54 protein-coding genes (1 of these 54 running past the window's edge) are annotated in these 57,671 nt (G+C 48.0%); 7 read left to right on the forward strand and 47 right to left on the reverse strand.

The genetic code is table 11. The features are described from left to right. Positions 1–358 precede the first annotated feature (358 nt). From ASG16_RS02965 to uvrB, 15 genes are all read right to left on the reverse strand, one after another. The gene (locus ASG16_RS02965; protein ID WP_056487200.1) at positions 359–925 is read right to left on the reverse strand and encodes a GNAT family N-acetyltransferase; all 567 of its coding nucleotides are present in this window, start codon (positions 923–925) and stop codon (positions 359–361) included. A gap of 159 nt (positions 926–1,084) precedes the next feature. After that, positions 1,085–1,729, reverse strand: coding sequence for a bifunctional phosphoribosyl-AMP cyclohydrolase/phosphoribosyl-ATP diphosphatase HisIE (gene hisIE, locus ASG16_RS02970; RefSeq protein ID WP_056487193.1), 645 nt, complete (start codon positions 1,727–1,729; stop codon positions 1,085–1,087). Next, positions 1,726–2,484: an imidazole glycerol phosphate synthase subunit HisF gene (gene hisF, locus ASG16_RS02975; RefSeq protein WP_056487192.1), complete on the reverse strand. Its 759-nt coding sequence runs from the start codon at positions 2,482–2,484 to the stop codon at positions 1,726–1,728. Before hisF ends, hisIE begins: the two co-directional genes overlap by 4 nt. Then, complete coding sequence (gene hisA / locus ASG16_RS02980; protein ID WP_056487190.1) at positions 2,474–3,223, reverse strand: 1-(5-phosphoribosyl)-5-[(5-phosphoribosylamino)methylideneamino]imidazole-4-carboxamide isomerase; 750 nt, start codon at positions 3,221–3,223, stop codon at positions 2,474–2,476. Before hisA ends, hisF begins: the two co-directional genes overlap by 11 nt. Beyond that, positions 3,220–3,834: an imidazole glycerol phosphate synthase subunit HisH gene (gene hisH, locus ASG16_RS02985; protein WP_056487187.1), complete on the reverse strand. Its 615-nt coding sequence runs from the start codon at positions 3,832–3,834 to the stop codon at positions 3,220–3,222. The genes hisA and hisH overlap by 4 nt, the downstream gene beginning before the upstream one ends. Before the next feature lies 1 nt (position 3,835). Then, a complete protein-coding gene (hisB, locus tag ASG16_RS02990; RefSeq protein WP_056487184.1) occupies positions 3,836–4,435 on the reverse strand; it encodes an imidazoleglycerol-phosphate dehydratase HisB in 600 nt (199 codons plus the stop codon). Continuing rightward, the gene (hisD, locus tag ASG16_RS02995; RefSeq protein ID WP_056487181.1) at positions 4,432–5,730 is read right to left on the reverse strand and encodes a histidinol dehydrogenase; all 1,299 of its coding nucleotides are present in this window, start codon (positions 5,728–5,730) and stop codon (positions 4,432–4,434) included. The genes hisB and hisD overlap by 4 nt, the downstream gene beginning before the upstream one ends. 20 nt (positions 5,731–5,750) lie before the next feature. After that, positions 5,751–6,398, reverse strand: a complete 648-nt coding sequence (hisG, locus tag ASG16_RS03000; protein ID WP_056487179.1) for an ATP phosphoribosyltransferase — start codon at positions 6,396–6,398, stop codon at positions 5,751–5,753. Positions 6,399–6,401: 3 nt separating this feature from the next. Then, positions 6,402–7,577: an ATP phosphoribosyltransferase regulatory subunit gene (locus ASG16_RS03005; protein ID WP_056487176.1), complete on the reverse strand. Its 1,176-nt coding sequence runs from the start codon at positions 7,575–7,577 to the stop codon at positions 6,402–6,404. Positions 7,578–7,758: 181 nt separating this feature from the next. Next, entirely contained in the window at positions 7,759–8,262 is a 504-nt protein-coding gene (locus ASG16_RS03010) for an acyltransferase (RefSeq protein ID WP_056487173.1), read from the reverse strand. A 15-nt stretch (positions 8,263–8,277) separates the two neighbouring features. Continuing rightward, complete coding sequence (gene hprK, locus ASG16_RS03015) at positions 8,278–9,213, reverse strand: HPr(Ser) kinase/phosphatase (RefSeq protein ID WP_007718288.1); 936 nt, start codon at positions 9,211–9,213, stop codon at positions 8,278–8,280. A gap of 155 nt (positions 9,214–9,368) precedes the next feature. Beyond that, on the reverse strand, positions 9,369–9,737 hold the full coding sequence (locus ASG16_RS03020) for a phage holin family protein (RefSeq protein WP_056487170.1): 369 nt from the start codon (positions 9,735–9,737) through the stop codon (positions 9,369–9,371). Between the two features lie 39 nt (positions 9,738–9,776). After that, on the reverse strand, positions 9,777–10,406 hold the full coding sequence (locus tag ASG16_RS03025; RefSeq protein ID WP_056487168.1) for an HD domain-containing protein: 630 nt from the start codon (positions 10,404–10,406) through the stop codon (positions 9,777–9,779). Positions 10,407–10,472: 66 nt separating this feature from the next. After that, positions 10,473–13,340 carry an excinuclease ABC subunit UvrA gene (gene uvrA, locus ASG16_RS03030; RefSeq protein ID WP_056487165.1) on the reverse strand — a complete coding sequence of 956 codons (2,868 nt, stop codon included), beginning with the start codon at positions 13,338–13,340 and terminating at the stop codon, positions 10,473–10,475. A gap of 15 nt (positions 13,341–13,355) precedes the next feature. Beyond that, positions 13,356–15,332 carry an excinuclease ABC subunit UvrB gene (gene uvrB / locus ASG16_RS03035; RefSeq protein ID WP_056487162.1) on the reverse strand — a complete coding sequence of 659 codons (1,977 nt, stop codon included), beginning with the start codon at positions 15,330–15,332 and terminating at the stop codon, positions 13,356–13,358. 180 nt (positions 15,333–15,512) lie between these two features. Between uvrB and ASG16_RS03040 the strand changes: the two genes are divergently transcribed. Next, a complete protein-coding gene (locus ASG16_RS03040) occupies positions 15,513–16,445 on the forward strand; it encodes a flagellar hook assembly protein FlgD (protein WP_056487159.1) in 933 nt (310 codons plus the stop codon). 63 nt (positions 16,446–16,508) lie between these two features. Here the strand turns inward: ASG16_RS03040 and ASG16_RS03045 are convergent, their stop codons facing one another. The 6 genes from ASG16_RS03045 to ftsE all read right to left on the reverse strand — a co-directional run bounded on the left by ASG16_RS03045 (position 16,509) and on the right by ftsE (position 24,081). Continuing rightward, on the reverse strand, positions 16,509–18,218 hold the full coding sequence (locus ASG16_RS03045) for a hypothetical protein (RefSeq protein WP_056487156.1): 1,710 nt from the start codon (positions 18,216–18,218) through the stop codon (positions 16,509–16,511). Between the two features lie 121 nt (positions 18,219–18,339). After that, positions 18,340–19,701, reverse strand: a complete 1,362-nt coding sequence (locus ASG16_RS03050) for a PDZ domain-containing protein (RefSeq protein WP_056487153.1) — start codon at positions 19,699–19,701, stop codon at positions 18,340–18,342. Between the two features lie 15 nt (positions 19,702–19,716). Further along, complete coding sequence (locus ASG16_RS03055) at positions 19,717–21,186, reverse strand: S41 family peptidase (protein ID WP_056487150.1); 1,470 nt, start codon at positions 21,184–21,186, stop codon at positions 19,717–19,719. 92 nt (positions 21,187–21,278) lie between these two features. Continuing rightward, the gene (locus ASG16_RS03060) at positions 21,279–22,481 is read right to left on the reverse strand and encodes a murein hydrolase activator EnvC family protein (RefSeq protein ID WP_056487147.1); all 1,203 of its coding nucleotides are present in this window, start codon (positions 22,479–22,481) and stop codon (positions 21,279–21,281) included. A gap of 27 nt (positions 22,482–22,508) precedes the next feature. Beyond that, on the reverse strand, positions 22,509–23,405 hold the full coding sequence (gene ftsX, locus ASG16_RS03065; RefSeq protein WP_048034987.1) for a permease-like cell division protein FtsX: 897 nt from the start codon (positions 23,403–23,405) through the stop codon (positions 22,509–22,511). Next, positions 23,395–24,081: a cell division ATP-binding protein FtsE gene (gene ftsE, locus ASG16_RS03070; protein ID WP_007718270.1), complete on the reverse strand. Its 687-nt coding sequence runs from the start codon at positions 24,079–24,081 to the stop codon at positions 23,395–23,397. Before ftsE ends, ftsX begins: the two co-directional genes overlap by 11 nt. Before the next feature lie 332 nt (positions 24,082–24,413). On the opposite strand from ftsE, the gene ASG16_RS03075 reads away from it, so the two are divergent. Continuing rightward, on the forward strand, positions 24,414–25,571 hold the full coding sequence (locus ASG16_RS03075) for an iron-containing alcohol dehydrogenase (RefSeq protein ID WP_056487144.1): 1,158 nt from the start codon (positions 24,414–24,416) through the stop codon (positions 25,569–25,571). A 98-nt stretch (positions 25,572–25,669) separates the two neighbouring features. Here the strand turns inward: ASG16_RS03075 and ASG16_RS03080 are convergent, their stop codons facing one another. From ASG16_RS03080 to ASG16_RS03090, 3 genes are all read right to left on the reverse strand, one after another. Next, positions 25,670–26,224: a hypothetical protein gene (locus ASG16_RS03080; protein ID WP_056487141.1), complete on the reverse strand. Its 555-nt coding sequence runs from the start codon at positions 26,222–26,224 to the stop codon at positions 25,670–25,672. Positions 26,225–26,243: 19 nt separating this feature from the next. Beyond that, a complete protein-coding gene (locus tag ASG16_RS03085; RefSeq protein ID WP_056487137.1) occupies positions 26,244–26,612 on the reverse strand; it encodes a hypothetical protein in 369 nt (122 codons plus the stop codon). Between the two features lie 170 nt (positions 26,613–26,782). Next, positions 26,783–27,883, reverse strand: coding sequence for a GerAB/ArcD/ProY family transporter (locus ASG16_RS03090; RefSeq protein ID WP_056487134.1), 1,101 nt, complete (start codon positions 27,881–27,883; stop codon positions 26,783–26,785). A gap of 139 nt (positions 27,884–28,022) precedes the next feature. Between ASG16_RS03090 and ASG16_RS03095 the strand changes: the two genes are divergently transcribed. Continuing rightward, positions 28,023–28,934 carry an acetamidase/formamidase family protein gene (locus tag ASG16_RS03095; protein ID WP_056487131.1) on the forward strand — a complete coding sequence of 304 codons (912 nt, stop codon included), beginning with the start codon at positions 28,023–28,025 and terminating at the stop codon, positions 28,932–28,934. Positions 28,935–28,998: 64 nt separating this feature from the next. On the opposite strand, the gene argH is transcribed toward ASG16_RS03095, so the two are convergent. Beyond that, positions 28,999–30,444 (reverse strand): argininosuccinate lyase, encoded by a 1,446-nt coding sequence (argH, locus tag ASG16_RS03100; protein ID WP_056487128.1) that lies wholly within the window; start codon positions 30,442–30,444, stop codon positions 28,999–29,001. Next, complete coding sequence (locus ASG16_RS03105; RefSeq protein ID WP_056487125.1) at positions 30,441–31,700, reverse strand: argininosuccinate synthase; 1,260 nt, start codon at positions 31,698–31,700, stop codon at positions 30,441–30,443. Before ASG16_RS03105 ends, argH begins: the two co-directional genes overlap by 4 nt. A 277-nt stretch (positions 31,701–31,977) precedes the next feature. On the opposite strand from ASG16_RS03105, the gene ASG16_RS03110 reads away from it, so the two are divergent. Next, positions 31,978–32,517 carry a histidine phosphatase family protein gene (locus ASG16_RS03110; RefSeq protein ID WP_056487121.1) on the forward strand — a complete coding sequence of 180 codons (540 nt, stop codon included), beginning with the start codon at positions 31,978–31,980 and terminating at the stop codon, positions 32,515–32,517. A 28-nt stretch (positions 32,518–32,545) separates the two neighbouring features. Here the strand turns inward: ASG16_RS03110 and ASG16_RS03115 are convergent, their stop codons facing one another. The 10 genes from ASG16_RS03115 to ASG16_RS03160 form a co-directional block, all read right to left on the reverse strand. Then, entirely contained in the window at positions 32,546–33,883 is a 1,338-nt protein-coding gene (locus ASG16_RS03115) for an HD-GYP domain-containing protein (RefSeq protein WP_056487118.1), read from the reverse strand. After that, positions 33,867–34,418, reverse strand: a complete 552-nt coding sequence (locus tag ASG16_RS03120; protein WP_056487115.1) for a DUF5317 family protein — start codon at positions 34,416–34,418, stop codon at positions 33,867–33,869. Before ASG16_RS03120 ends, ASG16_RS03115 begins: the two co-directional genes overlap by 17 nt. Positions 34,419–34,847: 429 nt before the next feature. Continuing rightward, entirely contained in the window at positions 34,848–35,819 is a 972-nt protein-coding gene (gene argF / locus ASG16_RS03125) for an ornithine carbamoyltransferase (RefSeq protein ID WP_056487218.1), read from the reverse strand. Then, entirely contained in the window at positions 35,764–39,006 is a 3,243-nt protein-coding gene (carB, locus tag ASG16_RS03130) for a carbamoyl-phosphate synthase (glutamine-hydrolyzing) large subunit (RefSeq protein WP_056487112.1), read from the reverse strand. Before carB ends, argF begins: the two co-directional genes overlap by 56 nt. After that, positions 38,999–40,105: a carbamoyl phosphate synthase small subunit gene (locus tag ASG16_RS03135; RefSeq protein ID WP_056487108.1), complete on the reverse strand. Its 1,107-nt coding sequence runs from the start codon at positions 40,103–40,105 to the stop codon at positions 38,999–39,001. Before ASG16_RS03135 ends, carB begins: the two co-directional genes overlap by 8 nt. 148 nt (positions 40,106–40,253) lie before the next feature. Further along, complete coding sequence (locus ASG16_RS03140; RefSeq protein ID WP_056487105.1) at positions 40,254–41,435, reverse strand: aspartate aminotransferase family protein; 1,182 nt, start codon at positions 41,433–41,435, stop codon at positions 40,254–40,256. Positions 41,436–41,452: 17 nt separating this feature from the next. Next, complete coding sequence (gene argB / locus ASG16_RS03145; RefSeq protein WP_056487102.1) at positions 41,453–42,250, reverse strand: acetylglutamate kinase; 798 nt, start codon at positions 42,248–42,250, stop codon at positions 41,453–41,455. Positions 42,251–42,263: 13 nt separating this feature from the next. Next, positions 42,264–43,304 carry an N-acetyl-gamma-glutamyl-phosphate reductase gene (gene argC / locus ASG16_RS03150; RefSeq protein ID WP_056487099.1) on the reverse strand — a complete coding sequence of 347 codons (1,041 nt, stop codon included), beginning with the start codon at positions 43,302–43,304 and terminating at the stop codon, positions 42,264–42,266. Positions 43,305–43,440: 136 nt separating this feature from the next. Then, positions 43,441–43,830 carry a c-type cytochrome gene (locus ASG16_RS03155; RefSeq protein WP_056487097.1) on the reverse strand — a complete coding sequence of 130 codons (390 nt, stop codon included), beginning with the start codon at positions 43,828–43,830 and terminating at the stop codon, positions 43,441–43,443. A 76-nt stretch (positions 43,831–43,906) separates the two neighbouring features. Continuing rightward, positions 43,907–44,176 carry a YciI family protein gene (locus ASG16_RS03160; protein WP_056487094.1) on the reverse strand — a complete coding sequence of 90 codons (270 nt, stop codon included), beginning with the start codon at positions 44,174–44,176 and terminating at the stop codon, positions 43,907–43,909. 143 nt (positions 44,177–44,319) lie between these two features. On the opposite strand from ASG16_RS03160, the gene ASG16_RS03165 reads away from it, so the two are divergent. Beyond that, positions 44,320–45,756: a PAS domain-containing sensor histidine kinase gene (locus ASG16_RS03165; protein WP_056487091.1), complete on the forward strand. Its 1,437-nt coding sequence runs from the start codon at positions 44,320–44,322 to the stop codon at positions 45,754–45,756. Here ASG16_RS03165 and prfB read toward each other — a convergent pair. The 4 genes from prfB to hpf all read right to left on the reverse strand — a co-directional run bounded on the left by prfB (position 45,746) and on the right by hpf (position 50,962). Continuing rightward, positions 45,746–46,859 (reverse strand): peptide chain release factor 2 gene (prfB, locus tag ASG16_RS03170; RefSeq protein WP_111914367.1). Its coding sequence is split into 2 segments (ribosomal slippage): positions 45,746–46,777 and positions 46,779–46,859, totalling 1,113 coding nucleotides; the frame shifts between segments, so codons are not numbered across the junction. The genes ASG16_RS03165 and prfB overlap by 11 nt on opposite strands. A gap of 114 nt (positions 46,860–46,973) precedes the next feature. After that, the gene (locus ASG16_RS03175) at positions 46,974–47,435 is read right to left on the reverse strand and encodes a hypothetical protein (protein WP_056487086.1); all 462 of its coding nucleotides are present in this window, start codon (positions 47,433–47,435) and stop codon (positions 46,974–46,976) included. Between the two features lie 245 nt (positions 47,436–47,680). Beyond that, the gene (gene secA, locus ASG16_RS03180; RefSeq protein ID WP_056487084.1) at positions 47,681–50,200 is read right to left on the reverse strand and encodes a preprotein translocase subunit SecA; all 2,520 of its coding nucleotides are present in this window, start codon (positions 50,198–50,200) and stop codon (positions 47,681–47,683) included. A 198-nt stretch (positions 50,201–50,398) separates the two neighbouring features. Beyond that, a complete protein-coding gene (hpf, locus tag ASG16_RS03185) occupies positions 50,399–50,962 on the reverse strand; it encodes a ribosome hibernation-promoting factor, HPF/YfiA family (protein ID WP_056487081.1) in 564 nt (187 codons plus the stop codon). A gap of 208 nt (positions 50,963–51,170) precedes the next feature. Between hpf and ASG16_RS03190 the strand changes: the two genes are divergently transcribed. Beyond that, positions 51,171–52,223, forward strand: a complete 1,053-nt coding sequence (locus ASG16_RS03190; RefSeq protein ID WP_056487078.1) for an HD-GYP domain-containing protein — start codon at positions 51,171–51,173, stop codon at positions 52,221–52,223. A 74-nt stretch (positions 52,224–52,297) separates the two neighbouring features. Here the strand turns inward: ASG16_RS03190 and ASG16_RS03195 are convergent, their stop codons facing one another. The 5 genes from ASG16_RS03195 to ASG16_RS03215 form a co-directional block, all read right to left on the reverse strand. Then, on the reverse strand, positions 52,298–52,495 hold the full coding sequence (locus ASG16_RS03195; protein ID WP_048035986.1) for a cold shock domain-containing protein: 198 nt from the start codon (positions 52,493–52,495) through the stop codon (positions 52,298–52,300). Positions 52,496–52,576: 81 nt separating this feature from the next. Continuing rightward, the gene (locus ASG16_RS03200; RefSeq protein ID WP_047069746.1) at positions 52,577–53,251 is read right to left on the reverse strand and encodes an amino acid ABC transporter permease; all 675 of its coding nucleotides are present in this window, start codon (positions 53,249–53,251) and stop codon (positions 52,577–52,579) included. Positions 53,252–53,342: 91 nt separating this feature from the next. Further along, positions 53,343–54,134, reverse strand: a complete 792-nt coding sequence (locus ASG16_RS03205) for a basic amino acid ABC transporter substrate-binding protein (RefSeq protein ID WP_048035008.1) — start codon at positions 54,132–54,134, stop codon at positions 53,343–53,345. Between the two features lie 285 nt (positions 54,135–54,419). Beyond that, a complete protein-coding gene (locus ASG16_RS03210) occupies positions 54,420–55,205 on the reverse strand; it encodes an OmpA family protein (protein WP_056487074.1) in 786 nt (261 codons plus the stop codon). Further along, positions 55,198–56,007, reverse strand: a complete 810-nt coding sequence (locus ASG16_RS03215; RefSeq protein WP_048035010.1) for a motility protein A — start codon at positions 56,005–56,007, stop codon at positions 55,198–55,200. Before ASG16_RS03215 ends, ASG16_RS03210 begins: the two co-directional genes overlap by 8 nt. 151 nt (positions 56,008–56,158) lie before the next feature. Here ASG16_RS03215 and ASG16_RS03220 point away from each other — a divergent pair, with 151 nt between their 5' ends. Then, positions 56,159–56,335, forward strand: a complete 177-nt coding sequence (locus ASG16_RS03220) for a putative motility protein (RefSeq protein ID WP_082517166.1) — start codon at positions 56,159–56,161, stop codon at positions 56,333–56,335. 12 nt (positions 56,336–56,347) lie between these two features. Here the strand turns inward: ASG16_RS03220 and rfbD are convergent, their stop codons facing one another. Both rfbD and rfbB read right to left on the reverse strand, forming a co-directional pair. Beyond that, on the reverse strand, positions 56,348–57,202 hold the full coding sequence (gene rfbD, locus ASG16_RS03225) for a dTDP-4-dehydrorhamnose reductase (protein ID WP_056487071.1): 855 nt from the start codon (positions 57,200–57,202) through the stop codon (positions 56,348–56,350). A 12-nt stretch (positions 57,203–57,214) separates the two neighbouring features. Beyond that, positions 57,215–57,671, reverse strand: the end of a protein-coding gene (rfbB, locus tag ASG16_RS03230) for a dTDP-glucose 4,6-dehydratase (RefSeq protein ID WP_056487068.1). The gene runs 554 nt beyond the window's last position; 457 of the gene's 1,011 nt are visible here — the last part of the coding sequence; its start codon lies off the right edge, out of view — the gene reads right to left on this strand; the stop codon is at positions 57,215–57,217.

Consider the following 57,671-nt stretch of genomic DNA (forward strand, 5'->3'; position numbering starts at 1 on the left):
GACTCATTAACGCTTTCGCTGTTCAGTTTTCAAAGAGCATTTTTTTGTCGAACGTTTTATATCTTATCACGTTCGTTATTTACGAGTCAAGAAATTTTTTATCGAATCTCGTTTTCTTTTCTCGCATTTTGTCGTCGTTCTTGGCGACAAGGAATAATCTATCACATATAAAATTCTAAATCAAGAGTAATTTTAAAAGTTTTTTTATCGGCAGACGAGAAACAGCTAAAATATCGCGATACGAAAGGAAAAAGAGCGAGAATACTATCTCACTCTTTATCAAATAGTAGGAGCCAGTCCTTCGCCAACATTCCAGGAACATGTATAAGATAACGCTAGCGAAAAAGAAACAAGGGAACTATTCCTTTACTCGCTGGTAAAACTCTTCTCGCAGCAGCCCCATCATGATGGTGTCGTAATACTGCCCATCTACATATTCATTTTGGCGCAGTCGCCCTTCTATCACAAAGCCTGTTTTTTCATAGGCGCGAATAGCACGCATATTTCCGCTCCACGTATCCAACTGCACCCGATTCAAGTTCAGCTTGGAAAAGAGGAAGTCGAGCAGGAGGAGCAACGTATCTGTACCGTAGCCTTTGCTCCAATACTCTTTCGCCATGATCGCAATACCAATCGTGGCTGTCCGCGTAATGGGATTCACATCTCGGTAATCACAATTGCCGATGTGCTCTCCGTCCAACGTACAGACAGAGAATACAAAACTCTTAAATTTATCATCCGGCCGTGAAGCACGAACGTTTTCCTCATACATGGCTCGTAGTGATTCGAGCGAAACATAACTATAAGTTACCAGGCTTGAGCCCGCTGCCCATTTGGCCGCCTCTTCATCGTTGCGCCACTGGAACAGTCTCTCCATATCCTCAGCAATAACTGGTCGTAATTGCACTAAATTCCCTTTGATCATTAAGTATCCTACCCTTCGATTGGTGTTTGAAAATAGAGTCTCTTTGATTTGAAGTGAACTTGCATTTGTTCATGGTCACCACACCTTTCGAAGTAAGATACCGATTATTCTAGCAAAATAACCACGCTCTGGAAACAGAGGTGGCTATTATTATATGGGTTAACGACGCCTCTGGAGCTCCGTCAGCACTTCATCCAGCGGCAGCTTTTGCTCCCGTAACAAAACCATCAAGTGAAAGATCAGATCTGAGGCCTCATACCGCAGCTCCTCACGATTTCGATTTTTCGCTGCAATAATGACCTCGGCTGCCTCTTCTCCGACCTTTTTCAGGATTTTGTCTACGCCTTTTTCGAACAAGTAGGTGGTATAGGAGCCTTCCGGACGCTCTGCCTCCCGCGCAGCAATCAGTTCTTCAAGCTCACGCAGGATCGCAAACCGATCTGCTTGTACTGACTCATCATCTGTATTGGAGAGAACTTCCTGCGAGAAACAGCTGTACACTCCCGTATGACAAGCGGGCCCATTCGGCTCGACCATCACAACCAGTGCATCTCCGTCGCAATCATACCGCATAGAGACGATCCGCTGTGTATGTCCCGAGGTCTCACCCTTGTGCCACAATTGTTGTCGGGAACGACTCCAAAACCATGTTTCTTTGGTCGCCAATGACTTTTGTAGCGATTCTTCATTCATATAGGCAAGCGTCAAGACTGTCTTGCTTCCGGCATCCTGCACGATGACAGGAATCAAACCCTTTTCATCAAAACGCAATTTTTCCAATGCAAACGCTTCTGCTCCTGTCATGGTCGTACGACAACTCCTTTGGTTTGCAAATACTCTTTCACCGATTGAATCGACGTCTCATCATAGTGAAAAATGGAAGCAGCCAACGCGGCATCTGCCTTTCCTTGCGTCAGCACATCGTAAAAATGCGCCCTCGAGCCCGCTCCACCAGAAGCAATGACCGGAATCCCGACCGCTTCTGATACCCGCTTGGTCAATTCGAGTCCAAAGCCTCTCTTTTCTCCATCGTCGTCCATGCTGGTCAAAAGGATTTCGCCCGCTCCCAACGCTTCTGCCTCCTGCGCCCAACGGATGATGTCCCTCCCCGTCGCATTCCGTCCACCGTGGGTATATACTTCCCAGCGATCTTCCCCGACACTTCTCGCGTCAATCGCCACGACAATACATTGTGAACCGAAGACCGTCGCTCCCTCGCGGATTAATTCTGGACGCAAAACAGCCGCTGTATTCAACGAGATTTTGTCCGCGCCCGCACGCAATATCCTTTTCATATCGTCGACGCTGTTAATGCCACCACCGACCGTAAAAGGAATCGTAATGTTTGCAGCCGTTTTTTCGATGACATCCACCATCGTCTTGCGCCCTTCGTGGGACGCAGAAATATCGAGAAAAATCAGCTCGTCTGCTCTCTCCTCGCTATACTTTTTTGCCAGTTCAACCGGGTCTCCTGCATCGCGAAGTCCGACGAACTGCACACCTTTTACCACTCGTCCATCTTTTACATCGAGACACGGGATGATTCGTTTAGCCAGCATTCGCTTCACGCCTCTCCATACGCTGGAGCGCTTCTTCCAATGTAAAAGCGTCCGTGTAGAGTGCTTTTCCGACAATGGCGCCAGAGACTCCGCCCGAAGCATGGGCAGCCAGCGTCAACAAATCGTCCAGTTGGCTGACGCCTCCCGAGGCAATCACCGATTTACCTGTTGCCATCGCCAACGCTGCAATTTCTTCTACATTAGGTCCTGTCATCGTGCCATCACGGGCGATATCGGTGTAAATAAACGTCTCGGCACCATACGTAACCAACCGCTTGGCAAGCTCTGTTGCTTGCACATCTGTCGTGGTTAACCAACCTCTGGTAGCCACCAGCCCATTCCGGCAGTCCAGACCAATCGCAATCTTGTCTCCATAGTTTTGAAGAATTCGCTTCGTAAAAGGCTCGTCTTCGATAGCAGCTGTCCCGACGATCACTCGCGCAACACCCGCTTCCAAATAGTCCGCGATCTGCTCTTCTGTTCGAATGCCGCCTCCAACCTGAACAGGTACAGGGATCGAGCGCGCTATCTCTTTGATGAGCGCTGCATTTGCAGGCTTGCCTTCCTTTGCCCCGTCCAAATCTACGAGATGAACCCAGGACGCCCCTTGCTCTACCCAGCGCTTCGCCATCGCCAGCGGTGAATCAGCGTACACTGTCTCTTGCCCGTAATCTCCTTGAAAAAGCCGAACACACTTCCCCCCGCGAATATCGATCGCCGGATAAACAATAAAGCTCATGTCAAAACCCCCTCGCATTGAACGGCAAAGTTGCGCAGCAGCAGCATTCCTGTCTCTCCGCTCTTTTCCGGATGAAACTGCATACCGTATACGTTGTCACGATTCACAATGGCTGTGACCTCCTGGTGATAGTCACTCGTCGCAAGCAAGACATCAGGCTCGCACAAGACATGATACGAGTGGACAAAATAAACGTAATCGCCATCCTGCACACCGTTTAGTAACGGTTGCTTTTGCTTGATCATCAGTTGGTTCCAGCCCATGTGCGGTACCTTGTAATCCCCGCGAAAACGAACAACCTCACCACCGAGTAGCCCCAAGCCCGTATGCTCGCCATGCTCCGCACTTTTCTCAAATAAAAGCTGCATGCCGAGACAAATGCCCAAGATCGGACGACCTGATGCTGCGTATCTCTTGATCGCTTGCTCTAATCCAAGCTCACGTATGTTGGCGATAGCATCCCCGAACGCCCCGACTCCAGGCAAAATCAACCCGCTATATTCTTGCAGACGCTCTGCTTGAGAGACGAACTCGTACGAATAGCCCAGCCTTTCCAACGCCTTGCTCAAGCTGTACAGATTCCCCATGCCGTAATCGATGATGCCGATCATGCTACAAAACCCCTTTTGTGGACGGGACCCCTTTTACACGCGGATCGATCGTCGTCGCTTCATCCAGTGCACGGCCCAGCGCTTTGAAAATCGCCTCGATCATGTGGTGTGTATTGTGACCGTAATGCAGGATCACATGCAGATTAATCCGCGCCTCCAGCGCAAGTTTCCATAAAAATTCATGTACCAGCTCCGTCGGAAACTGACCAACCATATTCGTAGGGTACGTAGCGCGATATTCCAGATGAGGACGGTTGCTGATATCAATGACGACCTGCGCGAGCGCGTCATCCATCGGGATAAACGCATTTCCATAACGCTTGATGCCTTTCTTGTCTCCCAAGGCTTCCCGCAGAGCATGCCCAAGACAAATCCCGATATCCTCCACCGTGTGATGATAATCGATTTCGATATCTCCCTTTGCCTTGACAGTCAGGTCAAAATGTCCGTGTCGCGTAAACAGGTCTAGCATATGATCTAGAAATGGAACGCCCGAATTTTGCTTGCTCTCACCTGCGCCGTCTACACCAAAGGAAAGCGCGATCTGCGTCTCATTCGTATTGCGTTCGATCTGTGCTGCACGTTGTTTCCCTTCACTCATCTCTTTTCACTCTCCTGCTCTTCGGTCTCAAAATCTCGCAATCGCGCAAGGATCGCTCGACCGTGCCCAGACAATCCTTCCTGCTCAGCCAGTGCCACAATTTTATGTCCATTTTCCCGCAAATCTTGTTTGCTGTAGGAAACAACACTCGACTTCTTGATAAAATCATCGACGGATAATGGCGAGGAAAAACGCGCCGTTCCATTCGTAGGAATCACATGATTGGTACCGGCAAAATAATCCCCGACTGGCTCTGAGCTGTATGGGCCAAGGAAAATCGCACCTGCATTTTCCACTTTGCCGAGATGCTCAAACGGCTCCGCCAGCATGATTTCCAAATGCTCGGGTGCAATCCGGTTGATAACGGCAAATCCTTCGTTCAAATCATCGACGAGTAAAATAGCGCCGTAGTCGCGTATCGCCGCTTCCGCAATCGATTTGCGTGGAAGATCGGCAAGCTGCCGCTCAACTTCCTGTGACACTTGCTCCGCCAACACTTGCGATGTCGTAACCAATATAGCGGCTGACATCGGATCATGCTCGGCTTGAGACAACAGGTCTGCCGCAACGTATCGCGGGTTGGCCGTCTCATCTGCGATCACCGCAATTTCACTAGGACCTGCCACCATGTCGATACTGACCAATCCGAAAACTTCTCGTTTTGCCAGTGCCACGAAAATATTACCGGGCCCAACGATCTTATCGACTGCTTTGATTTGCTCCGTTCCATAGGTCAGTGCAGCGATCGCCTGGGCCCCACCTACCTTGTATATCTCGGTCACATCTGCAATTTGGGCCGCAACGAGTATCGCAGGGTTGATTTTCCCATCCGCTCCTGGTGGTGTCGTCATGACGACTTGTGGAACACCTGCGATTTTGGCAGGGATGGCATTCATTAATACACTGGAAGGATAAGCTGCCGTTCCGCCTGGTACATACAATCCTACGCGCTGCAATGGACGTATCAGTTGGCCCAGTAATGTGCCACTCTCTTTGGTGGTAAACCAGGACTGTCGCACTTGTCGCTCGTGAAACGCCCGAATATTATCGGCTGCTTCCTTCAATGCCGCTTTGACTTGTGGAGAAACGAGCTCACTTGCTTCTGCAAATTCGCCTTCGCTCACACGGAAGTTTTGCAGAAGCACACGATCAAATCGTTCCGTGTAATAGCGCAGCGCTTCGTCCCCTTGCTGGCGAACCGAGGTGAGGATCGCCTTCACTACGTCTTGTTGCTCTCTCGTCCCTGCGTCTACCGATCGTTTCCCGTCATACTGGCTGGCTGACATGATACGCATGACTGTCTCCCCTTTTTTCTCTAATTCCCGCGAGGTATGACCTCTAAAAATTTTCTGGCGATCTCGTCCACCGCTTCACTTTTCATCCGATAGCTGGCTCGATTGGCAATCAGCCTCGTCGTAATTTCACAAATGCTCTCCAGTTCGACCAAGCCATTTTCCCGCAATGTCCTACCTGTCGAAACAATATCCACAATCCGATCAGCCAGCCCAATCATCGGAGCAAGCTCTACTGAACCATTCAGTTTGATTACCTCAACCTGCTGTCCCTGCTCACGGAAATAACGTGACGCAATCTTCGGATATTTAGTTGCAACACGCAGGGCTTCCGTCGGTTTCCAGTCTGGCAGACCCGCTACCATCATGCGACAATAGCCGATATGCAAATCCAACAGCTCGTAAACATCTCGTTCTTCTTCCAATAAAACATCCTTGCCGACCACGCCAACGTCAGCCACCCCATACTCGACATAAGTAGGAACATCGGTAGGCTTCGCCATGATAAATTCAAGCTTGGCATTTTCCACAGGGATGATCAGTTTACGAGAATCTTGCAGATCCGCAGTGACCTGCAAGCCAGCCTGCTGGAGGAAATGGACAGCCTCTTCAAAAATCCGTCCTTTTGGCATGGCGATCGTCAGCTTTTGGTCGTTTTTCGTGAATGCCATCTCCTACTCCTCCTGTTGTGTCATGCAAATGACCTTGGTATATCCCGCTTCTTGTCCAACCTGTTTCTCATCTATTTTGGAAACGAGACGTGTCACTACTATGAGCCCGTCCTCACGTAATTGCTGTGCTTCTGCCAAAGCGGCACTGCGGCAATCCTCCGTGTAAACAAGCAAAACTCGCGTAGGTGTTTGCCCTTTTACGAAAGGAGTGACCTGAAGCAGCCGATCCATCTTGATCGCAAAGCCTGTAGCGGATGCAGCACGCCCAAATTGGGAGAGCAACTGATCGTAGCGTCCTCCGCCCAATAGCGGGGAGCCCAAATCTGCCGCGTACCCTTCGAATACGACGCCTGTATAGTAGTTCAAATTGATGATCAGATTGAAATCGATTAATAAATCTTCCGTCACCCCGTAGGCTTCTAACGACTGCCACAAGGAAGCAATCGTCTCGACTGCCCTCCCTGCTTTTCCGTTGCCTGCCAGTTCGCGAGCGACCTCAATCTTCCCTTTTCCCCCTTGCAGCCGTAGCAAGGCTTCCAATCGGCTTTTCGCCTCCAGAGGGATGTCTACTGTCGCTAGTAGTTGCCGGAAGCCAACGAAGTCCCGTTCGTACAAAAACTGGCGGAATTGATTGCGAATAGGCGCATCCTCAATCTCTTCCTCCAAAAGACCGTCTACGAAGTCGACATGCCCAATCGCTATACGAAACGTCTCCACACCCGCTGCCCGCAAGCAAAACACAGCAAGCGCGATGGCTTCCGCATCCGCATCGACAGACGCATCTCCGATCAGCTCGATCCCGGTTTGAGAAAACTCCGCATTCCGTCCCGCTTCCTTTTCTTGTGCCCGAAACACATTTGCCTGGTAATACAACCGAATCGGCAATGGAACATCTTTATAAAGGGAGGAAACAACCCTTGCAATTGGCGTTGTCATATCCGGACGCAGGACTACGGTGTGGCCTTGTTTATCCAGGAGGCGAAACATCCGGTCTGTGAGTGTCGCACTTGCTGCTCCTACCGTATCGAAGTATTCCAGAGAGGGTGTGGATATTTCGTCATAACCCCATCGCTCGATACACTTACGCAGCTCCCGCTCCAAGCGGCGTTGTTTCGCCAGTGATTCCGGCAGTATGTCCCGCATCCCGAGCGGCTTTTCGAATCCCAAGGGTTTTGCCATCCTTGTTCCCTCCATCACATTCGCTTTACTCTGCTAATATGGTAACAAACTAAAGTATTATGAAGAAGATTACCACGTCGAGAATCTTAGGTCAACCAAGATGAGAATAGTCGGAAAATTTCACACAAAACAAAAAACCGCCAGGATAAACACCTGACGGCTGATTAAAAGGGAAGAGACGCTACACACCTTCTTCTTCTGAAGCTTTCGTTCGAATGAGCTGCATGGGGTTCCCACCTACAAAGGCACCCGGCGGGACATCTTTATGAACAACCGTTCCCGCTGCGACAATGGCCCCTTTGCCAATTGTTACTCCTGGCAAAATGGTAGTGTTGGCCCCCACCAGGACTGCATCCTCAATAATCACTTCTCCCAAACGGTATTCATCTATCAAATATTCATGGGCGAGTATCGTCGTGTTGTATCCGATCACGCAATTACGGCCGATCTTGATTTTCTCAGGAAACATGATATCCATCATCACCATCAACGCAACCGCACTATGCTGTCCTACTTCCATACGCAAAAATGTGCGGTACATCCAGTTCTTCCACGAAACGATCGGCGTATATCTGGAGAGCTGGATGACGATAAAATTTTTCATGACTTTCCAGAAGCTTACCGTTCGATACATGTGCCAAAGCGGGTTTACCCCATTTACGGGATAACGTGTTGTCTTCCTCATATGCGTCTCTTTCTCCTACAAGTCAGAATCGGCATCTTCTAAAATGGCATTCGACTGTTTCCGTGTGAAGTGCATCGCTGCGTTGTAACCCATCCGTTTCAGACGGAAGTTCATCGCTGCAACCTCAATGATGACTGCCAAATTTCGTCCCGGTCGAACAGGAACGGTAATAATCGGAATCTCGGTATCCATGATCTTCAATGTTTCCTCATCGAGTCCCAACCGCTCGTACATTTTATGTGGCTCCCACAGCTCTAGCTGAACAACCATCTCGATGTTCTTTACATTGCGCACGGCACCTGCACCAAACATCGTCATAATGTTGATAATCCCCACTCCGCGGATTTCCAAGAGATGTTGAATCAGCTCAGGAGCGCTACCGCTTAGCTGCCCGCCCTGTGTCTGCTTAATCTCCACTGCGTCATCTGCAACGAGTCGGTGTCCGCGCTTTACAAGCTCAAGTGCGGCTTCACTCTTCCCGATCCCGCTCGATCCCATAATCAAAACGCCGACGCCGTAAATGTCTGTGAGTACCCCATGAATCGTCGTCGTTGGTGCAAGTCGATTCTCCAGGAAGTTGGTCACTTTCCCGACTAGCGTAGTCGTTGCCAGCGGGGACTGAAGTACAGGTACCCCCAACCGATTGGATACATCAATCATCTCTTCAGGCACCATCTGATTACGGGTCACACAGAAGCAAGGAACCTGACTTTGCATGAGAAAATTCATCCGTTCAAGCCGTTCCTCTGGAGTCAGCGTTTGAAAAAAGTTGATTTCCGTCAAGCCGAACAATTGAATCCGCTCTTCCGCATAGTACGAATAGTAACCGGCTAACTGCAGGCCGGGACGACTCAAATCCGTTACGGTAATCTCACGCCCCAAGCCCTCTTCCCCGCTCAAGATCGTCATATTGAAATGGTCCACTAAATGGCTCACATTCGTCTTACGCATGAAGCTTCCCCCTCACATGGGATTTTCCGTCCCTATGGTTGTGTCTCTATTGTATCGAAACCTTTGTACCTACGACAACCTAATAAGACCGACCATCCTGATTAGGCAAAAACCCCGCGACTCGTTTGAGAGAATACGGGGCTTTTTCGAACATACTACCTCTTTTCTTTTTTCATCCCTACCACAACTTCAATGAGGTAGCCAAAAATACTCATCAGTGCTGCTGCCACGATGACAGTGCCAATGTTGTCAGGCCATGGCCCCACTTCAAAGCCGTCAATAAAGTAGGCAGTCAACGCAAACGTCACGGCATTAATGACAAACCAGAACAAGCCGATCGTCAATACTTGCAAGGGAAAAGTAAAAAACAGCAGAATCGGCCGAATCAGTGTGTTCACCATCCCCAAAATCAACGTAGCCCATAGTGCTACAGTGAAATTCGCGACATAAATGGAATGGAACCAATTGCTGATCAAAAGCAGCGCAGCCCCATTTAAAAGCATTTTGATTATCCAGCGGCTCATGGTGCATTCCCCCTATACAGTCTAGCCTTCGCGCAACGACTATCGAACCCCCGTTACTTCCCATTCCCATTGCTCAAAAAACGTTGTCATGAATCGATGTCTGTCATCGGCGATTTTCTGGGCAGTCTTGGTGAAAAGCTTGTCTTTGATGCGCTGCAGCTTCCACGTGTATTCCTTATAAGGTGTATGCTGATTGGGGTCATCCGATTGTATGGGTTGCCCAATAACCCCAGTATAAGCAAAAACCCGGGCCACTCCAATAGCCCCAATCGAATCCAACTTGTCGGCATCAAACAGGATCTTTTCTTCCAGGGTATGTGGGGGTCGTTCTTTGCGAAAACGATGGGCGAGTATCGCAGACTGAACACGTGAGATGAATGCTTCCGTCATACTGCGTTCGGCGAGCCATTCCCCTGCTAGTCTTGCACTGATTTCGGCATGGCACTCGCCTGTTTGCCGTTCTTCTGCTCTCCCGATGTCATGCAGCAATGCAGCGAGGCGCAGCACTTCCATATCTGCCCCTTCCTCGCGGCCAATTCGCTCACACATCGCCATGACACGCAAATTATGCTGCCAATCGTGAGCAGGATCTTGTCCATCAAAGCACTTCTGTGCTTCTCCCACCAGATCAGCAGGTAGTGCGGCAAGAGAAGCCTTCACGTAATCCATCTTTTCCTCCCCCTTTGCGTCCACCTAGCAAAGACGCCCCCCTGAATCAGGGAGGCTGTCTCTCGATTACTTCGAAACGAATTGCTCTAGCTTGGCATTCGTCCGTTCTCTATCACGTTCCAAAATCGGCTTCAAATAGATACCCGTATAAGAGCCTTCCATTTTCGCCACTTCTTCCGGTGTACCCGTTCCGACAATTTCTCCGCCACGGGTACCACCCTCAGGCCCCAAATCTACGATGTAATCAACCGTTTTGATCACATCGAGATTGTGCTCGATGACCAGCACTGTATCGCCGTTTTCTACCAATCGTTGCAGCACCTTCAGCAAACGATCGATATCATCCGTATGCAGACCGGTTGTCGGCTCATCCAAAATGTACAAGGTACGTCCTGTGCTGCGTCGATACAGCTCGGAGGCAAGCTTGACGCGTTGTGCTTCCCCGCCAGATAGCGTGGTAGCAGGCTGTCCAAGCTTCATATATCCCAGTCCTACGTCTACGATGGTCTGCAGCTTGCGCTCAATCTTCGGCAAATTGCGGAAAAACTCTACCCCATCCTCGATCGTCATTTCCAAGACATCAGCAATGCTCTTGCCTTTGTATTTCACATCGAGCGTCTCGCGGTTGTAGCGCTTGCCGTGGCAAACTTCGCAAGGCACATACACATCCGGCAAGAAGTGCATCTCGATTTTAATAATCCCGTCACCGCTGCACGCTTCACAACGGCCGCCCTTGACGTTAAAGCTGAAGCGACCTTTTTTATAACCGCGCACTTTGGCTTCGTTGGTGGAAGCAAACAGGTCGCGAATATCGTCAAAGACACCTGTATATGTCGCCGGATTGGAACGTGGTGTACGTCCAATTGGAGATTGGTCGATGTCGATTACCTTGTCCAAATGCTCCAGTCCCAGGATGCGGCGATGCTCCCCTGGCTTCACCTTTGCTTTATTCAAATCGCGAGCCAGTGTCTTTTGCAAAATTTCATTGATCAGTGTACTTTTTCCTGAGCCAGATACACCTGTTACGGCAACAAAAACGCCTAAAGGAAGCTTCGCAGTAACGTTTTTCAGGTTGTTTTCCTTCGCGCCCTCAATCTTGATCCATTTGTCCGAAGGCTTGCGACGCTCCATCGGAACAGGGATGAATTTGCGCCCGCTCAAATAAGCTCCCGTCAAGGAGTTAGGGTCCTTCATGACTTCTTCCGGAGTTCCTGCCGCTACGATTTGACCGCCATGTATGCCAGCTCCCGGTCCAATATCGATAATATAATCGCAGGCCATCATCGTATCCTCGTCATGCTCGACGACGATCAATGTATTCCCCAGCTTGGTCATATGTTCCAACGTCTTGATCAGACGCGCGTTATCCCGCTGATGCAGTCCGATACTCGGCTCATCCAAAATGTAAAGAACGCCCATCAGACTAGAACCGATCTGCGTAGCCAGTCGAATCCGCTGCGCTTCTCCCCCGGACAGTGTCCCCGCCGCACGGCTCAGCGTCAAGTAATCCAGTCCGACATCAATCAAGAAGTTCAGTCGCGCCTTGATTTCTTTTACGATCAGGTTCGCAATCTTCGTTTCCCGCTCTGTTAGTTCCAGCCCATCGACAAACTGATGCGCATCGAGAATCGACAGCGTAGTCAGCTCAGAAATGCTGCGCTCCCCGACCTTTACCGCCAAGCTCTCCTGACGCAAACGTTGACCTTTGCAGACAGGACAAGCTTTTTGGCTCATAAATCCTTCGATCTGCTCGCGGATGTAATCCGAGCTCGTCTCCAGATGACGTCGTTGCAGGTTGATGACGACACCCTCGAACGGTACGACCGCCTCGCGCACTTGCCCAAACTCATTCTCATAGCGGAAGTGAATTTTTTCGCCCTCACTGCCGTACATCAGGATTTGTCGATGCGCTGCCGTAAGCTCCTCATATGGCACATCCATCCGAATGTTAAAGTGGCGGCAAGCTGATTCCAACAATTGTTGATAGTACGTCGAAGTCTTCGGCTCCCATGCGCCAATCGCCCCGTCATCGAGCGTCTTCGTCGCGTCGGGAACGACCATATCCGGGTCTACCTCTAGCTTGACACCCAGTCCATCACACTCTGAGCAAGCACCAAATGGGCTATTAAAGGAGAAAATCCGCGGCTCCAGGTCTCCAATGGAGAATCCGCATACCGGACAAGCATGCTTTTCACTGAACAGCAGCTCCTCTTGCTCCATCACATCGACGATGACCTTGCCATCTGCTAAACGAAGTGCCGTTTCCAAGGAGTCTGCGAGACGCGCCTGTACATCCGGCTTCACGACGACCCGGTCCACAACAACTTCGATGTTATGCTTCTTGTTCTTTTCCAGCTTGATGTCTTCGGACAGATCGGTAATTTCGCCATTGACCCGCACGCGGACGAAGCCTTGCTTGCGGATGTCCTCGAGCAGCTTGACGTGCTCTCCCTTGCGTCCTTGCACCATGGGAGCTAGAATCTGCATTTTCGTGCGCTCAGGATACTCCAATAGGCGATCGACCATTTGTTCAATGGTCTGGGATTGGATCTCGATGCCATGCTCCGGGCAAACCGCTCTACCGACACGCGCATACAAAAGGCGCAAATAGTCGTAGATTTCCGTAACCGTACCTACCGTGGAGCGAGGGTTGCGGCTCGTCGTTTTCTGGTCAATCGAGATCGCAGGGGATAGTCCCTCAATCGAATCCACGTCCGGCTTGTCCATTTGCCCGAGAAATTGACGGGCGTATGCAGACAGAGACTCGACATAGCGTCGTTGTCCCTCTGCGTAAATCGTGTCAAAAGCAAGCGAGGATTTACCCGAGCCAGACAAACCCGTCAGAACGACGAATTTGTCCCTCGGAATGACTACATCAACATTTTTCAGGTTGTGGGCACGTGCACCCTTTACGACAATATGTTCTAATGGCATGAAAAAAACCTCTCCTTAGAGTTCCGCCTTCAGCTCAAGAATCAAATCACGCAATTCGGCCGCACGCTCGAACATGAGGTTGCGGGCCGCTTCCTTCATTTCTTCTTCCATACGTTCTATAACAGCCACGCGATCCTTCTTCGGCATTTTCTTGAAGTCTGCATGTGGCAAGTAATCCGCTTTTTCCTCCGCTACCTTGGTCGCCTCGATCACTTCGCGGACGGACTTTTTCACGGTTTGCGGCGTGATGCCGTGCTCTTCATTGTAAGCCATCTGAATGGAACGACGACGCTCCGTCTCCCGGATCGCAGAGGTCATCGAATCTGTCATTTTATCCGCGTACATGATAACGCGTCCTTCTGCGTTCCGCGCTGCCCGACCAATCGTCTGAATCAGCGAGCGCTCATTACGCAGGAAGCCTTCCTTGTCTGCATCCAATATCGCTACGAGTGATACTTCCGGCAAGTCCAAGCCTTCCCGCAAGAGGTTGATCCCGACCAGCACGTCAAACTCACCCAAACGTAACGAACGTAAAATTTGCATCCGCTCAATCGTTTTAATATCGGAGTGAAGATAGCGAACCTTGATTCCGATTTCTTTCAGATAGTCGGTCAAATCCTCAGACATTTTCTTCGTCAGAGTCGTGACGAGAACCCGCTCATTTTTTGCAATCGTAGCTTGAATTTCGCCAATCAAATCGTCAATCTGTCCCTTGATCGGACGTACCGTTACCGTCGGGTCAATCAAGCCTGTCGGACGAATCACCTGCTGCACCATTTCCGGGCTGTGCTCCAGCTCATAAGGTCCAGGTGTAGCTGAAATGTAGATCGCTTGTTTTATCTTTCCTTCAAACTCTTCGAACTTGAGTGGGCGGTTATCGCGTGCAGAAGGCAGACGGAATCCGTGATCGACCAGTACATCCTTCCGTGCGCGGTCACCATTATACATCCCCCGAACCTGCGGCAAGGTCATATGCGACTCATCCATCATGACGATAAAATCCTCTGGGAAGTAATCCAGCAAGGTATATGGAGCATGACCGGCAGGCAGTCCTGTCAGATGGCGCGAGTAGTTCTCAATACCGGAGCAAAAGCCCATCTCCATCATCATCTCAATATCGTACCGTGTGCGTTGCTCCAGTCGCTGTGCTTCCAGCAACTTGCCCGCATCACGGAATTCTTTCAGTCTTTCTTCCAGCTCGGCCTCAATGCTTTGGACAGCCAGCTTCATTTTCTCCTCACGCGTCACATAGTGAGATTTAGGGAAGATGGCAATGTGATCACGCTGTCCCAAAATCTCGCCGGTCAGTACGTCAATCGAAGTAATCCGTTCAATTTCATCTCCAAAAAACTCAACGCGAATCGCCTGCTCACTCTCCGAGGCAGGGAAAATCTCCACGACGTCACCCCGCACACGGAAGGTACCGCGCGTGAAGTTGATGTCGTTGCGTGTGTACTGGATATCGACCAGACGATGCAAAATCTCGTCCCGTCCTGTTTCCATGCCAACACGTAAAGACAAGAGCAGCTCCCGATACTCCTCGGGCGAACCCAATCCGTAAATGCAGGAGACGGAGGCAACGATGATCACATCTCGGCGTTCAAACAACGCACTGGTAGCGGAGTGACGGAGCTTGTCGATCTCGTCGTTAATGCTCGAGTCTTTTTCAATAAACGTATCCGATTGGGGAATGTATGCTTCGGGTTGATAGTAATCGTAGTAGCTGACGAAGTATTCCACCGCGTTGTTCGGGAAAAACTCCTTAAACTCTGCACAAAGCTGCGCGGCCAGAGTTTTGTTGTGTGCCATCACGAGTGTTGGCCTGTTCACCTGAGCAATTACCTGGGCAGCCGTAAAAGTCTTTCCCGTTCCCGTCGCACCCAGCAATGTCTGGTGTCGCTTGCCAGCCTGTAACCCTGCCACCAGCTCGGCAATGGCGGTCGGCTGGTCACCGGATGGTTGAAACTCCGATACCAATTCAAAACGCTCCATTCCCTCGTTCATCTCCTCATAGCATGACTGTTTCTACTTCCATTATAACACAATTTCGGCTAGTTTAAGCCCAAAATTCGAACAAACGTTTGTCTTCATCTTTCCGCCGATTTTTCCGATATAAGATGAAGGAAGTACAAACATGCGCAGATAGACTCGCCACCTTCAGGGAGGATTGACATGTCAGATACCGGAACAACCGTTAAAAATAACCCTTATATACAACCGCACATGAGCTATAAAGGCAAAAAAGAATTCACCACCGAGCTCGACCAAAATGCCTTTATGAAGCTCATGCTGGAGCAATTAAAGCATCAAGACCCTATGTCCCCAATGGACAACTCTCAGTTCATCCAGCAAACAAGTATGCTAACCATGGTAGAAAAAATCACAAAAATGACCACGCTGATGGAACAATCGAACAACAGCATGGTCACTTTGGAAAAGTATGAAAAGCTGGTAGGTCGTACAGCCTCGTATTCCCTTACTACAAAAGACGAGATGACGGGAGAAACTAAGACGGAGAAGAAAGAAGGCGTACTTGATGCCGTCTACATGGATCAAGGCAAAATCTACTTCCGTGTCGCAGGCGAATCGACACCGATTCCACTGGCAGACGTCTCCGGACTTGAATCGCAAGGTCTGGCTGGCAATACGCTCGATAATAGCGTGAAGTACATGGAAATGATCGGTCGAGAGATTTCCTATAAAGTAACCAAGGAAGTAGACCGGGATGGCAATCCAGCTACCATACACGACGTTTCCAAGGTAGATGAAATCTTGAATGGCGTCATCACTGGCTTTACTACCAAAAACGGCACCGCACAATTCCAACTGGATAATGGATCAACTGTAAAAGCCGAAGAAATTGTAGGCATGACGGTAAAACCTGAAAACAGAACAATGGGCAACTCCCTTGCCTACGCGCAAATGATCGGCTACAACATCACGTACAACCAGTCTCAAACAAATCCAGACGGCACCACTACCAATACGCCTCTTACCGGAGTGGTCAAAGCTGTCAGCATGAAAAACGGAGTAGTCGAATTCGTCCTCCAGGATGATAAAAAAGTTGGTCTCAATCAAATCACAGGCTTCGAAGCAACTGCCTAGAAGCATAGTTAAAAGCCGCAACTCTCCCAAATCGGAGAAGGCGGCTTTTTCTCATACAGAGCTCTATTCGTTTACGATCACTTTTCCGGTTATCGCATCCACATAAAACGTATCATCTACTTTAAATTCTCCCCCACAGAAGCAATGCGAGCGAGTTTGGCGAAACGAAAGGTCATAGCCGAGCGTCCAGGTAATCGTGTCTTTCTCGTAATCTGGCTTGTGGATGTAGGTCAGCTCAAGTGGAAAGGTTTGCAGTAAACGGGTCATGGCCACTTGTTCTTTAAGCGCTTGGGAACGGGCCGGGTATTTGACACTGGCCGGTTTGTTTATGCTCACCTGCTCCCATGTACCCGTCCATGAATCGATTCGAATCGTATACATCCCCTGTTCCACACTCTGATTGATCCCATAAACCGGAATGCCGTTCACAAGCGGATCAGCTACGATCGAGGTGTACCTTTCATCTCCATCCTCTGTTACTAGTATCTGATTGCTTCCAGACGGAGTTAGTCTTTTCAAAAGCTTATCCGCTTCCATCCGATCACGCTTCTTATCCGTTTTCACGTTTGACCATTGCGGATTGTTCTCCTTTGTGGAAAATTCGAGCAGTTGACCTGTCTTTGCATCCGTCACGAGGAGATGATGCTGCTCGCCGTTACTGCTTCCCTCAGGAAAGGTAGCCAATCGAGATATCTTGTCAGCATCGGGAATCCCCTCACCAAAATTTCCCCATATGAAATAACGACGGGCTGGACCATCGTCGTAACTCGCCTCGTAGACGGACAGCGGCAGCTTTTCTGTTTCAACGCTAAACAACAAGCGTAACAAATCTCGCGCTTGCGTCTCGGTTTGCGCTACCCACTTCTCACCTGTTCCAGTCACATTGATGGTCTGGGACGGCGGGGTTGTCGCTCGGCTATTCTTTGTTACCAATTGTTTGCCACTAAAGGCATCCAATGCACTACCTGTATGTTGTTGCGTTATGATTCCATTTTTCAGGACATAAGCGAGCTTTGCATCTACCTGATCACTTTGATTATGAATGGGCAATAAATAAACAAGTTCCAATGGACGGCTTTCTTGCCACTTTCGTACTGCTTGTTCGGGGGAGATGATTCGCTGTGGAGATGGGAGTGAAGAGGGACTTATTTTTTCATATAATCTGCCATCAAACGTAGAAAACCAAACGATTCTCCCCGATGCATCAAAACTGACGAGACAATCATAATCGTCATCGAGTACCACATTATTCAGAACTCGCACCAGTCGAACCGTCAATAAGTCCTTATTTTTATAAACCTCCCTCGCTTGATAGGTGTTGCCTGTACCCATTCCCTGCAAACCAGCAACAAAAGCCAACGCACGTGTTTTGGCTTGCTGCTCAGTCGGGTAGGCAGGCTTTGTTGCTGCTTTCGGGGTAAGATTCAGTCTGAGCAGCTCCCCTGTCTGTCCGTCAAAAATCGCATTATCCATGGACGATTCGGCCTCAGCAGCAGATTGTGCAAACGTGACCACCACCCCGCTAACACCGGGTCCATCCACATCGCCACCGTAAACGACATAGCGCGAAGATAGTTCCGGTAAAAGCTTGACTAGCTTTTGGACACCTTTCGTCACATGCATCGGCACAGCCACAACCGCTTGAGCCTGCGCTACGCTCACAGGACTCGTTGCACCTGCTCCTGATAAGGGTGCGGCAAAAACCGTGGCGGCAGCTAATGTACCCAACAAAAACCACGAGACCGTTCTTTTCACTTTGAACACCGAACCCACTCCCTCTTTTTTCCTCCTACATAGAGACGTGACAGCCACCAGTAAGTTTCCGAATGGACAAGCTTTTCTCGAAAAAAAGAAGGCATGCACGTTTGACTGCATACCTTCTCCCCAACTATCCTTATGCTCCTACATTCAGCTTCTCCAGCTTTTGCTTGATTAGCTCGACTACACTGGCGCGTTTCAAATCAACAAATGCACGGGTATTTGCATCCGGAACCACAATGATCCCCAGTTGGTGATGATTGCCCGCATAGACCGCACACTGTACGAACTTCAGCTCGCCTTCACGGGTGAGTACTTCCATTTTGCAAAAGGCAGGATTGGCTTGTAGTGCTGGATATAAATCTTCTTTTTCCCGCACAGAAATGCCATTTACTTTCACGATAATCTCACCGGGCGTGATACCGATCTCCTCTGCTCTCGTCCCCGGAATGACACCCATTACTTTTACACCACGCGAAGACTGGATGAAATAAGGCGAACGCTTTCTTTCTTGATACTGACTCCAGAAAAACAGTGCCTCATGACCGAATAGTGCAAAGATCGCGGCCAGCAAGATCAACGGATGAAACCATACTACCAGAGCGCACAAACCCAACAAAATGAGCGCATACAGCGTCAAATTTTTCGCAACCTGTTTTGCTTTTCTATACGGAGTCATCGTTTGCGTCATATCAGAGAATCCTGTCACTGTCGGCAGAAGCATCAGTCCGAATGAAGCGGCTTCTGGCGAAAAGAACGGCCACCCTGGATACAACGCACCGCTGATAGCACCTGGCTCCATCTGTACGAATAGCACGGCTGGCGTCAGCCAAAAAGAATGAAGCAAATAGGCACCCACGATCCGACCGCGTTGCCCTTCTACGAACAGCGGTGAAGCATCTCGCCCGCCATTCCAGCGTACGAGCATCGCTTCAATCAGATGCATGATCGCAACTAGCGCAAGCAAAGGCAAAGGTTTCGCCTGACGAATCATTTCCCAGACATAGCTCAATCCAGGAACATCCGTGACCGGTGGAATGACCTGTGTGATCGCGTGTAAAATCGCCAAAATTCCCGCAGCATATGCGAAACAGAGAAACCGTAAACGAATCAACGCCAAGATGAGCGCCAATCCCCATAGTATCCACAAATCCTGTGCTTGCACGACCACGCCGAGTCCTGCACTAAGAAGAGAAATAAACAAGCCTCCCACCAAGCCCATCCCTACAGTACGTATCGTCGAGAGCAAGGGGGACTGAATGCGCGCAGAAAAAAGCTGTCTTTCCAGGTTCATCTGTCTGCGATAATGCAAATAAATAAAAACTAGAAAGAGATAGAAGACAGGATTGATAAAAAATGCGGCAAAGCCATATGCAATGGTAAGCATATCCGCCTGTATCGCCAATTGCCTCACCTCATCTAAAAGAAAGAAAAACCACGGCATTTGATTTGCCGTGGTTATCATTTCTACGGAAAGCAGGGAATTACCTGCTTCCATTTTCTTGATTATTCATTACTTGCCCGTGACTACATCCAGAGCTTTTTGCAATTGCAGGTCATTCTCTGGCTTCGTCATCGTTTTACGGAGACTTTCTTCCAGTGAAGAGCGTGTCTTCGCGTCTACTTTACCAGTTACCTCAAGCTTGTTGGAGGTTTGGAACTGCTTGATTGCGTCTTCTGTCTTTTCATCAAAATAGCCATCTTCTCGTCCTGGGGAAAGATTCAAGCCCTTCAGGATGAGTTGCAGGTTTTTCACGTCAGTGCCAGCCATATCGCGCTGCAATACTTTATCTGCCGGTAGCAGAGTTGCGTTGAAATAGTCTGGTTGCTTGACTGCAAAGTCTGGCGTAATGCCTTTTTTATGGACCCATTCACCCTTCGGTGTGACCCACTTGGCAATCGTCAGCTTCAATTGGCTCTTGTCGTTCATTTCCATTGTACTCTGAACGGTTCCTTTACCAAAGGTCTTCTCACCGACAAGCTTGTAATTGCCGCTATCCCGCAGGGCACCCGCTAGAATCTCCGAGGCACTAGCGCTTCCGCCATTAATCAGTACCGAGATTGGGTAAGGCTTAGCAGCTTCTGTAGTCGAGAAATACTCTTCTTTTTGCTGTCCGCCATTTCCATACTCGATTTGCACGATCTTGCCTTTATTCGGTACGAGGATTTCTCCGATTTCTTTCACAGCTAACAAATACCCGCCCGGATTGCCTCGAACGTCAATGACCAAACCGCCAATCCCCTTCTGCTCGAGAGCAGCTAGCTGATCTTTGAAGTGCTTAGCTGTTTCTGTAGAGAATTGGGTAATGTTGATCACGCCTACTTTAACACCGTTCTTTTCAAGTATCTGACTGTTTACCGTCTCAATCGGAATATCGTCCCGTACACACACGATGGTAAGAGGCTCTGGCACTCCGGCCCTCACTACTTTGAGAACTGCCTTTGTACCTTTAGGCCCGCGAATCTTCGTTACTGCCTGATGCAGGTCCAATCCTTCAAGGGATTCGTCGTTTACGCTCAAAATTTGGTCGTTTGGCCGCAGCCCTGCACGCTCCGCTGGAGAGTTTTTGAACGGCGAAACAACTGTTACCCGACCATTTTGCATCGTTACCTCTGTCCCGATCCCTTGGAAAGTCGAGTGTAGGGTAGATGTGAACTCCTCAGCAGAACGAGGGTCCATGTAATCACTGTACGGATCTTCGAGCGACCCGACCATTCCGCCAATTGCACCCTCTACTAACTGCTCGTTGGTGACATTTTGGATGTAATCTTTCTTGATTGCTGAAAACGCCTCGTACAGCTTCTGGAACTCTTTCGGATAATCTCCGCTCCCAGAAAACAGCGCCATGCTCGATGCTGTTAAAGCCCCACCTTGACTCGAACTGGCGCTAGCCGATGTCTTCATGATCGCCATCGTAATAAAACTACTGGCTACCATCGAGATGAGTACAAGCGCGATTACGGTACGTCCTTTCCATCTCACTGTTACGTCACCATCCTTTGTGCTACCGGAAAAAGATATGCTGCTAGTGTATGCATGTTCCGTTAACAATATTTGTCTGGTCGCACGAGGGTCTACTTCAAGTACGGCATTGGGTTAACTGCTACGTCATTTTTATAGACGGTAAAGTGTACGTGATTTCCGGTTGAGCGACCTGTTGATCCTACCTCTGCGATCTTTTGACCTCTCGATACAGCTTGCCCAACAGAAACCTTGATACCTCCCTCGCGAATATGACCGTACAAAGTGGTATATTCCGCGTTATGCTTGATCATTACTGTATTCCCGTAGCCGCCGTTATATCCTGCAAAGAGAACGATTCCGTCAGCCGCTGCCATAATTGGCGTTCCCTTCCGTGCTGCCATATCTAAACCATTATGCCCAGCCGAGCGGCCTGTAAACGGGTCTGACCGCATTCCGAAGCCTGAAGTGAAGCGGAATTGTCCACTTGCGACAGGCAAGGCAAACTTTCCACCCTTGTAGCCTGTACTGGATGCGCTCATCGCACGTACTCGCTCTGCATATTTAGCTGATTCCTGTTTGGTGATAGCCAAAAGCTCCTGTCCATACTGCTCCAAATCCACTTCAAGAGCAGATTCTTTCTTATCCAGTTCAGCCTTGACCACTAGACTTTGCTTGTACTGCTTGTCCAATTCGACTTTGAGCTCCTCAGCCTCATCGAACATCCCGGCGTACACAGTCAGTTGATGATCAATTTCTTTCTTTTTAGTCTCGATGGTTTCCTTATCACGAATGTTATCCTCTAAAATACGCGTGTCCTGCTCCAAAATAAGCTGCAAGGCCTGCATACGCGTCAAAAAGTCCCCAAAGTCAGAGGAGCCGAGAAGTACATCCAAGTAAGAGATCGTACCGCGTTCATACATTGCTGTCACACGTGTTCTGAGCAAGGCATCCCTTTTCGCCACGCGGTCTTTTGCCTCATCCAGTTGATCCTGCGCATGTGCTGCTTTTTCCTTGGTATCATCCATTTGCTGCTCAAGCTTGTCCAGCTTTTTCTGTGTATCGTTGCGACGCAAATCGATTTGCATCAATTGCGTTTCCAAGCCCTTTTTCTCTTTTTGCACGACATTGATCTGTTCTTCGGTCTTCTTCAATTGCTGCTGCTGGCTTTTCTTCTTCTTTTGGATTTCTTTTAGCTCTCGATTAATCTTGTCCAAAGAAGCCTTACTAGGCGCTGCCAAGCTCACATTTGTCGGGATCACAGTACCGACTACAAGCCCAGTGATTACGAGTGCTAGCAGGATTCTCTTTCTCATGATACTCCTCCCACGCTCTTCAAATTATTAAACTCGCAAGAAGCGACGTACGGACACCAAACTTCCCCAAATCCCGATGAATGCACCAATCGCCAGCAAAGCCAACGCAACTTGATACACGAGCGGGAATAGCGGCAACAGTTTAAACAGTTGGGAAGCTTCAAAACTGGAGTGGATGGCATCCAGAAGGTAGTAATATCCAACCGTTAACATAATGGTCGGAATCAATGCCCCTGCCACACCCATCATGAGCCCTTCCACAAAGAATGGCCAACGGATAAACCAGTTCGTGGCACCAACCAGCTTCATGATTTCAATCTCTCTGCGACGTGCCACAATTGTCAGCTTAATCGTGTTGGCAATCAAGAACATCGCTGTAAAGCCAAGTCCAATAATAAAGGCAATCCCGACATTACGGACTGCTCCTGTCAAGGAAAACAGCTTTTCCACAGTGCCTTCCCCATAGGTCAGGCTTTTTACATACTGGAGATTTTTAATTTGAGCGGCAACAGCAGCAGTGTCTTGCGGTTGCTTCGTTTTTACGACAAACGCATCCGGCAGAGGATTGCTTTCCTCCAATCCTTCAAACAAATACGCTTTTTCACCAAGGCTCTCTTTAAATTGCTTCAGCCCTTCGTCTTTCGGTATAAATGAAACGGACTCCACTTGCGGAAGTTTCTTGATGTTATTCTCAACCTGTGTGATGTTTTCTTTCGTCGCCAGCAAGTCCATGAAGACGCGAATTTCTACTTGCTTTTCCACAGTTTGCGCAAAGTAATTGACATTCATCGCCAGAATGAGGAAAACGCCCAAGATAAAGAGGGTAATAGTCACGGCACTAATTGAAGCGAACGACATCCAGCCGTTCCGCCCGAGGTTTTTGACCCCTTCACGGACATGGCGCCCCAGCGTCCTAATCTTCATAACCGTATTCCCCTCTCTGCTCATCACGGGCAATTTGGCCTGCTTCGATCGCAATCACCCGTTTTCTCATGGTGTTGACAATTTCTCTATTGTGGGTAGCCATGACGACTGTCGTTCCACGCTGATTGATTTCTTCAAACAGCTTCATGATTTCCCAAGAGGTCTCAGGGTCCAAGTTCCCCGTCGGCTCGTCCGCAATAATAATTCCCGGACTATTTACCAGTGCTCGTGCCAAGGCAACACGTTGCTGCTCACCACCGGACAGCTCATTTGGCAGCATTTTGGCTTTATGCTTGAGCTTTACGAGTCCTAAAACATCCATCACGCGCGGCTTGATTTGTTTAGGATTGCTCTCGATTACTTCCATCGCAAAGGCGACGTTTTCAAACACAGTCAACGTCGGCAGCAGCTTAAAGTCCTGGAACACGACACCGATACTGCGGCGGACCAATGGAATTTGACGCTCTTTGATTCTACTGACATTAAAGCCACCCAAGAAGATTTGTCCTTTTGTTGGCTTCTCTTCACGGTACATCAATTTGATAAACGTAGATTTACCCGCACCACTGGGGCCTACTACGTACACAAATTCACCTTTTTCAATCCGAATGTTGATACCTTTCAAAGCATTCGTTCCATTCGGGTATGTTTTCCACACATCGAACATTTCGATCAAGCCAATCACATCCTACTTCGTCAGATCCTTGTCTATGTATCTTGATCCTGAATTTTAAAGTGAAAATCGACAAAACCCCTCTACCCTCTAGCAACCGCTGCCATACCTTGTTGAAAAACAGCGGGATTTCCCATCTTATCCATTATACCACCACGTTTCACGGATGGTATCCACTAAATCTCTCATTTCTTGTCGAAACAGCTTCGATTGTTAACAACTGTCACGAATTAGGGAGAAAATAAGATTGCACATTCCCAACTAGCATCATGGAAAACAGTTGGCTACAATGAGTGTGACAAGAGGGGCATCATAAAAAAGGAGCTGGTTATCACGTGGAAAATTTTGCTTACCATAACCCGACACAACTGATTTTTGGACGGGGTCAATTGGCCCAGCTCGAGGAAAAAGCAAGACAACTAGGTCCCACTGTTCTTTTGGTATATGGTGGTGGCAGTATAAAGCGAACTGGTCTCTACGACAAAGTAATTTCTCTCCTCCAGTCTGCGGGCTGCCGCGTGCATGAGTTGGCAGGAGTGGAGCCAAATCCGCGTCTGAGTACCGTGAACAAAGGAATTGAGCTATGCCGCCAAGAGGGCGTCAATTGGATTCTCGCGGTAGGTGGAGGTAGTGTAATCGACGCGGCCAAAGCAGTCGCGATTGGTGTGCCTTACGAGGGAGATGTATGGGATTTTTATACGCGCAAAGCGGTCGCACAAGCGGCTCTGCCCCTCGGTACCGTACTGACACTTGCGGCTACTGGTTCGGAAATGAACCGGGGAAGTGTCGTCACCAACTGGGAGACACAAGAAAAGCATGGAGCTGGTACGACGTTTCCGGCGTTTTCGATTCTGGACCCTGAGCATACATTTAGCGTACCTCGCGACCAAACGATCTACGGAATCAGCGACATTTTGTCCCATGTATTTGAGCAGTATTTCACGCATACAACCGAAATTCCATTGCAAACACGTTTTGCTGAGTCGATCATGAAGACCGTTATCGAAAATGCAGAACGTGTCCTCACCAATCCGGAAGACTACGATGCCCGCGCCAACATCCTGTATTGCGGAACAATGGCATTGAACGGCACTCTCCCGGTTGGCGTCACAACAGACTGGGCAACCCACTCCATTGAGCATGCTGTCAGCGCTGTTTACGACATCCCGCACGGTGGCGGTCTGGCGATTATCTTCCCGAAATGGATGCGCTATGTGTACCGTGAAAACGTCGCTCGCTTCGTGCGCTTCGCAACAGAGGTATGGAATGTCGATCCCGCCGGCAAGACAGATGATGAGATCGCCTTGGAAGGGATTGCCGCTACAGAAGCATTCTTTGCGCGTATCGGTGCGCCTACTCGCTTGGCTGATTACGGTATCACCGACGAGCACTTGCAGCTCATGGCCGAAAAAGCCACTCCGTTTGGCCCGATCGGTCAGTTTAAGACGTTGACAAGTGACGATGTGGCACAGATTCTTCGATTAAGTTTGTAAATCTATTTTCATATTTGGGTTTTAAAAATATATAAAGAAGCCTTAGTCCAGTATAAGACCGAACTAAGGCTTCTTATATTTTCCATGTCTATTACTACCTACTTGGTATTACCTACTTGAATATTTTCTTCTATTGAAGATACCCTCCAGTTTCTAGAATTCAACTGATCCTGTTTAATTTTCTCTTTCTCAATATACGGAACTAATTTCATCTTAACAAAACTTCCATTTCCTCCTTCTCTCTGAAAAAGAATATATACCTCTGATAGATTTGATGTGGTCAGTACCACTGGAACAAGATCACCTGGCTTTCGTACACTATTAAGCGCATTGGTTAAATCCTCGGAAAAGTAGGTACTCTCTGGTTCCTGTAGATTCATAGTTATATGATCGGAATCGAACCAATCAAATTCTTCAAGATCATCCTTATTCAACGCGAAAATACTGATCGCATTCTGCCAAGATTGCTCAAGCATATCATTAATTTCTTTGGATCGCTTGTCCCTCATATATGTCTTTTTTTCTTTTGGAATGAGAGCATCTTCTGCGTTCATAGAATTTACATAGAGAAAAATTATTGATGCAACTGCAGCAATAGTAACACATATAGAAAGAGTGAATATATTCCACCCAAATAATTTTTCCTTTTCCATATCTCTAGTTCATGAAGTTTTACCCTTTAGTAGTGGTCGTCTTAGTTTTTCCTGCTGCGTCCCAAATTTTGTGGTTAGACTTTGCCGTATATTTACCTTTTCCGTAAGTTACATCAACTTGGGCTTCTGCCCATTTTCCATCTCTTTCATCTACAGCACTATCTTGAAACTTACCATCTTTATAAATCTCTACATAGACCTTTGCCTTAACCGTATCAGAATTCCCTTCTGTCCTTCCTAATGCACTCATATATTTGTCATCATATGTCGCAGATACCACCGTAAAAGTCTGACTCGATTTAAACCCTAAGGCAGCAAATGCAACTGAAGATACTGCGGTAACAGCTAATAGAGAGGAAGCAACTGTTAAAAACAATTTTCTTTTCATATAATTCTCTCCTTTTTTACATTTTTTACCTTAATTTATACTTTATATTAAATTCCAATTATTGTAAATGTTTTTTTCTCCCAACACTACTCTATTTCATTTAATTCTCGTCCATAAAACGATACAAAGAGCCGTTCTCCGTGAAGGAGTACGGCTTTCTTTTGACCTCGTCAGTCTTGATTCAGCCATTTTTTCCGAATAAGATTTCCGCATAACAGCAACAACGGTACACCGATGCTGTAGGTAAAATCATAGAATGGCCAGTACTTTGAAATGATGTCGCCAAAGACGACGATATTGGGCGAGAAAATCGTCGACATCACCATGAGCAAAACGATGTACGGCAAGATCAAAACCTTAAAGTTGTCGATTCGAAAAACATGACGGATTCCCAAATGGAAAAACAGACAATACAGCGTAATTTTGACGCTCACCGCGATAAACCAGATCACCGCGATAATCGCCTCTAGCCGCTGAATAAAATCCCCGAGCTTCAGTTGTTTGATGAGAACATAGGTCGGATAAAAATGCCGCGAAGTCTGATCTGCCCCCAAAACAAGGATGCACATGAGCATGATGATGAACAGCACAATTCCCCCAAGCAACGTCCCCAAGAAAAAAGACCTCATCCGTTTTTGTATGGGCGAGACAAACGGAAGAACCGCCATAAAAATGACCAGTTCTGAATAAGGAAAGGCAATTGCCGCCGTAGATCCTTGCAAAATAGGCTTCCACCCATTTTCAAAAACAGGTTGAATTCTCGATATTTCCGCCTGTGGCAGTAGAGTAATCATGAGTAAACCAAAAAAGAAAAAGAACCAGACAAAATAGATTTCTGCTGATTCTGCGACTGTTTGTAGCCCCAAACTCACACCAAACATAATCACTATGACAAACAGTAGCTGTATCGCGAATCTTGGAGTCGCGACTAATAGATGCGTGCCAACAAAGTCGCCAATTTCCATCACATGCGCCCCTGCTGAAAAAAGAGTATAGCTAATAAACGAGAGTGTAATGATCGTTCCCAACACTCTTCCAACGGTTTGATCAACGAAGGTGAAAAAGCTTTGATTCGGATAAAGCTTCCCCACAGCTATGAGTAAGATAATATTGAGCAGTCCCACCACAAGCCCAACCAGGACGGATATCCATGCATCCTGTTTAGCGAGTGCAGCCGTCATGCCTGGCAGGACGAGAACGGAGTCTCCTATGGTAACAAGGGTGACGAGCATCAATAGTTGACGGGGACTGATCTTGTAGCTCTCTTGCATGATTGCTCCCTGCTCTCTTTAGGCCTTCGATCCCTTTGTACAATTATTTCCTCCATGATTCGGCCCTAAACACGTAGGCATTTCATGCTATGATAAAGAAATATAGGTAAATTTGGAAATGGACTGGAGGACTACAACCATGTACAGAGTAAAAAAGCAGGACGTGATTTATGCTATGTCTCCTGAGAATCGGCCGGTCTTGAGGGTAGAAGCAGGCAGTATCGTAACATTTGAAACCTGCGATTGCTTCGAGGACCAAATCCAATCGGCTGACACCGTGTTTCAAGAGCTTGATTGGAATCGGATCAACCCTGCTTCCGGCCCTATTTTTATAGAAGGAACAGATCCAGGCGATATTTTGGTTGTTCATATTCAGAAAATTGAGATTAAAAATCAAGGCGTAATGGTTACCGGACCAGAACTTGGTGTAATGGGATTCGACCTGCAAGAAAATGTGATCAAAATGATTCCGATACATGATGGAAAAGCTGTCTTGTCAGACAAGCTTCAGGTTCCGATCAATCCCATGATTGGCGTAATTGGAACAGCTCCTGCCAATGAAGCCATTTCATGCGGTACGCCAGGCGATCACGGCGGCAACATGGACTGCAAACAAATGCGTGAAGGTACTACATTGCTTTTACCCGTAAATGTTCCCGGCGCATTATTTGCCCTGGGTGACCTTCATGCTGCAATGGCTGACGGCGAAGTAGCGGTTTGTGGGGTGGAAATTGCGGGGGAAGTAACGGTAAAGCTCGATGTGATCAAAGGAAAGCAGTGGCCGTTACCGATGGCAGTCAACCAAGAGCACCTGATCACGATTGCGTCGGAAAAAGAGTTGGACAAGGCTGCCGATCGAGCGGTAATCAACATGGTACAATTTCTACACGAAGAGCTGGGGGTAGAAAAGGCCGAAGCCTCCTTCCTGCTCTCCGCTGCGGGAGATTTGCGTATCTGTCAGGTCGTCGACCCTTTAAAGACCGCCCGCATGGAGTTGCCTCTAGCGTACGCAACCGCGTTAGGCTTTGATTCGAAAATAGTCGGTAGATAAGGATGGATAGAACGCAAAAAAACCCCAAAGCTTTGGGGTTTTTGTTTTTCCTGCATGTACGTTTTTATGCAGGTGAACCGACATCGATCAGGGATTCAATCATGACCTTTTGACTGTTTTTGTCCACCCAAGCATGTGTTTCTACCAGTTGCTTACGGTACCAATCAATTTGTACTTCTACCTGATTACGAGCAGTCCCACCCAGCACGTTGCGTGCATTGACAACGGTCTCAACAGCTAGCGCGTCATAAACATCCGCCCCAATATCCTCTGAGAAGCTCTGGAATTCTTCCAAGGTGAGATCGAGAAGATACTTTTGCTGCTCGATGCAGTACAAGACGGTTCTCCCCACGACTTCATGCGCCTGACGGAACGGCATGTCTTTGCGAACCAAGTAATCTGCCAAGTCTGTCGCATTGGAAAAATCGTTGGTAACTGCTTGACGCATGCGATCTGTCTTGACTTGCATTTTCTTAATCATCGGAGTAAGCAACGCTAGTGCCCCATGAATGGTCGCTACCGTATCGAACATACCTTCTTTATCTTCTTGCATGTCCTTGTTGTACGCCAGCGGCAAACCTTTTAATACGGTCAACAATCCAAACAGATTGCCGTAAACACGCCCTGTTTTTCCGCGAACCAGCTCTGCTACGTCAGGATTTTTCTTTTGCGGCATGATACTGGACCCCGTACAAAACGCATCGTCTAGCTCCACAAAAGAGAATTCCTGACTGCTCCAAATGACGAGTTCTTCGCACAGACGGGAAAGATGGGTCATGACCAGAGAAGCGTCTGCCAAAAATTCGACGATGAAGTCACGGTCACTCACCGCATCCATGCTGTTTTGATAGATACCGTCAAATTGCAACAATTCGGCTACAAACGTGCGGTCGATTGGGAATGTCGTACCTGCTAGGGCACCTGCTCCAAGCGGCAGTACGTTCACACGCTTCCACGTCTCGGTCATCCGCTCGATATCGCGTTGCAGCATGGACACATACGCCATCAGGTGATAACCAAACAATACCGGTTGCGCACGCTGCAAATGTGTATAGCCTGGCATGACGGTATCGAGATGCTGGCTCGCTTGCTCAAGCAATGCCTCTTGCAAATACATCGCCAATTGGATAATCTCCATCAGCTTTTCTCTGAGGTACAGGTGCATATCCAACGCGACCTGATCATTACGGCTGCGGCCGGTGTGGAGTTTGCCCCCCACCGGACCGATCTCTTCAATCAGCATCTTTTCAATATTCATATGCACATCTTCGTGCGCAACGAGAAACTCAGCTTGCCCGCGCTCAATTTTCTCTTTAACCTTTTTCAGGCCAGCGATGATCTGTCTTACTTCCTCCATCGGCAGGATGCCGCACTTGCCCAACATGGCAACATGAGCTAGGCTTCCGACGATGTCCTGTCGCCACATTTTCTGGTCGAAAGAAATAGAAGCAGTATACTCTTCTACGAGTTGATTCGTCGGCTTCGTGAAGCGTCCTCCCCAGAGTTTCATTGCTTGATCGCATCCTTTTCATCCAAAATCTTAATGGCCGTGTTTTTATTCTCGTGCAGTACACCCTCGTTTACCTGTGCGTACACCTTTGTAGGCAGACCCCACAGTTTGATGAAACCAAGTGCTGCTTTGTGGTCGAATTGGTCACCTGCATTGTAAGTCGCCAGCTCATGGCTGTAGAGAGACGATGCAGAGGTACGACCTACAACGATCGCATGTCCTTTGTGCAGCTTCACGCGTACAACACCCGTTACGTGTTTTTGCGTTTCTTCAATGAACGCCTGGACAGCATTGCGAATTGGTGAATACCAGAGACCCTCGTAAATCACTTGCGCCAGTTTTTGCTCGACAATCGGTTTGAACTGAGCGACCTCACGAGGTTGCGTCAAAAATTCCAGCTCACGGTGAGCCAAAATCAAAGTAGTCGCAGCCGGTGTCTCGTAAACTTCACGAGATTTGATGCCCACCAAACGGTTTTCCACATGGTCGATACGGCCAACGCCATGGTTTCCAGCGATTTTGTTTAGCTTGAGGATCAGCTCAGCCAGCGGGAGCTCTTCGCCGTTCAATGCAGTTGGCTTCCCTTGTACGAAAGTGATTTCGATTTCTTCTGCCTCGTCTGGAGCATCCGTGATCGACTTCGTCAGATCGTATGCACCTTCCGGAGGAGCTGCCCATGGATCTTCCAAAACACCGCACTCGCAGCTTCTGCCCCACAGGTTTTGGTCAATGCTGTATGGATTGTCCAGATCGATTGGGATCGGGATATTGTTCTTTTTCGCATATTCGATCTCTTCGTCGCGCGTCCAGCCCCATTCACGAACTGGAGCCACGATTTTGATATCCGGGTTCAACGCTGTAAAGGAAACATCGAAACGCACCTGGTCGTTTCCTTTTCCTGTGCAACCGTGTGCGACAGCTACTGCGCCTTCTTTTTCCGCGATTTCAACCAGCACGCGCGAAATCAGATAACGCGACAGTGCAGACACTAACGGATATTTCCCTTCGTACATCGCGTTTGCCTTCAGAGCTGGCAATACGAATTCCTCTGCGAATGCATCTTTTGCATCCACTACGATGGATTTCAATGCCCCTACCTGCAATGCTTTTTTCTGTACGAAATCGAGGTCTTTCCCTTCTCCTACATCCAACGCAACTGCAATGACATCGTAGTTATACGTATCTTGGAGCCATTTAATTGCTACCGATGTATCTAAACCGCCTGAGTAGGCCAACACAATTTTTTCTTTTGCCATCATTCTCTCTCCCCGTTTCGAAGTTTCTCTTATGCGAGTAATTATACAAACGAACTAATAAAAATACAACTATTTTTCTTGTATATTTCTTGTTAATTCGCAGACAAAAACGGAGATGCAGAGGAATTATACATTTTCCGCATAAAGAGTATCTTGTTTTTATGCATACTCATCGTCTGTTTATGCATAAACGTTTGCTTGACTAAAAGGGAAACTTATCCAAGGTAGAGAATGAGTGAGAGGAGGAATTCCATAGAAGAAGTCTGTTGGAGGGATTATGAAAACAATTTATTTGGTACGTCATTGTCAGGCTGCTGGCCAAGAACCCGAAGCCCTGCTCACGGAAAAGGGAGAAGTACAAGCTCAGAAGCTTGCCACCTTCTTCGCTGGTTCCCCCATTGATCGAATCATTTCGAGTCCGTACCATCGGGCGATTGCCACCATCCAGCCTCTTGCACAGGAGCGTGGAATCGTGGTTGAAGAAGACACACGTTTGGTCGAGCGCGTCCTTAGCGGAGTGCCACGTGAAGATTGGTTTGAGCGACTGCGCGATACTTTCGATGACCTGACGCTTGAATTCGAAGGGGGAGAATCCAGTCTTGCTGCTATAAACCGGGCAAATTCGTTGCTCACTGAGATTTTGGCAGATGCGCATAAAGAAATCGTGCTTGTTAGTCACGGATGCCTGCTGGCCTTGCTCATGAAATCAATGGATGACCGCTTTGGCTTTCACGATTGGGAGAAATTAAGCAATCCAGATGTTTTCAAGCTTACCTGCCATTTTGAAACCAGAGAGATCATTCGCATATGGTCGTAAACGAATAAAAACAGTTACAAGGGGCAGCTCATCTGATTGCCTCCTGTAACTGTTTTTGTGGGATAGACTCTATTCCGATAATGCTCTGCAACTCTTCGTACGGCAGTCGCTGAACGATTCTGATAAAATGCTCCGCCAATATCGGATCAAATTGGGTACCGGAGCCCCGTCTGATTTCTTGAAGCGCTTCCTCCACAGGCAAACCTTTTCGATAAGGCCTGTCCGCGACCATCGCATCGAAAGCGTCTGAAATAGCTAAAATTCTCGCCATCAGTGGAATCTCATCCCCGGCTAAACCATCCGGGTATCCCCTTCCGTCTATTCGCTCATGATGGGAGCGGATCGCAGGGAGCAATTCATTGAACATCCCTGCTTGCAAAATAATTTCGTAGCCAATGACCGTATGCTGCTTGATCTTGTCGTACTCTTCCGGGGTCAGCTTTCCTTTTTTATTGAGAATTTCGTCTTCGATGCCGATTTTTCCAATGTCGTGCAGGATTCCCCCGATATAAACATCCTCCACTTTTCTTTCGGACAACCCAATATCTCTCGCAATTTCTCTTCCCCAGTAAGCTACACGCTGAGAATGCCCACTTGTGTATCGATCTCGTGCGTCAATGGAAGCAGCCATTGTCGTTAAGAAGTTGTGATTGAATGACTTGACCTCTTCTACTTTTTGCTGAAGCCTTTGAAGGTTGTCATAGTAATGATGAAATACATAGCTGATCGTAATGAACGCAATCATCATAGGAATTAGTGTGAGCGGTCCATATGACTCTACTAACCGCGAACCTACTCCTGCTAGAATTAAAAGCAGCAAGTACGTCGAGGTAAAGCCTTTTGCCATCATCTTTACGGTTCGAGCCCACGTCATTTGATGAAAATAGGAGATACCCAATCCACATAAAATCAGGTTCACAAACCAATACACAACAGCCAAAAACAAATCGCTAATAATGGGAGAAACAGTTCCGAAGCCCTCGATCCAATCCTTCAAAAACGCTACTGTCCATATAGTCATTAACAATTGCCCAATATTAATGATGGCTTTTAGTGGATTAAACCTTACCAGGAATGCAATGATTAAAGATTCAATAACAGCAGCCCATACTCCGACCCAAACTCCGTATAACAAGATACCCGAAAAGATTACAGCATTGTTCACTGTTAAAATCGTATTCGATATACGCACGGGAGCAAAACAGGAAAAAATGGTCAGGAGGGTATAGGTAGATAATACCCCCCAATGCTCACGAACAGCCCATTCAGATGAAGATGTGTAAAAAATATAGATTGCTGCAATGACAAATCCAACCTGTACAACAATCCCCTTTATCCAAACCGCATAATCAGTTTTTTGTCGCATAACTTTTACCTTCGCGAAGTTGTAGTAATGAAATAGGTTTATTCATCAATCGCTGAACAAGTAAAAAGGCGCCTAACATAATAAAAATATCGCCGATGCTAATAATCCGAGGAATGATAGATGGCATGTAGATGACGTCCGTTAAAAATGGGAGATTTGAACTTTCCGTCAATACACTATGCTTGAAATTCGTTCCGTTAATCACTGGTTCTAAATCATAAGGAAGCTTTGCTGCTTGGACTAAATCAATTGGCATTTTTCCATTGTTAGACCAAATTGCAATCGCATTCAGAAACCAGCCGATTAAAAATATCCGCATATCTTCAAATTCTCGATTGAAAACGAGGAAAGCCAAAATAAACACATACGCGATCGATATGAAAAGGCCACCGATCGTAGGGAAGAAGACTGCACAAGCCTGCAGCAATATGGTAACGATAAGAAGTTTTATTTGATTGAATTTAGGGAATTCCTTGATTCTCCCCCCTCGCAGCAATGCTACGAGAAAAGATAGGGCAATTACATCCAATAGCATGTTGTTTCCTCCAAGCTTGAAGAAAAAACACCACTCAGCCAAGCGGTGTTTGTTTCTCCAATACGCTTATTATCCAATATGGAAGTTTGCAGAAGTAGCTGCTACGATTGCTACCACCATCATAATTGCCGCGAACCATTTTTTCATTTTCTTTTCCCCCCTTCAGGCATAGTGGAGAAAGCTGGCTTCGCTACTGTCCGTGATGCAGAGGCCAAGCGACCAAGTACAGCCCCTGCCCCCTTTCCTTTTCCATTACGGAAAAGGTTGGATTCGCTACTGGCTCCATACGGACCAAGCGACCAGATACAGTCCGTACTTCCTTGCTTCTTTCCTACCTTTATTTTACACATAAGTGACAAAATTCGGCAATCATAGATTCATAGTCTATTCGATTTAATTACAGCTAGTTCTATTTAACTAGAACTATGTTCACACCAGCGCCGCCAATATCGCCTTTTGTGCGTGCAATCTATTTTCAGCCTGATCAAAAATGACAGAGCGAGATCCGTCGATGACCCCGGTTGTCACTTCTTCCCCACGATGTGCTGGCAAGCAGTGCAAGAAGAGATAATCACGATCTGCCGCTGCTACGAGTTTTTCGTTCACTTGATAGTCGGCAAATGCTTTCAATCGTACCTCATTTTCTTCTTCAAAACCCATACTAGTCCAAACGTCCGTGTATACAGCATCTGCCCCCATGACAGCCTCTATCGGATCAGTGGTCACCATCATTTTTCCACCGCTTTGTTTCGCGTATTCTGTAGCCTTTGCGACAATTGTTGCATCCATTTCATAGCCTGCCGGAGTCGCCACCCGCACGTCCAAACCTAGCAGAGCTGCGCCCAGCACGAGTGAGTTCGCCACGTTGTTTCCGTCTCCTACATAGGCGAGCTTGACTCCTTTCAGCTTGCCTTTATGCTCCCAGATCGTCAGCAGATCAGCCAACGCCTGACACGGATGGTACAGATCGGTCAAACCATTGATAATAGGGATTGACGCGTGCAGAGCAAGCTCTTCTACATAAGAGTGGGAAAAGGTGCGAATCATGATGGCATCCACGTACCGAGAGAGAACTTTCGCTGTGTCGCTGATCGGTTCCCCGCGTCCGAGCTGTAGCTCTTTTCCGCTCATGAACATCCCTAGGCCACCCAACTGATGCATCCCTACTTCAAAGGAGACGCGCGTGCGGGTCGAAGCCTTGTCAAAGATCATCCCTAACGTCTTGCCTTGCAAAGGCTGGAATGGCTGTCCCAGCTTTTGCAATTGCTTGACGTGAGCAGACAGATGGAGCAGCTCCATCAATTCTTCCCCGTTGAATTCATCGACGCGCAGGAAATCTTTCCCTTTATGCTTTTGTAACGGCAAGTTTTGAAAGTGTTCCAATATCTTCACTGGCTGCATGCGAGCCACCTCTTTTCTTCATAATAGACTTCACGTATAACTCGAACGTATCGACAGAGGAGAACAATGGCACACCCTGTTGTACCATACGACTTCGCAGAGCAAATCCTGTCCGGCCCTGACGATTGCCTTTCGTCGCAGTAACAAGTGCGAAGGCTGCTTCTTCCTTTTGCAACAGCTCGACCCACGCCTCTTCATCTGCCACGACATGCTTCACGACAATTCCTTCGGCTGCAAGCCACTCGGCCGTTCCCGGAGTCGCCGCCAGATTGGCACCATCTGCTTGAATTTGTCCAATCGACTCTCTTATGCCGTCCTGCTTATCTCCATCTGCCAGAGAAATCATGACCAACTGACCTTTTTGCCAGTCGCCGTACAAATTGTCTTTGAAAGCAAAGGCTTTGCCTGCTGCCTCTTCGAAAGAATGCCCCAGGCCGAGAACTTCGCCCGTCGATTTCATCTCTGGACCTAGTACCGGATCTACGCCGTTCAGCTTGATCGTAGAGAAAACTGGCGCTTTGACGACTGCAAACGGAATCTCTGGCAAAAGCCCTGTGCCGTAGCCCATCTCCGACAGCTTTTCACCCAATTGTGCGCGAACCGCCAATTGAACCATCGGGATGCCAGTCACTTTGCTCGTAATCGGTACTGTCCGTGAAGCACGAGGATTTACCTCTAGTACATAAACTGTTTCGCCATCAATGACGAACTGGATATTGATTAACCCGACCGCTTCCATTTCTTTCGCGATTGCTTCTGTATAGCTCGCGATTTTGTGCTTGATGTCATCCGTTAGCTGAGGAGCCGGGAACAAGGCTACACTATCGCCTGAGTGGATGCCCGCTCTCTCCACATGCTGGAAAATCCCTGGGATAATGACAGATTGTCCGTCGCATACCGCGTCTACTTCTGCTTCCTTGCCTGGAACGTATTTATCCACGAGGAGTGGGAAAAACATGCTCATGTCCGGATGGTTTAACCAGTCGTGAATGGTAGCTTGCAACTCATCAATATTGTGGACAACTACCATACCTTGCCCGCCGATGACGTACGAAGGTCGCATCAAAACAGGAAAGCCGATTTCCTCCGCTATTGCGGTCGCATCCTCCAAAGACGATACTCCTTTACCGGGGATATGCGGAATGTCCAGCTTGCGCAGCATGGCGTAAAACAGCTCGCGATCCTCCGCACGTTCGATGGCTGTAAGCGACGTACCCATTACTTTCAGCCCCGCGCGCTCCAGCTTGGCTGCCAGATTGATCGCGGTTTGACCGCCGAACTGAACCATGACGCCCTCAACCTGTTCGCGTTCTGCGATATGCAGCACGTCTTCTACGTGAAGCGGTTCAAAATAAAGATGGTCGGCTGTTTCATAGTCAGTGCTGACCGTCTCTGGGTTGTTGTTCACAACGACAGCCGCGATACCGCTTGCCTGAAGCGCTTTGGCTGCATGCACGGAGCAGTAGTCAAACTCGATACCCTGACCGATGCGAATGGGGCCTGAGCCAAGTACCAGTACTTTGCGACCAGATAGTGACTCCACCTCATCTATTCCTTGCCAATCTGAATAGTAGTAAGGGGTTTGGGCATCAAATTCTGCTGCACACGTGTCCACGATTTTATAAGTAGGCGTAATGCCTGATTCTTGACGAACTGATTTGATCTCGGCAGGTGTAGCATCAACCAGTGAAGCGATGGTTTCATCAGCAAATCCGCGACGCTTTGCTTCCAGCAACAGTTCTGGGGTCAGTGTTGTCCTGTCGTGGCAAGACAGCTCTACTTCCAAGTCCACGATTTTACGCAAGCTCCGTAAGAAAAACGGATCGACACCAGTCAGACTGTGCAGCTCACTTTCTGTAAAGCCTTTGCGGATCGCCTCGGCAAAAACAAACAGTCTGATATCAGTCGCTTCCTGCAAGGAATGTGCAAGCTCCTCACGTGTCCAGGATGCCAGCTCTGGTCGAGTCAAATGTGTGCAGCCCTGTTCCAGGGAACGAACTGCCTTCAAAAGTCCTGCTTCCAGATTGCGGGCGATCGACATGACCTCGCCAGTCGCTTTCATTTGCGTCCCCAGCTTCCGGTCTGCCAGTGGGAATTTGTCAAACGGAAAGCGCGGGATTTTGACAACAATGTAGTCCAACGCTGGTTCAAAGCTAGCGTACGTGTATCCCGTGATTGGATTGAGCACCTCATCCAGTCCGTAGCCTAATGCGAGCTTGGCGGCGATCCGCGCGATTGGATACCCAGTTGCTTTGGACGCCAACGCACTCGAACGGCTTACACGAGGATTTACTTCGATCAGCACATACCGATCGGAATTCGGATCAAGCGCAAATTGAATATTGCAACCGCCTACTACCCCAAGCGAACGAATCACTTTCGTTGATACGCTGCGCAGCATTTGGTACTGGCGATCTGTCAGCGTCTGAGATGGCGCGACGACAATACTGTCTCCCGTATGAATACCTACTGGGTCCAAATTTTCCATATTGCACACGATGATGCAGGTATCATTTGCGTCCCGCATGACCTCGTATTCAATCTCTTTCCAGCCTTTTACACTGCGCTCAATCAGTACCTGACCGATTGGGCTAGCTGCAATGCCACCGGCTGCAACCTTTCGCAAGGACGCTTCATCCCCCGCGATCCCGCCACCTGCTCCACCGAGTGTATAAGCAGGACGAACAATAACGGGATAGCCTATCGCGTTCGCAAACTCGATTGCTGCTTCTACAGATTCGACTGTATCGCTCTCAGGAACTGGCTCTCCGATTTGTTGCATCAATTGCTTGAACAGCTCACGGTCTTCCCCGTTTTTAATGGCAGCCAGCGGCGTACCTAACAGTTGGACGCTGTACTTTTCCAGCACGCCCGCTTCTGCCAGTGAAACAGCAAGATTAAGTCCCGTTTGGCCGCCTAACGTAGGCAAGAGACCATCGGGACGCTCTTTTGCGATAATAGCTGTCACGGATTCCACCGTGAGCGGCTCCAGATATACTTTGTCCGCTACTTGTTCATCTGTCATGATCGTTGCCGGATTGTTGTTCACCAGCACGACCTGCACGCCAGCTTCTTTTAGGGAAAGGCAAGCCTGTGCACCTGCATAATCAAACTCCGCTGCCTGCCCAATGACGATCGGGCCAGAACCAATAACCAATACTTTATGAATGTGTGGCAATTTAGGCATATCTCTTCGCTCCTACTACGCGCATCGACTGCAAGAATTGGTGGAAAATGTGGGATGTATCATTAGGGCCCGGATGTGCTTCCGGATGGAACTGCACACTGAAAACAGGCAGACTGACGTGACGCAATCCTTCTACTGAACCGTCATTGACATTGCGGTAGGAAATCGTTAAATGACGTTTGTCCAGAGACTCTTCCTTGACCACGTACCCGTGATTTTGTGAACTCATATATACTTTGCCAGTCATCAGATCCTTGACCGGATGATTGCTGCCGCGGTGACCGTATGCGAGCTTTTCTGTCTTGCCGCCGTACATCAATGCCAATACTTGATGCCCCAAACAAATGCCCAATGTCGGGTACTGCTCCACGGCTTTGCGCCACTCGCTGCAATACGCAAGCAAGTGCTCCGGATCGCCAGGCCCATTGGAAAACAACAAGCCGTCTGGTGCGAGCGCATTGATTTGGGCAAAACTCGTATCAAAAGGAACGACCGTGACACGGCAGCCCTGTTCGAGAAGGGCATCCAAAATCGACTGCTTCATGCCGAGGTCAATCAAGACGACATGCTCCCCTGTTCCCGGATACCGCTCCACTTGTTGTCTGGATACATTGGCAACTAATGATTTCTTGGCGTGCTTGTAGCGTAGGGACACAACTTCCTCTACCTGCATAGGCTGATCGGAAATGACACCAAATACGGTACCGTCTTGACGAACGCGCTTTGTAATCGTTCGCGTATCAATACCTGCAAGGATCGGGAAACCAAATGCTTCTGCCGCTTGGGCCAAAGTCATGTTTGATTCGTAATGGCTCGGCTCCGTGCATAGCTCGCTGACAATCATCCCTGTCAATGCTGGCTTGGCTGCCTCATAATCCTTTTCGTTAATCCCGTAGTTTCCGATCAAGGGATACGTGAAGGTAACGATTTGCCCTGCAAAAGAAGGGTCTGTCATCACCTCTTGATATCCCGTCATTCCTGTATGAAAAACCACTTCTCCGAATCCGTTAATTGGGGCACCATACAGCTTCCCTGTAAAAACCTCGCCGCTCTCCAGCGTTAAATATCCTGTTCCTAACGATTGCTTCTCTCTATTCATCTATAAAGCCACTCCTCTCCAATGGGCACCGGCCTGATCGCTCTTATCGAAAATTTATGCAACCTTTTGTATTAATATACATTTGAGATTATAAAAATGCAACGAGTTTTTTGGCCACTTCCACCCGCTGCATTCTGTGCTTTTTCATCTAAACCTGAGACAGCCCCTCGCTTAATACAGCAATAGCCTGCTTTACTTCCTCATCGGTCGTTACAAACGATGGCAAGAGTCTCACTACTTGTGGGCCAGCCATCAGCAAAATGACTCCTTTTTCCCGTGCATACGCAACCGGCTCACCAGCAGGAATCGTTAGCTCCACACCGAGAAGCAGTCCTTTTCCCCGAACCGTAACCACTTTGTCTGGATGCTCTGCCTTGAGCTTCTCTAGCTCTTTGATCAATACATCATGGATATGGGCTACTCGGTCCAAAATCTGCTCCTCTTCCATCGTCGCAAGCGTCGCGATTCCAGCAGTTGCTGCCAATGGATTCCCTCCAAAAGTTGTACCATGCGTACCCGGAGCAAACGCTGCTGCTACTTCTTTGGTCGCGACGACCGCTCCAATCGGGAACCCACTTCCCAAGCCTTTTGCCAATGAAATCGCATCTGGCTTCACGTCATATTGCTGGAAGGCAAACCATGTACCCGTGCGACCAATCCCAGTCTGAATCTCATCGATTAACAGGAGCAATCCGTACGCATCGCACAATTCACGCAGCGACTTCACCCACGCTGCTTCTGCCGGATGTACACCGCCTTCTCCCTGAACCAGCTCCAGCATGATCGCGCATGTTTTGTCTGTAATGGCTGACTTGACTGCATCGAGGTCGTTGTAAGGAACGGTGACAAATCCTTGCGGCAATGGTGCGAATCCGTCCTTCACCTTTTCCTGTCCAGTAGCCGTCAGGGTAGCCAATGTCCTTCCATGAAAAGACTGTTCAAAGCTGATGATTTCGTAACGGTCGGTCCCTTTTATTTTTTGTGCATAGCGACGGGCAAGCTTGATCAAGCCCTCATTCGCCTCCGCTCCACTGTTGCAGAAAAAAGCCTGATCCAGCCCAGACAGACGGCTCAGCTTTTCCGCCAAAATCTCTTGTTGGGGAACATGCACCAGATTCGAGCAATGCCACAACGTATCGAGCTGTTCGTGCAGCTTTGCCGTTACTTTTGGCGGGACATGCCCTAACGAGGTCACAGCAATTCCTGACGTAAAATCGAGATATTGCTTGCCTTGATCATCCCACACCTGGTTTCCTTGTCCTTTTACCAAACTGATTGGCCATCTCGCATAGTTATTCATGAGATGCACAGGCGCTGTTGTTGTATGCATTTTCATTTCCCTCCTACCTAAACGTAATTAACATTCATACGCACAGTTGTCCCAACTGTTTGCCCCGCACAAACACCGAGCAGATCTTCAGCGGTTCCCCGGCAGATGACAACCTGCTCCACGCCCTGTCCGAGAGCGTCGAGAGCTGCCTGAACCTTCGGAATCATTCCACCAGTAATAATCTCTGCCTGAATCATTTCCTGTATCCGTTCTGCACTTGTAGCTGGCACTACTGCCTTGGTTCCATCTGGCTGTGGCTGCATGATGCCCGGAACGTCTGTCACCATGATCAGTTTTTCGGCGCTGAGTGCTGCTGCAATCGCACCTGCGGCTACATCAGCATTGACGTTAAATGTCTCTTTCCCATCTTCACTAACGGAAAGCGGTGCGATCACCGGGACGTAACCCTGCCCAAGAATCGCTTTCGGAATGGTCGTATCAGCCTTTTTGATTTCTCCTACCCACCCGAGTGGCTTTGGCGTTTTAGTTGCCAAAAGAGTCTGACCATCGATGCCACTAACTCCCCATGCCTTGGCTCCTGCCTGCGTGAGCCTTTTTACGAGCGCCTTGTTGATACTGCCGCACAAGACCATCTCTACAACTCGCAGCGTGTCCTCGCAGGTAACACGAAGCCCATCGACAAATTGCGGAGTGATCTGAACTCGATCGAGCATACTGTTAATGGCAGGTCCGCCCCCATGGACAATGACGATCTTTTGTCCTTGTGCCTGCAGTCCAGCAATCGCCTGAAAGAAGGAGTCCGGTAGCTGATCCATGGTGCTTCCGCCACATTTGATCACGACAATTCCTTGCATCTGCTCTCCTCCTCTACGGGTATACGGGTACAAGCGGCAAGCCCGTTTTCTCAGGCAAATCAAACATGACATTCATGTTTTGTACGGCTTGACCGGCTGCGCCCTTCATCATATTGTCGATTACCGAAAGCAAGATAACACGCTTCGTGCGCTGATCAACATGAATAGCGATATCGCAGTAATTGGAGCCATAGACTTCTTTTGTATGTGGATGACTGCCTGCAAGACGTACACGCACAAAAGGCTTATCCGCATAAGCAGCTTCGTATAGCTCCTGGATTTGTGCTTGTGTGACATCAGTCGTTAGTTGTCCATAAGCCGTGACTAAAATCCCTCGGGTCATCGGCACCAGATGCGGCGTAAATTGAACAAGTGTCTCTTCCCCGCTTTGTTTTTGCAGCTCCTGTTCAATCTCTGGTGTATGCTGATGACTCGCAACTTTATAGGCATGAATGCTTTCATTAATCTCGCTGTAATGAACACCGAGCGATACTCCACGTCCAGCGCCGGACACACCTGATTTGGCATCGATGATCCAACTGTTAGGTTGCACCCATCCTGTCTTCACCAGCGGAAGCAGGGCGAGGAGCGTAGCCGTTGGATAGCAGCCTGGATTTGCTATGAGACTGGCACCCGCGACTTTCTCTTGATTCCACTCGGTTAAACCGTAAACGGCTGTTTCTACCCATCGGGAAGGGGCCGGCTCATGTTTGTACCACTTTTCGTAAACCGCACCATTTTCCAGACGAAAATCCCCGGATAAATCAATGACCTTTACGCCTTTTTCGACCAGCTTTGGACTCAGCCCGCTACTTACTCCCGCAGGCGTAGTAAGGAAGATCAAATCGTTCACACCGCTCATGCTGTCTGCATCAATTGGTGATAATGTGGGCAACCCGAGCCCCGCTGCATGTGGAAACGATTTTTCCAAGCTCTCTCCTTCTGATGAACTTGAATATAAATTGGCAATCTCAACATGCGGATGCCCAGCCAAAAGACGAATCAACTCCGCGCCACCATACCCCGTTGCTCCAACAATCCCGACCCGAACCATGCTCTCTCCCCTTTATTCCGTTTTGTATTTTTATACATGAATAATAATAAAAATCCACATGGAATACAACAGAAAAACTTTTTTACGTCCAAAGAAAAAAGCGCCCGATTGCTCGAGCGCTGGTTTGTTGCCCTGTTTACTTTTTGTCCGCTAACCATGCAGCGATGTTTTCTGCATCTTTTCCTTTGACGAGACCTGGAGGCATTGATCCTTTTCCTTTTTCCAAAATGCCTAGAATCTGCTCCTTGTTCAACTGACTACCGATCTTTTGCAAGTTCGGTCCAACTGCCCCTTCCAACGTCTGTCCGTGGCAGCCTGCACAGGTATTTTTGAACATAGTTTCTGCAGTTGCTGCATCATAGCTGCCGGATGGCGTCGTCGAAGGTGTTTCTGTTGCTGGTTTCTCAGCTGACGGCGTTTCTGTTGCTGGTTGTTGTGCTGGTGGCTGTGTTTGCTTGCTGGTACCACAGGCACTTAGCGAGAATGCGAGTACAGCCGCTGTTAAAACGAGTGGAATACGTTTCAAGGCTGTTCCCTCCTTTTTTCGGATTTCTTCGCTAAGTATGCCTCCGACTACCACTTCTCATTCTTGCTACAGCCATTTAGGACAAAGGAAACTCTAACGGGCTCCATTCACGTAGCTCCAACGTCCGTGCGCCTTCCACGACTACTGGATCAGCTTCAGCCAATTTTCGAGCTTCTTCCAGAGAATCCGCTTTGTAAATAACCAATCCGCCAAGCTTATCTGTGAAGGGTCCTGCCATGACCACTTTTCCCTGCTTGTACAAATCATTGATATACGTAAGATGCGCAGGTCTTACTTGAGCATTCAGCTCTTGATTGACGATTGGCAAAAATGCGGCATACAACATGGACGGTTTCTCTCCTTTTTCATGACCTTGTTCTTTCATGAAGTATAACATAATTATGAATACGGACTTTGGTCTGGTAGGATTTTTCCTTTCTACAGCGAACGATTCAAAGGTAGCAAGTAGCAACAGAGAGGCGGATAGGTATGGGCACGCAGATACAGTTATATACATCTCTCTTCCACAACAATCCTGACGCTGTTTTCATGTTCGACATGCAGGGCAGATTCACAGGAGTAAACGCTGCTGGTGAAGCATTGGTAGGATATACCTCTCAAGAATTGCTGCGGATGAAAATTTGGGAAATTCTCGCTTCTACAGAAGGTCTCGACAGTAAGAAACAACAACAAATCCTTTCTACAGGAATCAGAAAAAATATGCATTATCAGTTGCTCCATAAAAACGGGCAGGTTGTGGAAATTATCGCTTCCAGCTTTCCCATTTTTCAAAACGGCGAAATCATCAGTCGCTATTCCATTGCAAAAAACATCACGCAGCAAAAGAAAATGGAAGAGGCTCTTCACCAGATGCAAGAGAACTTTCGGTTAATCTCCGAAAACATTATGGATTTGATTTTTATTGTAAATGTGGATGGAATTATTACCTACGCTTCCCCTTCTGTTCAGGCGGTTACTGGTCTCACGATTGATCAAGTGATCAACCAGCATTTTTCGATCTTGATTCATCCTGAGCAAGTAACCAACGCCAAGAGCGATTTTGCTCGAATGATGAAGCAGAAGATCACACTCGACGCCGAGTACCATTACCTGCACCCAGACGGTAGAATGTTGCTGTTCGATGTGAAAGGAACACCTGACATTTGTTCGAGCGGTAATATTCTCAGCACGGTTTTTGTAGCACGTGATATTACAGAACGTCGGCAATCAGAGGAATTGCTTCGTTACTCTGACAAGCTGTCTGTTCTAGGAGAGCTTGCCGCGGGAATCGCCCATGAAATTCGCAATCCACTTACGGCTTTGAAAGGGTTTATTCAACTCATGGAAGGGGACGAGTTCGCCAATCAGCAATACTTGCAAATTATGCGATCGGAAATCGAGCGGATAACTTCGATTACCAGTGAGCTTTTGATTATGGCGAAGCCGCAAGCGTTGCGATTTGCTCCCAACGGCCTTTTGCCATTGCTTTCGTCTGTCATTAAGCTTTTGGAACCACAAGCACTTCTAAAAAATGTATCCATTCTTACTGATTTCCCGCAAGTTACGTCCCTCATATTGTGTGAGGAATATCAAATCAAGCAAGTCTTTATAAACATCATAAAAAACGGCATGGAAGCCATGCCGTTAGGTGGAAATCTCACAATCAAGGTTGTAGAGCGCTCTTCCGATGTTGTCATCCGAATAAGCGACCAAGGACAAGGCATCCCTGCCGAGCTACTTCCCCGATTAGGAGAGCTTTTTTATAGTACAAAAGAAACAGGAACTGGCCTGGGGTTAATGGTAAGCACCAAAATTATTCGCGATCACGGCGGTACAATCAACATCGCAAGCGATGTCGGCAAAGGAACCACCGTATCGATTTCCATACCAAAAGCCTTGAAGCCTTCTGTTTCGTTTAACGATTAATCTGCGCGCGCAGATAGGCATCGATAAACGAATCAATATCACCATCCATGACTGCTTGAACGTTTCCTACCTCCATATTCGTCCGGTGGTCTTTTACCAGACTGTATGGGTGGAAGACATAGGAACGAATTTGGCTGCCCCATGCAATATCTTTTTGTTCCCCTTGAATCGCGGCCAACGTTTTCTCTTGTTCTTCCCGTTTTTTCTCAAACAGTCGTGCCGTCAGCATCTTCATCGCACGCTCCCGGTTTTTAATCTGGGAGCGTTCTGTTTGACAAGTCACCACAATTCCAGAAGGCAAGTGAGTAATCCGTACAGCGGAGTCAGTCGTGTTGATATGCTGACCACCCGCACCACTGGAACGATACGTATCGATTTTCAGGTCTTCTGTACGTATGTCTACCGCATTATCGTCTTCGATCTCCGGCAGGACGTTGCAAGACACAAACGATGTGTGACGACGTCCAGAGGCATCAAACGGAGATATCCGCACAAGACGATGAACCCCTTTTTCTGATTTGAGGTAGCCATACGCATTGTAGCCCTTAATGAGGAGAGTAACACTTTTTACACCGGCTTCATCCCCAGGCAAATAGTCCAATGTTTCAACCTTGAAGCCCTTGGCATCCCCCCAACGTGTATACATACGTAGAAGCATGGACGCCCAATCCTGGGACTCTGTACCACCCGCTCCCGGATGCAGCTCCAGAATGGCGTTGTTTTTGTCGTATTCATCACTCAAAAGCAATTCCAGCTCAAAGCTCTCAAATGACTTCCGCAGCTCCTGCGTACTGTCATACAAATCTTGAATGAGGGACGTATCCCCTTCTTCGATAACGAGCTCCAGCATTACCTGGAGATCCTCGTACTGAGAATCCAGCTTGGTCATCGTCTCTACCAGGCTTTTGATTGCATTCAGTTCACTGATTGTCTTCTGCGCTGCATCATTGTCATCCCAAAAATCGGGTGCCAGCATGCGCTCTTCCAGTTCACCGATTCGTTCCTGTTTAACTGGGAGGTCAAAGAGACCCCCTAATATCCGCTAAACGCTTAGCCATGCTAGACATCTCTTGTTTGATGTCCGCAATATCGATTAATGCCATGTTGCGAATCACCTTCTCTTTACGTAAGCTATGTTTTATTGTAACGTAATTTGCCAGATGCGCAAATACGGCAGCTTGTCACGTTTAGAAAAGGGACTTCGCCGCTACACTTTGTCACGTTGCCACCGGTGGTGATGGCGAGGATCTGAGGTCTCGGATTTCATGTGGTTGTTTATTTTCCGCCTGTGGTGCGGTAACCAGATAGAGATGCGTACGCCGAGCTTGGCTTGTTTTCAACTGGTAGGCTTTCTTGATGAGGGCTTGTCGCTTCCAGTTGTGTGTTTTTCGATATTTTTTGGCTAGCGGACTTTCACGTGTTCGATCCACCATTCCATTCGGCGGTGCAATCACGGCCTCATTCCAATTCGGCTCCGGAATTTCCTCTATCAGTCGCTTGTCCTCAAAGACCGGATCTTGCGCTGAGATGACTCTCGGTAATTCAAATCCCTCCTCCTTTTCAATTAGCTGTACTTTTTTATTTTCTTTTCCTGTCTTTAGCACTGCTTTTAAAGTAACGGAAATGCGCTCCATAATATTCTTCGTTTGTATCCCCATCACGTTCACTGACGTTCTCATTTGTTCATTCCCCCGTCTTCGTGAATTTTTGGTAAAAGTGTTGTACTTACGATTCTATTTATTTTTCAGATAATTACCACTTGAATCGTTCGATCACATTTACCAGTGTTAGACAAATAGATCGTTAATATCAGACGAGGAAGAATAGATGAGGACGAATACTGTCAAGGCATTAGGAATGGGCAAGAAAAAAACATTCCCCTCGTACCGAATTTGCCGATACGAGAAGAATGTTCTGTTCTTGCTTATTGTTTCTTATTTTGACGTTTGCGTTCCTGCTCCTGCGCGCGACGCTGTGCACGGTTTTTCGGATCAGCATCACCGGAGGTCTCCGGATCTGGACGATCAGATGGACCGGATGTTTGCAAGTTGTCCGGGTCGATTCCTTGACCGCGAATGACATCCTGACGCTCCAGGTTTTGGCTGACTTCGGCTTTCATGATATACATAGCGACTTCTTCCTGAACAGCAGCCAGCATACCTTGATACATTTCGTATCCTTCGAACTGGTACTCACGAAGCGGGTCGTTTTGTGCGTAAGCGCGCAGGTGAATACCTTGACGCAACTGATCCATCGCATCGATGTGATCCATCCACTTGCTGTCGACAGCACGCAGAATGACGACTTTTTCAAACTCGCGAATCGATTCGCCGATTTCTTCTTCACGCTGTTTGTACTGCTTATCGACTTCTGTTTTTAACAGCTCGAGAATTTCTTCTGCTTCCATGCCTTTCAGCATTTTAGCTGTAATCGTTTCTTCATGGAGGAAACCATTATTGGCAGCATCGGCCAATGCTTGCAGATCCCAATCCTCTGGTACCTCTTCTTTTGGACAATGCAGAGACACTGCACGCTCCATCACTGCGTAGATCATATTCAAAGCAACATCGCTGAGATTTTCCTGTTCCAGGATGTCTTTACGCTGTTTGTAGACAACCAGACGCTGCTGATTCATCACGTCGTCGTACTGGAGAACGCCTTTACGTGCATCGAAGTTCGATCCCTCTACACGCTTCTGCGCGGATTCTACCGCACGAGTAACCAGGCGGCTCTCGATCGGCATATCCTCTTCCATACCCAGGCGATCCATCATATTCATGATATTGTCCGCACCGAAACGACGCATCAGCTCATCTTGCATCGAGAGGAAGAACTGGGATGAACCCGGGTCCCCCTGACGACCGGCACGACCGCGCAGCTGATTGTCAATCCGACGGCTCTCGTGACGTTCTGTACCGATAATATGGAGACCGCCTATATCCGCAACACCTTCGCCGAGCTGAATGTCCGTACCACGACCCGCCATGTTTGTCGCAATGGTAACCGCTCCGTACACACCTGCACGTGCAACGATTTCCGCCTCGCGCTCATGCTGCTTCGCGTTCAATACGTTATGCGGTACGCCTTTTTGCTTCAGCATTTGGGACAAGCGCTCCGAGTTTTCGATCGAGATGGTACCTACCAAGATCGGCTGGCCCTTTTTGTGTCGCTCGACAATGTCGTTTACCACTGCACGATATTTAGCTGCCTCTGTTTTGAAAACAAGGTCAGGTGAATCGATACGCTGTACGGGTTTATTCGTTGGAATAACCACAACGTCGAGACCGTAAATCTTTTTGAACTCTTCTTCTTCCGTCTTCGCTGTACCTGTCATACCCGCCAGCTTCTCGTACATACGGAAGTAGTTTTGCAAGGTAATGGTCGCCAGTGTCATGCTCTCGCTTTGAACACGCAGACCTTCTTTGGCTTCAATGGCTTGATGCAAGCCATCACTGTAACGACGTCCAACCATCAGACGGCCGGTGAACTCGTCAACGATCACAACTTCGCCTTCCTGTACCACATAATCGACATCGCGCTTGAATAGCACTTGTGCTTTCAACGCCGCCGTAATGTGGTGGTTCAACGTGATATGTGCCGTATCGTACAGGTTGTCGATGTTGAATGCCTGTTCGACCTTGCTCACACCTTCATCTGAGAGATTGACGATTTTCAGCTTCTCATCGATGGTGAAATCCTTTTCTTCTTCCAGGCGCTTCACAAAATGCGAGCAGATGTAGTACAGCTCTGTCGATTTGTTAGCAGAACCGGAGATGATCAACGGCGTACGTGCTTCGTCAATCAAAATGCTGTCCACCTCGTCAATGATAGCGAAGAAAAGCGGACGCTGTACCATTTGTTCCTTGTACAGAACCATATTGTCACGCAGGTAATCGAAACCAAACTCGTTGTTCGTACCATACGTAATGTCACACGCGTATGCTTCGCGTTTTTCTTCAGGGCTCAGTCCATTCTTGTTCAAACCGACTGTCAGTCCGAGGAAGTTATACAGCCTACCCATGATGGTCGAGTCACGCTCAGCCAAGTATTCGTTCACGGTAACGACGTGGACGCCTTTGCCCATCAAGGCATTCAGGTATGTCGCCAGTGTCGCAACCAGCGTTTTACCTTCACCCGTCTTCATCTCGGAGATACGGCCTTCCTGAAGAACCATACCACCAATCATCTGGACGTCGAAGTGACGCATGCCTAGAACACGGATCGATGCTTCACGTACAACGGCAAACGCTTCATTCAAGATTTTGTCCAGTTCTTCTCCATTTGCCAAGCGAGCCTTAAACTCAGCTGTCTTCTCCCGCAGTTGGTCATCCGAGAGTGCCTTAATCGTTGGTTCCAGCGCATTGATACTTTCTACGCGCTTAAACATTTTCTTTACTTCACGTTCATTGCTATCGCCGAATATCTTTTTAACGAGTCCTAACATGAGGACACCCCTTCCATATACTGCCAAACAAAATGCACAAGCCGGCATGAGTCCAGATAATAAAAAAGGATACCGATTCTACGAAAATAATACTTTCTAAAAAGATATTTTATCAAATAGAGCATCCTCTACACAAGTAAAGGGAGTTGCCAATAGCAACTCCCTAGTCTTATACGAATGAGAATGTGTAAAGTTTCGTTATTTTGGTTCAATCAATCCGTAACGCCCATCATTTCGGCGATACACCACACTGACGTCATTGGTGTCACTGTTTTGGAAAACGAAGAAGTTGTGTCCCAGCATATCCATCTGCATGACCGCTTCCTGTGCATCCATCGGCTTTAGATCGAAGCGTTTGGTTCGAACAATATCGATGTCTATGTCGATATCATCCTCATCCACATCCGGGATCATGACTGCTACTGGCTGACTCTCACGCTGTGCGATTCTTCCTGTCGAATCAACCCGAAGCTTCCTCATCAGCTTCGTTTTGTGTTTGCGAATCTGACGTTCCAGCTTTTCTACTATCAGATCGATAGCAGCATACATATCTTCGTGTGTTTCCTCCGCTCGGATAATGACCCCACTCAGTGGGATAGTTACCTCGATCGTGCCTTCTCCGCGATGTACATGCATGGTGACTTGTACTTCTGTAGGCTGTGGGGTTTCAAAATATTTTTCCAGACGGCCGACTTTCTTTTCGACATATTCTCTAAGTGCAGCGGTGACTTGAATGTTTTCTCCACGAATGTTAAATTTCATGGTTCCAACCTCCTTCCGTCTATACATACGTATTCGCCACTTCTGTAAATAATCCTTCCACTCAGCTTAAAAAAATCTTTGCAAATCTTTTACAAACCATCAATATCCGACATTATTTTACCAATACTTACTAGATTCCCTATGCTATAATAGGACAGGTAGTCATCCAATCCTATATCGCGGTCGTCATCGCACTGGAGGAATCCTCATGGCCGAGGTTAAACCTTCCCATTCACTTATCGGAACAACGCTCGCTCAAGACGTCTACAATGAGTACGGTCTGCTTTTACTACCCGCTGGTGCAATCCTTCACCTAAGTGATATACGACTGCTAGAGGCTCATCAGGTGGAAGCCGTACACGTTACTACTGACTCGGAGGCACCCGAAATGCCTTTTCCGCTCCTTCATTGGAGTGAGACAGAGGCTGCAAAGGCCTATATGATGGCCGTACAAAAAACCGAGTATTTATTTAACCAGCTCGCAAATGGGGATACCCCCCGACTGCAACAATTTAGCGATGCTGTTCATCCTATGCTCGATCAAGTTCTTCATCACATGAGATTTCTGCGCTTCATTTATTTGAGTGAAGGAACAGAAGGTTATACGTATCGCCACTCTCTGCATGTAGGTATCGTGGCAGCTTTAATCGGAAAAATCATAGGATTGCCGCAACGTGATGTTCATTTTTTAGGCCTTGCAGGTCTTCTCCATGACGTCGGCAAGATGAAAATTCCCGATGAGCTGCTGTCCAAACCAGGACGTCTTACAGACGAAGAGTATACGATTATGAAAAAGCATACCGTATACGGCTACGAGCTCCTGCGCACCATGGATGATGCCGACAATTTGCTGGCACAATGCGCTCTCATGCACCACGAACGTTGGGATGGAAGTGGATATCCCCTCGGACGAAAAAAAGATGGCATCCCTTTTGAATGCCAAATCATCAGTGTCGCAGACGTATTTGATGCGATATGCGCAGATCGCGTGTATCGAAAGGGAACCTCTCCCTTTGAAGCAGCGAATGTTCTGTGGGAGCTAGCTTGTTCAGGCCAGTTAAATCCGATGATTGTATCTCGTTTTATTCATTACATTATCTTGCTTTACGTCGGCTCCCATGCGCTTTTAAGCAATGGCGACCACGTCGAAATCATTATGATTCATACAGATGAGCCTATGCGCCCTCTCGTTCGTAGAGGTAATGATTTTATTGACCTGAGACTGCAGCGCTCCCTACACATTCAAAAAATGATCAGTTAAACGCATTGAAAAGTTGAAAAAACGAATCCCCCTGTCCTACTCAAGGAACAAGGGGGATTTTGCTATTGTTTCGTTTATAACTTCACGACGTTCGCCGCTTGTGGACCGCGGTCCCCTTCCACAATGTCGAATTCTACGGCCTGTCCCTCATCTAACGAACGAAACCCTTCCGACTGAATCGCCGAAAAATGGACGAACACGTCATCACCGTCTTCTCGTTCAATAAATCCAAACCCTTTTTCTGCATTAAACCATTTTACTTTGCCTTGCATGAAACAGCACAACCCTTTCTTTTGTGAAAATAAAATCAAGTCTAGCTTTCCCCAATTCAGGCGAATCATTCTACACGCTCATTACCGTGTGGAATATTTTTTCTCAAGTCCTCGCACGACTACACGGGACAAGAACAACGTAAGTACCAGGTAAACTGCCGCTTCTGTTAAATACGGGGGGTAGCGCTCAAATGTACTTTTCGCTACGTTCATGGCTGCGTAGTTTAATTCCGGTGTCGCGATTACTGCCAGAAGAGACGAATCCTTTAAGAGAGCAATAAACTCATTTCCGATTGCGGGCAGCATTCGTGTAAACGCTTGCGGAAGGATAATTTGGCGCATCGCAAGGCCCTTGTTCATGCCAAGTGATCGTGCCGCTTCCATTTGCCCTGGATCAATGGATTGGATGCCAGCCCGAAAGATTTCCGCCATATAAGCAGCTGCATTGAGTGAAAGCGCGACGAAGCCTGAATAAATCGCTTCCGGGCTGCTCGCTCCCGGATACAGAATACCCCAAATCGACGGAATCACCGCAAAATGAATCAGCAAAATTTGAACCAGCATCGGAGTTCCCCGAAACAGCTCTACGTAAATCGAACAGGTCCAACGCAAGATTCTCTTGGAGGACATTTTGCCCAAGCTGATGAACAACCCCAAAAATGTTCCGCAAACCGTAGCCACTGCTGTTAGTAAAATCGTATTAATAATGCCTCGGATAAACAATTCACGGTAGTCGTAGATGACACTCCAGTCCAATGGCTAATCCTCCCTTCTTCATGTCAGCAATCCAAGAAGTTGCGAACAAACGCCGGCTACGTCGTAGGGACGCACCCGGCCATTTTGCTGCCTACTTATTGCCAAAGTACTGGGTGTAAATTTCCTGCAGCTTTCCATTTTCTTTTATCTTTTTCAATCCATCGTTGATTTTGTTCATCGCATCGGCATTGCCCTTTTTCACGATAATTCCGTAAAACTCCTTCTCAAAGGAATCATCTTTAATCAGCTTAAACTTCTTATCTTTTACTTTATTCACGTAGTATGACAAAACGCCATTGTCGCCAATCACTGCATCGACTCGACCATTAAAGAAGTCATCGACGGAGGATGGCATGTCATCATAACCTTTCAAGCCTTCGTACGTATCTCCAAACGCCTTTTTGACCACTTCTTCACCCGTGGTCGCAGCTTGAACCCCGATCTTCTTGCCTTTCAAATCTGCCAGCTTCGTCACTGGAGAATCTTCCGCTACCAGAATGAGTTGATTCGCTTCAAAGTATGAGTCCGAAAAATCGTATTTCTCCTTGCGCTTCTCCGTGATCGTGATGGACGAGATCCCAATATCAACCGTCCCTTTGTCCAATCCATCAAAAAGCGGGTCCCACCCGGTGTTTTTCCACTCGATCTTGAATCCGCCAGCTTCCGCGATCGCGTTCATTACATCGATGTCATGGCCACTAATCTTGTCAGCCTCAAGCATTTGGAACGGTGGATATGCCGCATCTGTACCGACTACGTACACCTTGTCACCCGAACCGCCACTGCCAGACGTTTGCTGACCACCCGATCCACAGCCTGCGAGGAGTACCCCCACACCGACGACCAACGCGAGCGATTTGAACCAATTTGTCCCGATACGCATTTCGAAATCCCCCTTGCTCTCTATCTGCCCATTTTGTCCCCAGTAATGTCCACATGAAAATCACGGATTTTTTGCGTTCTCCACAGAGTTATCCACATTATCCACATGACCTTGTGCACAAGCTGGGTATAACTGTTTCCTGTATATTCTGCCACTTTAGTACGAAAGTAAGGGGAACGAATGAGGAGAATAAGTGGGTCTAGCAGCAAAAAAACAGGATTCATATATACGGGATATAGTTCTATCCTGCATATAAAAATCCTGCTTTTATCTGAAAATAATGAATTATTCTTTTTCCCCCAAAATCACGATCTCTACCCGGCGATTCTTCGCACGGTTCTCCGCGTTGGAGTTGTCCACAAGCGGTTTGTATTCGCCCAAGCCTGCCACTGTAAAGCGAGACGCTGGTAAGGAGTGAGCATCGACCATTTCACGCATGACAGAGATCGCGCGAGCCGAGGATAGCTCCCAATTGGATTGGTAGGAACTGCGAGATATCGGCACATCATCTGTATAACCCTCGATTCGCACCTTGTGCTCAAAGCGCTTCAATACTCCTGCTACCGTCCCGACGACTTGCTTGCCTTGGGCCTGTAGGTCTGCCGAACCACTCGTAAACAAGATCGTTTCCGGCAAACGGATACGCAGGCCTTCTTCGGTCTCCTCGTAGTCGAGATTCAGTTCAGCCAAAGCGGAGGATAGCTGGTTACGTACCGTCTCCATATCACGCTCACTCGAGTCAGTCATGCCCATTGGTGGCTTCGGAACGTTTACGGTGTCTTCGGAGCCTTCTTCTTCTTTTTCGCCTTTGAGCTCCTTCTGGCGAGCCTCCAATTGGTAGACCTCTCGCTGCAGCTCCAGCTTTTGCAGGTTGAGCAGGTCGAGACTCTCATGCACCTGCTCCAAACTCGCCTTTTCCTTTTGCACCTCTTCTTTTTGTGCCTGAATGCTCTTCGTCTGCGTCGCCGCGATAATAATCACGATCACGAACAACAGCGTAATCAGGTCACTGTAACTGAGCAGCCAGCTTTTCTCTAGCTCTTTTTCGTCGTATAACCGTTCGTCATGCATAGCGGTCCTGCCTTTCAATCGTGCCCTTCATGCTGCCTGCTTCTTTAATCAGCACCAGCTTTTGGTCACCTGGCAAGAATGAGTTGAGCTTTTCAAACAACAAGCGTGGTGTCTCCATGCGTTGAAGACCGATACACCCTTCGATAAAAAGACGCTTTTCAAACATTTCCCGGTCGTACAGATCCATCAGGCGGTAGTAGCATGGTAGCGCAAACAAGTTCGCCAAGAGCGCGCCATACAGTGTCGCTACGACCGCTGCGCTCAGACTGTGTCCGGTCAAGGCCATGTCTTCGAGCGACTTCAGTACGCCCGTCATCCCTAGAAGCGTACCGACTAGCCCCATCCCCGGAGCCAACAAGCTGATGAGGCGGAAGAAGCCGGCTGATTGTTGGTAGCGATACTGCTCGCCCTTGAGCTCATTCTCCAGGATCAGGCGCAGCTCTTCTTCTGGAACGCCCTCGATCGCCAGCAAGCTGCCGCGTTGGACAAAAGAATCGGGTTCCTGTTGCAGCTCCTTTTCGAGCGCGATATAGCCCTGTTCTTTCTGGACGAGCGCGTAGTAGTAGAAGCGCTTGATCGTTTCTTCGACGTTGCTTTGCCGTCCATGGATGAGGAGGCGCCAGATTTTTTTCAAGTCGAGATGCTTTCGTTTGACTGCGTAGGACATGACTACGGAGAGCGCGACTAGCTCGATGGCGGTTACATTGAGGAGGTCCGATAGGGTTCCGTTTAGGTAGACCGCGTGTATGAAGATGAGGAGGACGGCTCCGATTAAGACGAGTGAGCGGCGTTTTGTGGACACAAGTGATTCACCTTCCTGGTTAGTTCCATTTAAATTTACCCATTATAGCAAAGAGTGGGAAAGAGGCAGTGCATATGTATTGTTGTCTTAATAGAAGTCAGAGACAATGCCGATATAGTAAATAGAAGCAACCGATTGAGAGGTGAACATCATGAGTCCGATTCAACTTCAACAAGCGGTCAACATCAGTTTAACGAAACAAGTGCAAGAGACTGCACAAGCTCAGGCAGCTACGATGCTGGAGGGTTTTGCAAAAACACAGCAGAACATTCAGGCAGCGCAGGCGGCACATCCTTCTTTGGGGAAGGTGCTGGATGTTAAGGTGTAGAGGCTATCGCCTCTACCCTTTTTTATTCCATTCCTTCAAAAATTCACGAAGTGCCTCACGCCAGGGACGAAGGGGCTCAAATCCATTCAACCTGGTCGCCATGTGATCAAAAACAGAGTATGCTGGTCGCGGTGCCGGTCTCTTGAATTGCTCTGTAGTTACAGGAGTAATTCGTACATCTCCTCTTCCAGTCTCTTCAAATATCGCTGTTGCGAATTCGTACCACGAGCATTTATCACGATTCGAAGCGTGATAAACTCCATACAGCTCCGTTTCCGCAAGTTTCGTCAAAAAAGCAGCCAAATCAACGGTATATGTCGGACAGCCAAATTGATCATGTACAACGGTTAGTTCAGACTGTTTGGAGGCAAGCTGTAGCATCGTTTTTACAAAATTGGCACCTGCTTGTCCATACACCCATGAGGTACGTACAATAAAATATCGTTTGCACAATTGCTGAACAAATTCTTCTCCAGCCAATTTACTCTTTCCGTAAACGGTCTGAGGGTTAACGGGTGAAAACTCGTCATATGGATGGTTTTGCCGGCCATCAAATACATAGTCTGTGCTGATATAAATCAATTTTGCATTTACTTGGTCAGCCATGACTGCCACATTCCGAGTCCCTAAAGCATTAATTCGAAATGCTGTCTCGCGATCCGCCTCGGCCTGGTCCACTTTAGTATAAGCAGCCGTATGGACGATAAGATCTGGTCTAATCCTACCTACTATTTGTTTCAATTGTTGAATCGATGTTATATCCAGCTCGTCTTTTCCATATGACCAGACCTCATGGCCCTTTTGTTGGAATATCGACGTAACATCTACACCCAACTGTCCTTTTCCACCTGTAATAAGTACCTTCATTAGCAAAACCTCTTACAAGAGTTTATTGTACTGTTGCTGATAGTAATCTCGATATCGGCCATTCAGGATCCGTTCCCACCACTTTTGATTCGATACATACCACTCAATTGTCTCGACAATCCCGCTTTCAAACGTATATATTGGTTCCCATCCTAATTGAGATCGAAGTTTCGTTGCGTCGATTGCGTATCGGCGATCATGCCCTGGTCTATCTTTTACGAACTGGATTAAATCCTCACTTTTCCCCAATTGTTTCAGGATTGTTTTGACGATATCGATATTCGTCCATTCATTGTTACCACCAACATTATAGACTTCTCCAGAACGTCCGCGATGGATAACAAGATCAATCGCAGCGCAATGATCCTTAACATGCAGCCAATCCCGCACATTCAATCCATCCCCATACACAGGCAATTGTTTGCCGCGTAAAGCATGAATGACCATGAGCGGTATCAACTTTTCTGGG

Source organism: Brevibacillus sp. Leaf182 (assembly GCF_001423865.2).
In the GTDB taxonomy this organism is placed as follows: Bacteria; Bacillota; Bacilli; order Brevibacillales; family Brevibacillaceae; genus Brevibacillus; species Brevibacillus brevis_C.

Excerpts from the sequence above, each read along its gene's own strand:
- ASG16_RS02965 (WP_056487200.1), bottom strand. The coding sequence starts at position 925 with ATGATCAAAGGGAATTTAGTGCAATTACGACCAGTTATTGCTGAGGAT.
- hisIE (WP_056487193.1), bottom strand. The coding sequence starts at position 1,729 with ATGACAGGAGCAGAAGCGTTTGCATTGGAAAAATTGCGTTTTGATGAA.
- hisF (WP_056487192.1), bottom strand. The coding sequence starts at position 2,484 with ATGCTGGCTAAACGAATCATCCCGTGTCTCGATGTAAAAGATGGACGA.
- hisA (WP_056487190.1), bottom strand. The coding sequence starts at position 3,223 with ATGAGCTTTATTGTTTATCCGGCGATCGATATTCGCGGGGGGAAGTGT.
- hisH (WP_056487187.1), bottom strand. The coding sequence starts at position 3,834 with ATGATCGGCATCATCGATTACGGCATGGGGAATCTGTACAGCTTGAGC.
- hisB (WP_056487184.1), bottom strand. The coding sequence starts at position 4,435 with ATGAGTGAAGGGAAACAACGTGCAGCACAGATCGAACGCAATACGAAT.
- hisD (WP_056487181.1), bottom strand. The coding sequence starts at position 5,730 with ATGCGTATCATGTCAGCCAGCCAGTATGACGGGAAACGATCGGTAGAC.
- hisG (WP_056487179.1), bottom strand. The coding sequence starts at position 6,398 with ATGGCATTCACGAAAAACGACCAAAAGCTGACGATCGCCATGCCAAAA.
- ASG16_RS03005 (WP_056487176.1), bottom strand. The coding sequence starts at position 7,577 with ATGGCAAAACCCTTGGGATTCGAAAAGCCGCTCGGGATGCGGGACATA.
- ASG16_RS03010 (WP_056487173.1), bottom strand. The coding sequence starts at position 8,262 with ATGAGGAAGACAACACGTTATCCCGTAAATGGGGTAAACCCGCTTTGG.
- hprK (WP_007718288.1), bottom strand. The coding sequence starts at position 9,213 with ATGCGTAAGACGAATGTGAGCCATTTAGTGGACCATTTCAATATGACG.
- ASG16_RS03020 (WP_056487170.1), bottom strand. The coding sequence starts at position 9,737 with ATGAGCCGCTGGATAATCAAAATGCTTTTAAATGGGGCTGCGCTGCTT.
- ASG16_RS03025 (WP_056487168.1), bottom strand. The coding sequence starts at position 10,406 with ATGGATTACGTGAAGGCTTCTCTTGCCGCACTACCTGCTGATCTGGTG.
- uvrA (WP_056487165.1), bottom strand. The coding sequence starts at position 13,340 with ATGCCATTAGAACATATTGTCGTAAAGGGTGCACGTGCCCACAACCTG.
- uvrB (WP_056487162.1), bottom strand. The coding sequence starts at position 15,332 with ATGGAGCGTTTTGAATTGGTATCGGAGTTTCAACCATCCGGTGACCAG.
- ASG16_RS03040 (WP_056487159.1), top strand. The coding sequence starts at position 15,513 with ATGTCAGATACCGGAACAACCGTTAAAAATAACCCTTATATACAACCG.
- ASG16_RS03050 (WP_056487153.1), bottom strand. The coding sequence starts at position 19,701 with ATGGAAGCAGGTAATTCCCTGCTTTCCGTAGAAATGATAACCACGGCA.
- ASG16_RS03060 (WP_056487147.1), bottom strand. The coding sequence starts at position 22,481 with ATGAGAAAGAGAATCCTGCTAGCACTCGTAATCACTGGGCTTGTAGTC.
- ftsX (WP_048034987.1), bottom strand. The coding sequence starts at position 23,405 with ATGAAGATTAGGACGCTGGGGCGCCATGTCCGTGAAGGGGTCAAAAAC.
- ASG16_RS03080 (WP_056487141.1), bottom strand. The coding sequence starts at position 26,224 with ATGGAAAAGGAAAAATTATTTGGGTGGAATATATTCACTCTTTCTATA.
- ASG16_RS03085 (WP_056487137.1), bottom strand. The coding sequence starts at position 26,612 with ATGAAAAGAAAATTGTTTTTAACAGTTGCTTCCTCTCTATTAGCTGTT.
- ASG16_RS03090 (WP_056487134.1), bottom strand. The coding sequence starts at position 27,883 with ATGCAAGAGAGCTACAAGATCAGTCCCCGTCAACTATTGATGCTCGTC.
- ASG16_RS03095 (WP_056487131.1), top strand. The coding sequence starts at position 28,023 with ATGTACAGAGTAAAAAAGCAGGACGTGATTTATGCTATGTCTCCTGAG.
- argH (WP_056487128.1), bottom strand. The coding sequence starts at position 30,444 with ATGAAACTCTGGGGAGGACGCTTCACGAAGCCGACGAATCAACTCGTA.
- ASG16_RS03105 (WP_056487125.1), bottom strand. The coding sequence starts at position 31,700 with ATGGCAAAAGAAAAAATTGTGTTGGCCTACTCAGGCGGTTTAGATACA.
- ASG16_RS03110 (WP_056487121.1), top strand. The coding sequence starts at position 31,978 with ATGAAAACAATTTATTTGGTACGTCATTGTCAGGCTGCTGGCCAAGAA.
- ASG16_RS03115 (WP_056487118.1), bottom strand. The coding sequence starts at position 33,883 with ATGCGACAAAAAACTGATTATGCGGTTTGGATAAAGGGGATTGTTGTA.
- ASG16_RS03120 (WP_056487115.1), bottom strand. The coding sequence starts at position 34,418 with ATGCTATTGGATGTAATTGCCCTATCTTTTCTCGTAGCATTGCTGCGA.
- argF (WP_056487218.1), bottom strand. The coding sequence starts at position 35,819 with ATGCAGCCAGTGAAGATATTGGAACACTTTCAAAACTTGCCGTTACAA.
- carB (WP_056487112.1), bottom strand. The coding sequence starts at position 39,006 with ATGCCTAAATTGCCACACATTCATAAAGTATTGGTTATTGGTTCTGGC.
- ASG16_RS03135 (WP_056487108.1), bottom strand. The coding sequence starts at position 40,105 with ATGAATAGAGAGAAGCAATCGTTAGGAACAGGATATTTAACGCTGGAG.
- ASG16_RS03140 (WP_056487105.1), bottom strand. The coding sequence starts at position 41,435 with ATGCATACAACAACAGCGCCTGTGCATCTCATGAATAACTATGCGAGA.
- argB (WP_056487102.1), bottom strand. The coding sequence starts at position 42,250 with ATGCAAGGAATTGTCGTGATCAAATGTGGCGGAAGCACCATGGATCAG.
- argC (WP_056487099.1), bottom strand. The coding sequence starts at position 43,304 with ATGGTTCGGGTCGGGATTGTTGGAGCAACGGGGTATGGTGGCGCGGAG.
- ASG16_RS03160 (WP_056487094.1), bottom strand. The coding sequence starts at position 44,176 with ATGTTGTATGCCGCATTTTTGCCAATCGTCAATCAAGAGCTGAATGCT.
- ASG16_RS03165 (WP_056487091.1), top strand. The coding sequence starts at position 44,320 with ATGGGCACGCAGATACAGTTATATACATCTCTCTTCCACAACAATCCT.
- ASG16_RS03175 (WP_056487086.1), bottom strand. The coding sequence starts at position 47,435 with ATGAGAACGTCAGTGAACGTGATGGGGATACAAACGAAGAATATTATG.
- secA (WP_056487084.1), bottom strand. The coding sequence starts at position 50,200 with ATGTTAGGACTCGTTAAAAAGATATTCGGCGATAGCAATGAACGTGAA.
- hpf (WP_056487081.1), bottom strand. The coding sequence starts at position 50,962 with ATGAAATTTAACATTCGTGGAGAAAACATTCAAGTCACCGCTGCACTT.
- ASG16_RS03190 (WP_056487078.1), top strand. The coding sequence starts at position 51,171 with ATGGCCGAGGTTAAACCTTCCCATTCACTTATCGGAACAACGCTCGCT.
- ASG16_RS03195 (WP_048035986.1), bottom strand. The coding sequence starts at position 52,495 with ATGCAAGGCAAAGTAAAATGGTTTAATGCAGAAAAAGGGTTTGGATTT.
- ASG16_RS03205 (WP_048035008.1), bottom strand. The coding sequence starts at position 54,134 with ATGCGTATCGGGACAAATTGGTTCAAATCGCTCGCGTTGGTCGTCGGT.
- ASG16_RS03210 (WP_056487074.1), bottom strand. The coding sequence starts at position 55,205 with ATGCATGACGAACGGTTATACGACGAAAAAGAGCTAGAGAAAAGCTGG.
- ASG16_RS03220 (WP_082517166.1), top strand. The coding sequence starts at position 56,159 with ATGAGTCCGATTCAACTTCAACAAGCGGTCAACATCAGTTTAACGAAA.
- rfbD (WP_056487071.1), bottom strand. The coding sequence starts at position 57,202 with ATGAAGGTACTTATTACAGGTGGAAAAGGACAGTTGGGTGTAGATGTT.